This window comes from Peptoniphilus indolicus (assembly GCF_900454665.1).
Lineage (GTDB): Bacteria > Bacillota > Clostridia > Tissierellales > Peptoniphilaceae > Peptoniphilus > Peptoniphilus indolicus.
On record NZ_UGTH01000001.1, the window covers coordinates 170,369 to 228,039 of the forward strand.

A 57,671-nucleotide genomic window follows, 5' to 3' on the forward strand; every position below is an offset into this window, starting at 1 on the left:
TCAGCTTTAAAATTTAGCATCTTTACTCCTTTAGTTTTTAAATTCCACTACTGTAGCACCATATCCTCCCTGATTATTCGGAGCATCCTCATAGTGCTTTACGTATTTGTTTTTTCTTAAATAATCTCTTATTTTTTCTCTAAGTACTCCCGTGCCTTTTCCGTGAATTATTCTAATTTCTTTAATTCCAGACAAATAGGCATCGTCTATGTACTTATCTACAATAACTCTTGCATCTTCAAAGTTATTACCTCTTATATCAATTTCAGACTTAATATATTTACTCTTCTTATCTATTATATTTCTCGTCTTTGTCTTTTGAACTTCTTTTTCAGCATTTGTTCTAATTAATGTATCAAGAGGTAATTTCATCTTCAACATACCCATTTGAAGTAGTACTTGATTTTTTGAATCCGGCAACTCCAGCACTACTCCTTCAGAATTTAAAGAAGTAGATCTTACAGTTTCTCCTACCTTTAATTCTCCTATAACTTCATCAGCTTTTTCAAGTACAAATTCATTCTTTTTCTGAGCAGATTTAAAACTTTCTCTGTATAAATCTTGAGCTTCTTGTAGTTTTCTCGCTTGAGCAGAATTCATTTGTTCTCTCAACTCAGAAAGTTCATTGATTACAAGCTCCATATTCTCTCTTGTAGTAAGCACCAATCTATTAGCTTCTTCTCTAGCCTTTTCTAAAACTTTCTCTCGCTCTTGATTTAACTTTTCAATTTCTTTTTTTAGTTTCTCATTTTTCTTTTTATATTCTAAACTTTCGATTTCAGCAGCTTGTTTGTACTCTTCGATTCTAGTCCTATCCTTCTCTATAGAAGATAAGACTTCTTCAAATTCAATATTATCCTCTGAAATCATCTTCTTAGCATCTCTGATTATTATATCCGGTAAACCAAGTTTGCGCGAAATTTCAAAAGCATTACTCTTGCCCGGAACACCTATCAAAAGTTTGTAAGTTGGAGAAAGTGTATCCACATTAAACTCCATTGAAGCATTCTGCACTCCATCAGTTGAAAGAGCATAGAGCTTCAGTTGATTATAGTGAGTTGTAGAGATACATCTTATCTTTCTTCTCAGCATAAAATCCATTATAGACCTTGCCAAAGCAGCCCCTTCAGTAGGGTCTGTTCCAGCTCCAAGCTCATCGAATATAACTAAACTCTTAGGCGTTATTTCCTTTAAAATTTCTACGATATTTACCATATGAGATGAAAATGTTGATAAAGATTGCTCGATACTTTGCTCATCACCAATATCAGCTAACACTTTGTCAAAAATAGCAATTTCTGAATTTTCCATCGTAGGAATATGTAATCCATATTGCGCCATCAATGTCAAAAGTCCCAAAGTCTTTATAGATACAGTCTTACCACCTGTATTAGGTCCTGTTATTATTAGCGATGTAAATTCTCCTCCCAAACTAATATCTATTGGAACTACTTTTTTCTTATCCAATAAAGGATGTCTAGCAGATTTTAAATTTACATATCCCTTGTCATTTATAATCGGTTTTCTACCATCATACTCAAGCGATAGTTTTCCTTTTGCAAATATAAAATCAATCTCTCTAAGTAAATCTTGATTCAACAAAATTTCGTGTCTAACATCATCTACTCTACTTGAAATTTCTTGTAGTATTCTCTCAATTTCTTCTCGTTCTTCTACTTCAAGAGACCTCAATTCATTGTTTATATTTACAACTGCAAGTGGTTCTATATAAACTGTTTGTTTACTCGAACTCACATCATGAACAATTCCCTTTACCTTGGATTTATGCTCATTTTTAACAGGTATTACATATCTTCCCTCACGAATAGTCACTATTGCATCCTGTAAATATTCACTTCCAGAAGAAATCATAGAACTAAGTCTTTCTCTTATGCTGTCTTTCTTCTTAGATATCTGTCTTCTTATACTAGATAACTTTTGCGATGCTGAGTCAGCAATTTCATTTTCAGATATTATCGCATCAGAAATTGTATCCTCTATCTTTTTAAAAGCCATCAATCCATCAGCATAATTTACCAATATTTCAGATTGTAAATCAGAATCATCAGGTGCTAGATAAGTCTTTAAGTATCTTGAAACTCTTAAGAAATCTCCAACTTTTATCAACTGTCCAGCTGTAAGATATCCGCCTATCTCAAGCCTTTTCATATATCCAGACATTTCATATATTCCAAAAAGAGGCGGTTCACCTCTTTTTATTATATAATCTACAGCTTCTGTAGTTTCTTTAAGCCTTTGCATCACTTCTATCTTATCCATGGATATTTTAACTTCATCAGCATATTTAACAGCTAATTCAGATGACATCATAGCTTTTAATTTTTCTATTATTTTGTCAAATTCTAAAACTCTATAAGATTTTAAAATAGGTTCATCCATTTAGAACCCCCCTGTTATAATGTCCATAAGTTATATTCCCGTATTTATTAATCAAATTGTTTTTTACTCTCTTATCTTCAAAATCTTTTCTATTTAAAATATTTTTGTATAACTCAATAGTTTTATAAATATCTTCTCTTAAGTTTAATTTAAAACTTCTTATACCATAATCCATGTAAGTTTTTATTTTATCAGACAACATAATAGGATGAGAGTTAAATATTTCGGAAATATTAGAATTTCTTTCAACTAAAAATTTCTCTCCCCTAGCATCTTCTAAATAAAATCCTTTTGAATATTTACAAGCCTTACAGTTAGAATCTATTGAACATCCAAGATTAACAGACATAGGACAATGAACCATTGTCATAACTGGTAACAACCCATGAGAGACTACTTCTGTATACTCTCCATAATCCTTTGCTATTCCCCTTATCTGTTCCTTGTTGAGTTCTGGAGAAAGACAAATTCTTGTAAAACCCATTTCTAATAAATTACTTATCGTAACCTTGTTAAATACATTTAGCCCTATATCAGCTACTTTATCTATAGATAAATCTTTTAAAAGAGATATTTGAGATAAATTATTTAAATACACTTCGCCAAAAACTTCTGTAGACTTTAAAATTTTCAAGGACTCTTCAAGTTCCCTTGTAGATTGAAACTTTTGAAATACTCCGCTCAATTTTACGTTTTCTTTGATGGCTACTTCTTCAATCTCTCTATTAAATCTATCAATTGGAATACATACTTTAAGACCATCAAAATCTTTTATCTTTTTTAAATCCTCTACAGAATAAATCTCTACAGATAAATTCTTTTCAAATTTCTTTTTAGGTTTATATAAACTATAACTTATCTTTTCTACATTTCTGTCATGTAAATATTTTTCGTCTAAAATTTCTAAAGCAGCTCTTCTCAAGTTATTTATTTCTGATATTGGAATAAAAATATTTTCATCCATCTCTAAATTTAAATCTATTAAATTATATACTGTTCCGCCGAGCTTAGAGATATTTTCCGCTATCTTATCTCTTGAAACACCTTTCTTTTGAGCTTGCTCCACAATATACTCAGATTCATATTCAACTGTAAAATCATCTGTTCTTAACTTGATATTAGGTTTTTGACCAATTTTAAACTTTACTTCTATTGAAATATCTCTGTACTTGATATCTCTGTTTAAATTTTCTTTTATAGCTCTATCTAAATCCTCAGAATAATTCCTATATATTTTTGCCGTAGCATTTAAATTTTTTAATAGGCTCCATCTATTAACGCCTTTTGGATAATCTTTTTCTGCTCTAAATCCAAAACTTTTGTTTTTATCAAATATTTCAATCCCATCTCCACAAGAAATTGAATCAAATAATTCTATTTCAGCAAAATCTCTACCTACATTTAAAACTTTCCCTATCTCTCTACCTCTGTTACTTGGTTTTTCAATAGTTATAAAGTCTTTACCAAATTCTCCAAATGCAAGCCCTGAAGTAAACCCTCTGCTAAAAATTTGTTCAACATTATCTTTATCAATTTTTGTGAGTGTGTTATCTATTGCCTTTCTATACGAACTGACAACTTGATATACATATTCAGGATTTTTCATTCTTCCTTCAATTTTCAAAGAAAAAATTCCATTTTCGACAAGCGTGTCCAATGTATTTAGAGAATTTAGGTCCTTAGGAGAAATATAGTACTTACTTTCAAACTCTCTTCCGTCCAAGCCTATTATCTTATAACTCTTTCTACAGGCCTGCGCACAATCTCCACGATTACCTGACCTTCCACCTATCATGGAACTCATCAAACATTCTCCAGAAAAAGATACACACAAAGCCCCATGAACAAATCCTTCGACATCTAAGTTTGTATTCTTACTAACCAAACTCATATCTTCAAGACAAGTTTCTCTTGCCAATACCACTCTTTCAAAGCCAAAATTTTCTATAGTCTTAGCCCCATAAAGATTATTTATTGCCATTTGAGTACTTGCATGGACTTCTATAGGCAAATTACTTTTTGCAACTGTAATTCCAAAGCCCATATCTTGTACTATTATTCCATCGACTCCAATTTCATTTAAATATTCAACCAATTTAAATGCTTCATCTATTTCGCTGTCGAGCAATAAAATATTAGCTGTTACATAGATTTTAACGCCTCTTAAGTGAGCATATTCTACAGCAGCCTTGATTTCTACTCTATTAAAATTAAAAGCTTTCGCTCTCGCACTAAATTTATCAGTTCCTAAATAAATGGCATCAGCCCCGGCTTTGACTGCGGAAATTAAGCTTTCCATACCACCTGCCGGAGCTAATAACTCAACTCTATCTATCATTTAAACTTTCAATCTCTCTATTCAAATCTATAATTCTCTTTTGAGCCTCAAATATCTGCTCTTCCAAAGAATTCTTTTCAGATTTTATTTTTTCAACTTCATCTGTACATTCTTTAATTTTCAAATTAAACTGTTTTGCATCTTCTATAAGTTTTTGATTTTCATTTACTAAAGAATCATAATCCTTTTGTTTTTTATCATATCTATCTTTTAATTTTTCATTTTCAGCACTTAAAGAAACTAATTTAGTTTTCAACTCTTCAAGTTCATTTAAAGTATTCAAATTTTTTTCTTCAATAGATCCTTCTTGTATACTATTGATTTTATCTGCTTCTCTATCCTTTTCTTCAAGAATATTTAAAGCAGTTAAAATTAGTGCTTGGACTTGGTTTAGTCTATAATTAGAATTTTGTACCATCTTAATTCTCTTGTCTAAGTCATCGGCAAATTTTCTAACCTTTTGTTCTTCGCCGCCAACCACATAGAAGTTCATATCATCTATTTGAACTTTTACTTTTCCACTGCTCATATATTCCTCCTTAAGCTCTTAAAGTAGCATCAAATTTATCTTCGATGACCTTGATAATTTTATCAGTAACTTCACTTACTTCAGTTTCTACCAACGTCTTCTTTAAAGACCTAAAAATAAGCGAGAACGCAATTGATTTTTTATCAGCTCCTAAAGCTTCTGATCTATATATATCAAATACTTTGAATCCTTCAAGTAAATCAGAACCATTTTCTCTTGCTATTTTTTCTATTTCATAAGCTGGAACTTCATTGTCCATAATAAATGCCAAGTCTCTCTTTACAGATGGATACTTTGGAATTTCCTTAAATAAATAATTTTCTTCAGCAAAATCTAAAAGTTTATAAAAATCCAGTTCTGCTACATAGCATTTCTTTTTAAGATCATAATTTTCAAGAACTATAGGGTGAACTTCTCCAAAGAATCCTATACTTTCACCTTCAACAAAAAGTTCTGCAGAAACTCCAGGATGTAAAAATTCTGTCTTAGCTCTATTCAATTCAAATTTTTCAATTCCAATTTGCCATAGAGCTCTTCTTATAACTTCTTTTAAAAAATAGAAATCTCCTAAATCATAAAAACCTATTGACAATTTAGTTACTTCTGTAGGCAATTCTTGACCTTCTTTTGGAATAAAAGTATTTCCAAATTCAAATCCTGCTACATTTAAATTTCCTCTATGTGCATTGTATGAAAGAACTTCCATCATATTCGATGTAAGTGTAGTTCTCATAATGCTGTATTCTTCGCCAAGAGGATTTATTATTTTTACAACATTTCTAAGTTCATCTTCTTCATGTAAATTCAACTTATCGAAGTTTTTAGGACTTACAAATGAATAAGTCATAAACTCATTAAATCCAAGTGACAAGAGAACATTTTTGACTCTTCTCTCAAGCATTCTAAGTTCAGACCTTCCACCAACTGAAAGGCTACCTTCAAGCGGTTTAGCTTTTATGTTGTGGTAACCATATATTCTTGCTATTTCCTCAATTAAATCTTCTTCTATCTCAAGGTCTAATCTAAAAGTGGGAATTGTAGCTGTAAGTTCTTCTCCTTTAACTTCAGTTTCAATAAATAGTCTATTTAAAATTTTAGAAACTTCTTCAGTAGTAAACTCCATTCCTATAAGCTTATTAACTCTTGAAGTTCTAAGTTTTATTTTTTTCTCTTCAACTTTTTCAGGATATATATCAAATTCTCCTGCTATAATATCTGCAAATTTGATTTCCTCTGCAAGTTCACAAACTCTTTGAACTGCAAGTTTAGCAGATGTGATGTCAACACCTTTTTCAAATCTTGAAGACGCTTCACTTCTCAAACCAAGTCTTTTTGAAGTCTTTCTGATTGAAGCCTTATCAAAATTAGCCCCTTCAAGTAAAACTCTCTTAGTAGTAGGTTTTATTTCAGAATCAAAACCTCCCATAATTCCAGCAAGACCTATGGCTTTTTCTCCGTCAGTTATTACAATATCTTCTGACTTTAAAGTTCTATCTTCTCCATCTAAAGTTTTTAAAACTTCATCATCTTTAGCTTGTCTAACTACTATCTTTCTAGACTTCAAATCATCCAAATCATAAGCATGAAGAGGTTGACCGTATTCAAGCATTACAAAATTAGTCAAATCAACTATGTTGTTTATAGGTCTAACTCCTGCAGCTACAAGATGATTTTGTAACCAAAGAGGAGACGGTTTTATCTCAACATCTTTTAAAACCTTAGCATAAAATCTCTTACAATTTTCAGTTTCAATTGTTATGTCGTCAAAATATTCATTAATATCTTCAACTTCATTCTTTATTTGAGGTTTTTCAAGCTTAAGAGGTATGTCAAAAGTTGCGCTAGTTTCTCTTGCCATTCCTATGATAGAAAGACAATCCGGTCTATTTGGAGTTATTTCAAATTCTATAATTTCTCCATCTAATCCCAAAGCTTCTATTGCTGAAATACCTATTTCTGTTTGCTCATCAAAAATATATATACCGTCTTTAGCTTCTTTTGAAATAACAGATTGGTCGTATCCAAGTTCTTCTAAAGAACATAACATACCATTTGACTCAACACCTCTCAATTCGCCTTTTTCTATTTTAACTCCACCCGCTAGACTAGCCCCCGGTAAAGCCACTGGAACCACAGCTCCTTCAAATACATTTTGAGCTCCTGTAACTATTTGGATGACTTCGTCTTTCACATCTAATTGACAAACAACAAGTTTATCTGCGTTTGGGTGTTTTTCAATTTTTAAAATCTTTCCAACTACCACTTTTGATAAGTTTCCAGCTCTATTAATTATAGATTCTACATGAGAACCAGTTAAACTCAACTCGTCTGCAACTTTCTTAATATCTAAATCTAAATCTATATAATCACTTAACCATTTAACCGGTAAAAACATTTAAAGCCTCCACTAAAATTGATTCAAGAATCTATTGTCATTTTCAAATAACAATCTTATATCGTTCAACTTGTACTTTATCATTGCAATTCTGTCTATTCCCATTCCAAATGCAAATCCAGAATATTTTTCAGGATCAATACCGCAATTTCTAAGCACATTTGGATGTACCATACCACAACCTAAAAGTTCCATAGACCAACCGGTATTGTGACAACTTGGGCAACCTTTACCACCGCACACAGTACATGTTACATCAACTTCGGCTGAAGGTTCAGTAAATGGGAAATAGTGTGGTCTAAATCTTGTCTTTATTTCGTCTCCAAATAGTGTCTTAACGAATATATTTAGTGTTTCAAATAAATTAGCCATAGAAATTTTCTCGTCGATAATGAGTCCTTCTAATTGGTGGAACATAGGAGAGTGTGTAGCATCTACTTCATCAGACCTAAAAACTCTTCCTGAACAAACCATTCTAAGTGGCGCTCCATATTCTTTCATAGCTCTTATTTGAACCGGTGATGTTTGAGTTCTTAAAACCGTCTTATCATCGATATAAAAAGTATCTGATAAATCTCTTGAAGGGTGGTCCATTGGAGCATTTAAAAGGTCAAAGTTATTTGCAACAGACTCTACTTCAGGACCATCTATAACCATAAATCCCATAGTTATAAATAAATCTTCAAGCTCTTCAATAGTCTTTATAAGAGGATGCTCATGACCCACTAAAAGAGGTTCTTTGTTTAGAGTTATGTCTATTCTTTCACTTTCTAATTTTTCCAATAATTCCTTATTTTTTAATGTACTAATTTTATCTTGTAAGCTACTTTCTATTTCAGTTCTCACTTCATTTGCAAGTGCTCCTATAATTGGTCTTTCCTCTGCAGAAAGATTACCCATTTCTTTCATCACTGCAGTGATTTCGCCTTTTTTACCAAGATATTTAACTCTTAATTGGTCCAATTCTTTTAAATCTTGAATTTCATTTAATTCACTTTGGACTCTTGCTTTTATGTCTAATAATTTTTCTTTCATTACATCCTCCGATCCATTGTACCTATCATTGTATTATAGCATTTTCAAGCATACATATCAATTTAAGCTAAGTAAGTATCCATAATACAAACTCAAAAATAAAATATGACATAAAAATAAGCAGCGGATTTTACCACTGCTCACTTAATCTTTTTAATTGTCGCCTTCTTTGATCATTTGTTCAGCCATTTCTTTATCCTCTTTTGTTGGAGGGAATATTATGTTTGCAAGAATAGAAATAATACAAACACAAGCAACAGTATCTTTAAATATAAATTGGAACATTGGAGGAAGTCCTACAAGTGCTTCTGGGTGAGAACCAAGTCCAAGACCTAATCCAAATGTAATTCCTAAAACGATTATATTTCTATCGCTAAATCCAGCTTTAGTAATCATCTTAATACCATTAATCATGATCATAGAAAATACAGTTATAACCGCTCCCCCTAAAACACTGTTAGGCATAATGTTAAATAACATACCTACTTTAGGAAGGAAAGCTGAAGCCATAAGAACAAAAGCTCCCATAGCAACGCACCATTTATTTACTACTTTAGTCATAGCAACTATACCAGCATTTTGACCAAAAGCTGTATTAGGAAGTGCATTGAAAAGAACTGCAACTGTTGAACCAAGTGCATCCGCTAAGATAGCTCCTGAAGTTTCTTCAGCTGTTGCTTCTCTATTAAATCCTGCAATTGTTATACCATTTGAGTTACCTATTGTTTCAAGACCTGAAACAATGTAAATTGTAGCAAAACTTACTACAGCTCCTAGAGGGAATTTCAATTCCCATGGTTTGATTATAGGAAGTGGAGCTCCAACTACATTGGCATTCATTACAGGTGTGAAATCAACTTTACCAATAAACGCAGCTACTATGTATCCGATTATTAATCCAACAAGTATAGAAGATATTTTCCACATTCCCTTCCCAAATCTTTGTAAGAAAGTGATTACAAAAAATACTAAAAATCCTAAAGCTAAGTTTTTAGCTGATCCAAAATCTTCAGCACCTACTCCACCTGCGAAATAATTTACACCAACTCCTAAAAGTTTTACACCCATTGTGATAAGTACACTACCTACAACCAAAGGTGGGAATAAACCTTTTACTTGTTTATAGAATAAACCTATTATTACTTCTACCATACTTCCCAAACAAGCAGCTCCTAATACTACTGAAAGTGCATATTCAGGTCCAAAACTAGAATACTCTCCTCCAATTGAAGCCGCTGTAGACACAAATGCAAAAGATGTTCCCATAACTATAGGCAGACCCGCCCCTATTTGAAATTTACCTATCTTAATTGGGTAAAGTTGAATAAATGTTGTAAGTCCCGAAACAAACATAGCACATTGAATCATTCTCAAACTCAGTTCAGTGCCATTTAATCCCAAAACACCTATTAATATTAAAACTGGCGCTAAATTCCCTGCAAACATTGCAAGTACGTGTTGAAAACCAATAGGAAATGCAACTTTTAAACTTGGTTTTCCCTCTAACTGGTAGATAAGCTCTTTATCGCTTAATCTGTTTACGTTTTTTTCCATAACTCTCTCCTAATCTTAATTTAATTTTATCTCAAGAAAAGCCTTTGCCGTATATCAAATTAAATACATTTATAATAGCGTGGTAAAATATTACCTACTTAATATTTAGCAAATCCGCACAACCTATCAAATCTAACGCATAACACATAGGATGTCTTGAATATGTAAAAGCTTTTCCTTCAACCTAAATAAATTTCTTTATTTTACCATTGGTAAAATGTCCTAAAGTTAAAAAACATATGTCTATAACTCAAATTTGGATCATGTACTTAGTTACTATCCATACCCTCAGCTATTCGGAACATTGAAAACGTATGTCGCCTTTAGAAAATATTTTCATTTACTTCGTTATTATACAATTTTTTTTCATATTTTACAACATCAATTTTGATAAAGTGTTTTCTAAGTGAAGTAAATTAATAAAATGAAATTTTCTTCTTGAAAAACATTTCAAACTATGTTAACATTATTAAAGTATTCGGCGACATAGCCAAGTGGTAAGGCACGGGTCTGCAACACCCTTATCGCCAGTTCGAATCTGGCTGTCGCCTCCATGAAAATACCCACGATATTAATATCGTGGGTATTTTACTTATATATTCTTTTAATATTAAATATTAAAAGCGACCAATGGTCACTTTTAATTTATTTTCTATTTGATTTTCTCCAAATTCCAGCTTTTTCAGCTTGCTTTATCAAGTCTTCTCTAAATTCAGGAGAAGCTAAGTTGATAATTCCTTCAGCTCTTTCCCAGGTTGATTTCCCCTTACAGTTAAAAATTCCGTGCTCAGTTACAATATAGTGTGTGTTAGGTCTTGCTGCAGTTATAATTGTTCCCGGCTCAAAATTCAATACAATTCTTGATTCTTCTTTATCTTCTTTCTTGTTATAGAATTTAGATGAAAGACAGATGAAACTCTTTCCACCTTTGGATAAATAAGCTCCAAGCACAAAGTCAAGTTGTCCTCCAGCTCCTGAGATATGTCTAAATCCAGATGATTCAGAAGAAACCTGTCCAAATAAATCCACGTTTACTGCATTGTTTATGGAAACAAAGTTATCCAATTGAGCTATAACTCTCGCATCATTTGTGTATCCAACTGTTGAAGCCATACAAGATGGGTTATTGTCTACAAAGTCATATAACTTTTTAGTACCTGCAGCAAATGCATAAGTTTGTCTATATCTATCTATATTCTTTCTAGCTCCTGTAATTTTACCCGCGTTTGCAAGATCTACAAAAGCATCTACTAACATCTCTGTATGAACTCCTAAATCTTTTAAGTCACTTTGTGCTAATAGAGAACCTACTGCATTAGGCATACCACCTATACCAAGTTGTATACAACTTCCATCTACCATTTCTCCAACTATAAGTTCTGCTACTTTTTTATCTACATCACCGAAAGATCCAGCTGGAAGTTCTTTAATATCAGGATTTTCTCCTTCTACTATATAATCCACTTCAGAAATATGAACTACATTTTCAACTCCGCCCAAAGCTACCGGTAAATTTTCATTTACTTCCACAACTACTAAATCAGCAACTTCAATAGCTGCTTTTAAATGAGAAGCATTTAACCCAAAGTTGAAATATCCGTGTTTATCCATAGGTGTAGTTGCAAGATATGCAATATTTAAATCAATGTTTTCTCTGTACCATCTTGGCAATTCTGAATATCTAAGTGGTGCGTAAAATCCCGCATCAGTTTTATTGATTCTATTTCTATCAGCTCCACCTGCATGCCAAGTTTTCCAAATAAAAGCATTTCCTTCAGGGTCTGCATTAAAAATTTCGGGAACCCCCATCAAAACACCGCCCATTACAACTACGTTTTCAAGTTCTCCTGCACGTTTAGCAAGTGCCTTGTCTATTGCAACTGGAGTTTGAGCTGCCCAAGCAAAATCAATAGTGTCTCCACTTTTAACAAATGAAGCTGCTTTTTCAGCAGAAATCAGTTTATCTTGATATTCTTTTTTAAAATCCATAAAATCCTCCGTTAAATTAAAATTAAATGTTTTCCTTAAACTATTTCCTTTATACCCTTATATACAACATAAATTTCATATTTTATTCGAATTTTGTACTTCTTCCACGAATCTTTTAAAATCTAAAATTCTTTCTTCCAATATTTCTTCACTTATATCTATAATATATTCTCTTTTGTCAGCTAAAGAAAATAACTTTGCAGAGTTTACTTTATTACCAGTTATCTTTGAATATGCATAAGAGTATATTTGAAGTTGAGAAGAATAGTGTTCAATTTTTTTCTTATTCATTCTACCAGTCTTTATATCTATAATTTCTATTCCATTTTCTGTGCTCCTTACTTCATCTATAAATCCATGTATTATAGCATTCTCAATACTTAAATAAAATTCCCACTCTTTATGAATTGCCTCATTAGAATTTTTATTATAGTATTCTATCAACTCTTTAAGTTCTAAAATATTTTCAATTTCATATTCTATTCCATATCGTTGAAGCTCACCTTCTATAAATAAATCTATATTTTCTTTAGGTTTTTCAGCATATTTATGAATTATATTCCCTTTTATTATAGGATCTATCTGCCCTATACTTCCTCCTAAATTGAGTTGCGCATCATTGTCTAGCACATATCTTTTAAAGTATAAATCTTTATCTTCTCTATATAGCATATATTGAGAAACTGAATAGTATTCAGATATTCCTGTTTTTGAATAATAATTATCTCTTATCAATGTTTTTTTATACAAACTTAGTTTATCATCTGATTTTTGCTTAGATATAAAACTTTCAACTCTTCTCTTTTTATTCTTAACTTCAAGGTCTAAATAATCAAATTCATTCAATTCTGATTCAAATAAAAGTTTTTTATATGTTTTATCCGGTATTTTCGCCAAATTACTATTGTATGCAAAAACCAAAACTTTCTTTGCTCTTGTACACGCAACATAAAATATCCTAAGTTCTTCTTCTAATTGTCTTAACTCATTTTCTCTCTTATTAATTTTAAATATAGAATTTCTTCCTTCTATATTTACTCCTATTCCCATTTCTCCAATTTGGAATAATGAATTACCATTTCTCATCTTATATGGCTGGTCACCATCCATAAGTATTACATAGTCATATTCTAACCCCTTTGATTTGTGTGTAGTTATGAGATTAACAGCCGTGCTTGATGGTTCTTGTTCAATTTCTAAATCCTCTATATGAGCTAAAAAGTCTAATATATTTGATGAGTACGCACATTCATAATTTATAGCATACATAATTAATTGCTTTAAATTCTTTATTCCTGTTTCTCCTTTGAAATAATATGCAATCTCATAAAAATCCAATTCCAATATAATTTTTTCCACTAAACTAGATATACTTAGAACTTTTGAATACTCTCTTAACTTTTCTAACTTATCCACTGCCACACTAAATTTTTCTCGATCTGAATCAGATAAAAGATTCAAGAAATCTTCTCCCCATTCTCTATATTCTACATATTCATTAGCCAATAAAAATATTGCATTTTCACTTAATCCAACTTCAGGGGTTTTTAAATAACTCAAATAACTAATTATATCCTCTGAATTATAGATAGCTTTTAAAGTTATAATTAAGTCCTGTATTTCTCTATTTTTATAAAACCTAGTGGCTGTGTTAGAAACCTCTATATTTCTCTTTACAAGTTCTCTCTCCATAGATTCCATATTCTTCTTTTTTCTGTATATTAAAGCTATCTCTCCTTGAGGAACACCTGAGTCAATTAAACTTTCGACATAGTCTGCAACAGATTTTACTTCATCTTCTGATTCAAGTATTTTAAACTTTTCTTCACCCTCAACATTGTGATTTAAATTAGAGTACTCATCTCCCATTAAACTTTTAAACAGAATATTGTACGACTCGATTAATTTTTTTGAGCTTCTGTAGTTTTCTGATAGTTCGAATGCCTTAGCTCCACAACTTTGCATCTTCCTTATATAATCTCTATAAGTTTGAATTGAACCTCCTCTAAAAGAATATATCGATTGTTTCGGGTCTCCAACTACGAATAAATTTAAATCTTTATTTTTTTCTTTTAATATGTCTAAAATCTTAGTTTGAATATGATTTGTATCCTGAAACTCATCAACCATAACATATTTATAATTTAGCTTTACAGTTTCTAAAACTTTTATAGCATATTCTTGTAAATCATCATAATCTAAAGCATTCATATTGTCTTTTGCTTGTCTATATTCTTCATCAATTTCCGAGATTAATTTTAAAACTAAATTAATATAATTAACATTTTCTAACTCAAGGTGCATCTGCAGCTTTAGAATCTCTTCTTTTATTTCTTCTATCAATTCAGCTTGCTTAGTGCTTGTACCTAAATTATTTTTAATCTCTTCTAAGAAATCTATAGTAGGCTCATTTAAAAATTTGATATATTCTTCTTGCTCTGTAAAATCTTTAAACTTATTTCGCCTTACCATTCCATCTAAATATTCATTTAATAACTCAATCAGCTTCGAAAAATCTAATTCTTGTAATGATTCTAAGGTCTTCTCAGTATTTTCTCTTACTTTTTCAAATGTATAGCCCAAATTCTTTATATCACAATACATTCCCATCAATTCAGACTCTAAAAATTCAACCGTTACATTCTTTGTTTCAAACATCAAATCATGTAAATCATCTATATTTTTATTCAATACGTGTTTTATTGAATTTTCAAGTAGTTTTGTCGAGTCCTGACTTTCAATAACCTTATACTCCGGGTCAATACCAACATTTATCGGATATTTTGAAATCAATTCTGAACAAAACCCGTGTATCGTATATATAGAAGCTTTTGAAATGTATTTTTGCCTTTCTCGCAACATTGGGTCATTAGAATTTAAAAGAGCTCTTTTTATTTTCAACTTCATTTCAGCCGCTGCTTTTTTAGTGAAAGTTATAGCCAAAATATTTTCTATATCTTCGCCACTTTTTAAAATATTTAAAAATCTATTAGTTAAGACTTGAGTTTTCCCAGTTCCAGCTCCCGCCATTAAAACTATATCATCATCAATATTTTCAGCCGCTGCTTTTTGTATTGCATTAAGTTCCATTTTAACTCCTTGCCAAATCAGAAATCCTGCTATCTACATCGTCCCACTTATCAAAAATTCCATTGTACATTAAATATATGACTTTTAAAGCATTGTCCAATGACTCTTGTAATTTATCTTTAAATTCTTCTGTGCTGAGTTGATTCCTAGCCCCTTTTATTTTTCCAATTTCATCAATATTTCTTATAACATGAGACACTTTTGCCCCCTTTATAAATCCATACTTACCTTCCACACAAGCCCCTTCAAAAAAGCTCATATATATTGGAATTTGAAAAACTTCTGTACCTTGTTTTTCAAAACCGGGAGCTGAAGAAAGTTTATAATCTGTTACAATTATTTTTCCATCAACACTTTGGTCCACTCTATCAATTCTTCCACTCAAGTCTATATTTCCAATTTTTATGATAAATGGCATTTCAAATTCTTTAGGTCTAAATCCATCTCTATTTTCTAAATCAACCTTTATATATTCACTTAAAATGGCACAATAAATTTTCTTTCTGAGTTGTGGAAAATCACTATTATTTGTTATTGGTTCAACAATTTCTTCCAGTTTTTTTTGGTCTAATGTATCATATTTTCTAAAATATCTTTCAAGAATCTTGTGAAAATCAGTTCCCATTTGCATATTAATTTTTTCAGGTTCTTTCAAAATATCTTTTAATCCTACCAATTCTAAATATAAAAAACTATATGGAGACCTAACCCAACTATCTAAATCACTTACTTTAAGACCACGTTTTTCAATTTTTGATTTTAAAATATCTTTGGCATTTCCAGATAATGTCACCTTGTTATCTTGTAAATTCCTCAACCTTTCTTCAAAAATTCTCATTATAATATCTTCAATATCTCTTTTAGATTGATACATGTCTAAATAATTTTCAGAAATTTCTTTTTTAGATTCTAAAATAACATTTGAGAATAGCTCTGACATCGTTGATATCCTATCTTCTACAACTTTATCTAAATTCAACATAAAAGAATAAGCTGAAAGATTTTCTTCATCTTTAAAAATCACTGTATTTTCAGATGAAGAAATAGCTATTAAAAATTTCAAAAGTTCCCTTTGATAAATTTCATCTTCATTTTCTACTTCAAACCCTATTTGTTTTAAAAATTCAAATTGAGTTTCAATCATGAAATTCCCACTTCTATAGTTTGGAAAATTCTCATTAAATGACGTTATATACAAATTTTCAAAGTTATATTTTAAACTTCCGTCTAAACTAAATACTTTTGATTTAAAAGGGTCTCTATTTTCAAAAGATATTCTATCTAAATATTCAATTAATAACTCAGTGTATTCTTTGACAGAAACCATTCCAAAATGTTCACCATATTCTTTTAAATTATTTAATACCAAAACAATTGAATTTAATGTGTTTAAATCATTTTTATAAACTTCAATATCATTTAACATACCATAGAAATTTTCAATTGACTCTTTAGTGTTTTCTAAAAATGATAAAAATATATCTGAATAATTTTCAAAAGTATCTCTTGATTTTATATCAATTTTAAGTTCCTCAAGAGTTGCCAAAAATTGTGTCAAGTCTATTTCCGCAGATATCTCAGTCTGTGTATTATTAATTAAGCTATTTAAATCTTTAAATTCTATCTTTGAAATTTCAGAAATCAACTTTTCATCTGAAGAATTTATTTTAAAATAGTTCAAATTTAATCTTCTAATTAAATTTCCCCTGTTCTGCTCTAAAATATAATCTATTAGAATTTTAAATTCCTCGACAATTTTTATTTCATTTACTTTTGTAGAAATATAATTTAGTTTTAGGTTTTCAATATTTTCTAATTGTCTTATATTTTTTACATCGGATAGAGTTATTACATCAGCTCTTTTCCCAGCTAGCAAATCTCTCTTTAAAAATTTAAATAGAACCTCATTTTCTCTATCACTTTTTACATTTGCAAATTTCAATCTTTCCTCAGATTTCAATTCTTCTATAACATCTAAAACTCTTTTTTTCGGCTCATCTCTTCTTATTTCAAAACCTATTTTTTTAAGTCTATCAACTAATTTTTCAGTATAATTGATATCTATTAATAAGTATGGAATGTTAAATATAACTTCATGAGAATTGGCTATCTTTTCAATGAATTTTATATCAGCTTTTTTCATAGAATAAAATCCATCAAATACAACAAGTCCAGTTTCAGATTTAAAACTTTCTATATCAGTTAAATCCGTGTATTTAGAATTAGATATAAAATCTTCATATTTTTTATAAACTTCGCCAACTTCTTTTAGAAAATTTTCAGAAGCATTTTCAAAAAGAGTAGAATCAACTAAACTTTCTCGCCCAAGTGCTATAAGTGTGGAAATTGCGCTTACCATTCCTCCGCTAAAATATAAACTTTCAAATTTTCCATTCTTCAAAATATTCTTTACAAAATATTTTTTCAAACTTCTATCCAATACTTTTTTACTTGTGGATATTTTTCTAAGAGAGTCCAGTCCTACAAAATCTAAATCCGATATACCACCCAATTTATTCACGTAATAATTTCTATATTGTATTGCAGCATTTTTAGTTGGCAAAATATAAGTTACTTTCCTACCTGAATTTATTTCTTCTAAAACTCTTTTTTCTACAGTATCATTAAATTCTCCAAAATTAGAATATATAGCATAGTTCATATTACTCACCAAAAATATCTTTTAAAATTCTTTCCTCTTTCTCCGGAAGCTTAACTTCAAACTCCTTATCACTTAAATAATTTAATTCCGCAGGCATATCTTTAAAAACAATTTTATTGTTGTGTAAAAATTGAGATTTATATCCATATTTTTCCATAAATCTTCTATTCACTCTCTCCTCTCCGTATTTCATATCCCCAACAATTGGAAATCCTTTAGACTTTAATACAGTCCTTATTTGATGTGTCCTTCCAGTTATAAGTTTTACAGATAATAGAGAATACTCTCCGGATTTAATCACTTTAAATTCCGTTATGGATTCTTTTCCCTCTGTCTTTGAAACCCTAACTTTGTTTGTCTTTTCATCTTTTAATAATTTACTTACATCTTCAAAATCATTTTTTACTTCACCAAGCACAAGAGTTGTGTAGAATTTATCTACTCTATGATTCCTTATTGAGTCATTTAAAATTCTCAAACTATTTGCATTTTTTGCCCCAATAATTATCCCTGAAGTATTTCTATCAAGTCTATTACAAATTGCTGGTCTAAAAGAGTTTTCTATTCTCGGAATATAATCTCCTTTTACAATTAAATAATCTATCATCATATCTACCATATTTTTTTCAAACTCTTTAGAATCGTTATGAGATAGAATCCCCGAAGGTTTATTCATCAATATTATATTTTCATCTTCATAAATTACCATCGGATAATTTTTGCCTCTCTTTAAATTTTTCTCCCCAGCTTGAAATTTCTTTATGGTTTCATCACTCAAGTACATTTCTATCTTGTCACCCTCATTTAATACAAATTCAGGTATTACTTTTTTCCCGTTTACAACTATATTTTTCTTTCTCAAATTTTTATATATAAAAGATAAATTAGATTTTTCAAAATATTTTTTTAAAAATCTATCTATTCTCTGCCCTGCATCATTCTTGTTTATTAAAATAGTTTGCATATTTCCACCCTCTGTATATTTCTGTTATAATGATAACATAAATATTTTAGAAAAGAGGATTAATTCAAATTGAACATATTTAGAAATATAGCAGATTTTTTTCATAGGATTTTAAAATTGATAATTTTAATTCTGGTTCTTTCTATATTAATATTGATTATAAAATGGAGATATGATGCTCTATATGTAGAGAGTACAACACGAACTGATGCAGAATTTTCTATAGTTGATGAAATAAGAAAAATCAAAAGTGATATAATTGCCACTAAGAATGGTGACCCTTTAGAATCTCCTATTCCTGTTGTAGTAGAAGATAAAAAAGATAATGTCACTATAAACATATCCGAAAATGAACCTGTAGATTCAATTGCAAACTCTTTATTAGAAAAAGGATTGATACAAGATACAGAAGTTTTTAAAGTTATGGTTAATGATATGGGACTTTACAATTCCTTTGTCAGCGGAACATATTCGTTTAAAAAAGATTCTAAAATTTTAGATACACTAATGACCCTTACAAATTCATCTTATAGAGAATATGATTTTGAAATAGTTGAAGGAGAAAATGCTCAAGCTGTAGGTAAAAAACTTTTGAGCATTGGTGCTATAAAATCAGAAGAAGCATTTGACCAACAATGCAAAGAACTTGGTGTTGAAAATAGTTTTAAAGCCGGCAAATACACTATATCAACTCCATCAAAAGTAATTAAAATAATAGAAAAATTAACCAGCCAAACATTAGATCAAAAATAGTAAAACCCAGCTTATAACTAGCTGGGCTTTTTTATTCATCAACATCTTCATCTAATGCTTCTATCAAAAAACTAACCGGACGAAACCCGTCATTACAAGAAATCATAGCCGACTTTTCATTTTTCATCCATCCGTTATAAATATTTTTTCCACCATGAGCCAGTGTCATAACAAAAGCAGACATACTTTGCCATGCACTTTCACACATACCCTCTGGTTTTTCCCAACCATTGGATATAAATACCTGTCCTTCTTTCATATCACAAGCATTTTCTATTGGATTTTCATATTTTTCTATCAAATCTTCGTGTCTCACAATTTTCATAACTGTAATTCTACATTTGTTCATATCAATTTCCTCTTTATAAATTACTTAATCATATTAGTATTCCATCAAGATGGTCTATTTCATGCTGTATAATTTGTGCTATAAATCCACTGTATATTAGTTTTCTTCTTGAAATTTATGTCTTCATACATCACTTCTATATTTTCATATAGCATAGTTTTTCTATCCCCCAAGTGATAGACACCCCTCTTCTGTTTCATAAGGTTTTGATTTAGCTTTTATAGTTGGATTTATCATAACTACATCCACCCTTTCCATAGGCACAATTATAATATTCTCTTTATAACCTATCATATTAGACGCCATACCAACGCACCTATCGCTATTAGCTTTTAATGTATCTCTTAAATCCTCTATTATTTGAACATCTTCCTTAGTTGCCCTTTCAGATTTTTATCTCAAAAATAAAGTATCTTTAACTATTTTTCTAATCATGAAACCTCATATTCCCTTCCTTAGTACTTTTAATATTAATACAAAGTCGTTAAAAATCAAATCTCGTTTTCTTCAATATAGCTTACATCCACTTGCATATTATTTTGTGATTTATATAATATTTACAAAGAGGTGTTTATTATGAAATCTATTCCCTTTGATTATTGGAAATATAGTACCAACGAAGTTTACAAATCTATAATAAAACATTACTTGCTTTGCAGTCGTAAATTTGAAATACGTTGTTTTAAAGATGAAGAATATGCTATATCTCAAGCACTATCTTTTGGAAAAATAAAAAATGAAGAGTCTGAATTTGAAACTGTAATTGTCGGTGATGTCAGCAAAGAATTTATAGAGTTCATTTTAAATCTACCTAAACCTATACAAGCTGATGATAACTATAATAAAATGGTACCTTTCTTTTCAATTTTTTTAGATTCTAACTTTTCATCTGAACACTATGGAACAGAGTTGTATCGCAATTAAATTTGAGGTATTTTAATGAAAAAATTTATTAATTTTATAATTTGGCAAGATATAGAAAAGCCAACCGGAGTTTTTCAGCAAATAAATAGATTATTATACATATTATTAGAAAATTTCTTTATTTTTTTAGTTTATATTTTTGTACAATATAATTTTCATAATCCTTTTTTAAAGTTTATTATGTTCATTTATTTTGCTTTAAATATATTGTTATACGGAGCCTGTATGGGACTTTTCTTAAAAAATAAAATAAATACTATGTCCTTACCTGCTATAGCTTTTTTAGGAATTTTCTTTGTAATAAAAGATATTATATCTTCTAAATAATGATTTTAGAATATTGTTCTATAACTATTAAATAAATTCTACCATTGTTCAACTAGGGAGTTGTTAAAATATGAATAAAAAAATAGCCATAATATATACTTCATTTCATCATATGAATACAGAACGTTTAATATTCTCTTTAGATGATGTAGACATCTTCAACACAACTAAATTAAATAATTTAAACTTTTCAAAATATGACTACATAGGATTTGCTTCTGGCATATACTATGGTGAGATGTCAAAAAATATTCTCGATGCCGCTCGAAAAATAATTTTAAAAGATTCAGCTAAAGTTTTTATTGTCTATACTTGTGGTATTTGTCTTAAAAATTATTCTAAAAGTATGGAGCATATTTTAAATTCAAGAAATTTAGATTATATTGGTGAATTTTCATGCCGTGGTTATGATAATTACGGTCCTTTTAAAATCTTTGGTGGAATATCCAAAAAGCACCCTACCCAAAATGATATTACTAATTTTAAAAAATTTATCTATGAAATTCAAAATTTATAGATCTCAAACATTAAAAACACGACTTCTCTAAAAGCCGTGTTTTATTTTTTAATATGCCCAACCCCAATTTCTATTCCATCCATTCCAGTCAATATTTGGAGTCTCTTCTGTCCAAAATCTTTCAGATTCATTTGGTTCTCTTTCATTTCTCCTATCATTAATAGGATTTATATCTTGTCTATTATATGATATCTGAGAAGTGTTTGGATGTTTTGAAATATCCCAAGCTCTATATCCGGCTTCTCTAGTTCTGAGCTTATCATCATTTACTAAATAAAACTCATAATTAGGACTGCTATTTGTTGGGTCATTCCATGTCAAGTCTATTTGATACCAAGTCCCATCTACCTGAACTCTATTCCACATATGATTTGTTTGTCCATTTCTAAATTGTCTTTCAACTTCTTCTCTTGGTATATAATAAGAACTGTTAGGTGATGTTGTAGTTACCATTCCTGATACGATTTCTACATTTAAATTTGCTTTTTTAGCAAAAGCATAAAAATATGTTGCATATCCTTGACATACTCCGTGATTATCATAATGTAGTGCCAATGGTGAAAATTGAGAGTATCTACCTTGTCCTCCTTCAGATCTATAATGAACCTTGTTTACAATGTGGTCATGTATAGCTCTAACCTTTTGCTCATCATTCATATTAGAATTTATATTTCTATCCACCCAACTTTGAATATCTGAGTGATATTTATCAATTACATTCTTATCCTCTGTAAAGTATCTAGGTTGTACTTGAACTAAATATATTTCTTCATTTCCTCTATACCAAGCTGTCAAACCGTAACTTAATTGATTCGTAACAGTTAGAGTTTCTGCATCTAATAAATCCAAACTATTTAAATCAATTTGAAAACCTTTCGCCTTAACTAATATAGGGTTTTTCAAATCCAAGATTTGTCTTTTTATTTCTCTTTCTAATTCAACTTTGCTATTTACTGTATCATTAACTTCTCTATAAGACCATTTCCCTACAAATTTTATATCTTCGCTTACTGATTCAAATCTATCCGGTGTCCACCCTTTAAATTCCCAACACCCAATAGTCCCATCATTCTTGATAAAATGTAATTGAACAACTTCTGCACCATTAGAATTTACAACTTTAGAAGCTGTTACACTCTCCCCTCGTGAAACTTCATTATTGCTAGGAAGTAATCCCATTATTTCATCCGGTATTTCAATTTCACTATCACTTACAAAAGAATAAGTTACATTATATTTTTTAGAATCTACAGGCAATATTTCAAAAACCGCTTTTAGTTTAACATCCTTTACTATTGAAGTATTGAAATCAAACTCGTTTATCCCATCTTCTGACCAAAACTTAAATTTATATCCTTCTTTTTGAGGAATTTGTTCTGGCTTTATAGCACTTTCTTTATATCCGACAGTAATTTGTGGAATATCAAATTCATTCCCTTCCACATCAAACATAACCGTTTTATAATCTTCATTCAGTTCATTTGTAAAAACTGCCTTTAAAATGATACTCTCATTTATTCTAGTATCAAAATTATATTCATTTATTCCATCTAATGACCAAAACTTAAATTTATATCCTTCTTTAATTGGATTAATTGGTTTTTCTACTCTTTCTCCTGATTTTACAATTGCAGTTGGTATTGTATTTGAGTCTCCATCAATATCAAAAACAACTGAGTACTCTTGTTGAGGTATAGGTTTAAAAACAGCTGTCAAGACCACATCTGATGACGGCATTATAATGATATTATTATTTAAATTTATTTCATCACCATTTATTGATTCACATTTTATATAATCTAATTCAAACCCTACATCAGGTTTAACAGATATCGTAACTTTTTCTCCTTTTGCAGACTTTAATTTATCTACAAATATTGAACCATTTGATGTTTCATAAGCATATACATTATACTTTAAAAGTTTCTCATTAGATTTTCCCTTAAGATTATTTTTAGATAACTCAATTAACTCAACTATACTATTTACTGTTTCTTGGTCAATATTGTGAGTATTAAATACATTTTTACCTATAATAACTGCATAATCATATTGATACTTATTAAAATCTGTATCAAATCTATATCTATCCTCCGCTTTAACCTTTGATTCTTCATCAATTAATTTTTTTAAATTACTTAAATCAGCAGAATAAATTCTTATATCATTTTTATTGCCTATCTTGTTACCTTTTAAATTTAATTTTGCCTTTTCTATTAAATTTAAAACTTCTTCTATGTCAATATCTTCATCTAAAGATGATAATGTATACTTCCCTATTTCTATTGCATAATCATATTCATCTTTATTAACTTGTGTATCTAATTTATATATATCAGATTTCTTAATATTATATGACTCATCAACTAATTCTCTTATTTTATTTAGTTTACTTCTACTAGTATATTTCTCTTCAAATTTAGCAATTAAATTTTTACTTTCAGTTGCAGGAACTGTAAAGTCAAACCTAACCCCATCTTCATCATACCAACCTATAAATTTTTTGCCATCTATATTCGGTTGTTTAGGAGCAACAATATAACGTCCCTTTATAAAATTTACTTTCCAATACTCTTGATTCCCTATATAGAATCTTATAGTTTTGTTGTTATTTGAAGTCTCAAAATCTCTTTCATCTCTCCAACTTCTATACCCCCAACTATTTTCTTCTCGCTTAGCTTTCAAAAAAGTTTGTTCCGTTTTTTTAAAACCTTCAGCAAAAGTAGTCCCTACATTTGATGCCAAAATCATCAAAGTAAACACTATAATAAGTATTCTTCTTTTCATGTTACCCTCCTTAAATTAATTTAGTCAAATATTTATTTAACTAAGTCATATTGTAACATGATAAATAGATGAATGAAAGTATTGTGTTATTTAAATTTTCTATATATAATTATTGTTTGATATAATTTTTTATATATTTCAATTATTGATTTAAACTAAAATAAAGGTGCTGTTGCAGAATAGATGATTCTACTCTGCAACAGCATTTTTTTATCAAGTATTTAAATTTAGCCATTGTGTTTTTGGTCTTGAAATATTTTTTAGATAAATTTATCTCGTTTTTCTTAAAAATGGGTTCACTTAATAAAGCTATACTTTTGAAAAAATTTTTTCTTAAGTAGCTTAGTATTTTATGATTTCTAAGTTCTTTTTTTGTTTTTGATGCTAATTTATTTAGGTTTTAGGCTATTGATAAGAGATTTATTTCACTTATTGCATTTGACTTTCATTTGTGATGAAATCTATTGGTTGTACATGTCCCTTGGATGATGGGATATGTTTTCTCCTATGGTAAATCCTGATGCACTTGTTAGTTATACGTTATATACTGGTTTTAGTTGTCCGTTTTTAATATGGTCTTCTTTCACTCACTTGAAGGTTACGTCATGATCTGTTTTTGAGTACGAGTTTCTATGCTCTCATATTGTTTTTAGATGTTCTTTGTATTTTTCGAGTTTTTCTTTCCGGTATTTTAGCTTTTGGTCCTTTCGTTGGAAATTATCTTTTCTTTTTCATTGTCTGTATGCAAATTCTATGTTTTTTTCTTTACATTCTTTTGAATACCGGTCAAATACTATTATTACTGCTTCTAAGTCTTCTTCTGAGCTCAAATTTTCATTAAGTCCTAAGTATTTTATGATTTTTATTTTTAGTTTTTCTTGATATTTTTCTATGATCCTTCTTTATTCAAAGCTATATCTGTTGGCATAGGCTTCTATCTTTGTTCCGTCTATATATACTTGATAGGTCTATTTGATTTTCTTCTATTGGTATCTCTACCATTTGATTGAGTATACTTGGTGTTAACTCCATGATTTTTTGCCTAAATCTATTTATTGTGCTATGGTTAGGTACTTTTTCTGTATCTAGCAGATACTTAATTCTTAAATCATATTTACAAGATTTTTCTATTTCTCTTGATAAAAATATTCCTTCTGAATAGCAAAATATTAGTATTTCAAATATTGTTGCCGGGTTACTTAAATACTTTGCATTGAGAAAAGACGAGGATTTTTTAGTTTCCTCGTCTTTTTAGTACCATAAATAGTGTAAGAAAGAAAGTGATTTCTATCTTGCACTATTTTTGTATAATGAAGAAGTAGTATGACGATCGTCTTTTAGGGTTAAAACATCCGCAATAAAAACTGTCATCTACCTCTTCATTATTCATATTCGGTTAAGCAGGTTGGGCAAAACGTCCGTGTCACGAGCTAAAATGAGTGTAATGGTGCAGGTAGGAACTACAAATTTAAAAGAAAGAAGGTAAGAAAATGATATCTATAGGAATAGATATAGCAAAAGAAAAATTTACAGCCTGTGCCTTAGAACAAGGTAGCAAAATTATTTGGAAGCCCTTTGATGTAAATCTTAACAAACCAGAAGTAGAAGGATTCTTAAATAAACTAAAAGATTTAAATCAAGAAATCAAAATAGTCATGGAAGCAACAGGAAAATATCATTTGCCAATTCTTTATGAATTAAAAAAACAAGGATACTTTGTAGCAGTAATTAATCCATTAAAAATGAAACAGTTCTGCCGAGTGTTAAACTTCAGAAAAGCAAAAAATGATAATATAGATGCCACACAAATAGCAGAATATGGGTTGATGTATTGGAAAGAATTACAAGAACACAAAGTAGATACAGAAAATTTTAGAACTCTAAAAGAATTAAACAGATCTTATCAGCATTACATGGACCTAAGAATCAATCAAATGAACTTCATAGACCAAACAATCAGTCAAACATTTCCAGGAATAAAAAAATTAATATCTCATGGATCTAAAGACTTCTCAAAAGACAAACTATTAGATTTCTTAGAAACATGGTGGCACAAAGACCTAGTTTTAGAAAAAACAGAAGAAAAATTCATAGAAGACTTTAAGAACTGGGCAAAAGAAAAGAGATACCATCCTAATGCTGATAAAGCTAAATCCATTTACAAGCTTGCAGAGGAAAGTATCTCAACTCAACCTTCCAATAGCTCATACATAAAGATGAACCTACAAGAAGGGATAGAATTGATCAAACATATAAATCAAATTCTATATAATATTTTATCACAAATGATAGAAATTGCCGAGCCTCTAGAAGAATATCAAGAAGCCAAAAAATTCTCAGGAATATCAGACAAATTAGCAGTACAAATAACAGCAGAATTTGGAGACTTATCAAAATTTAAAAATAAAAAATGCCTAATATCCTTTGTAGGAATAGACTCACCTCCATATGAATCGGGGAATTTCAAAGCAGATCAGAGAAAAATAACCAAAAGAGGTAATGCAATACTTAGAAAAATAGGATACCAATCTATGAAATGTATGATGAGTGTTAAAAATCCAGAAAATGAAATATATCTATATATGCTAAAAAAAGAAAAAGATGGAAAAGCAAAAAAAGTATGTAAATTTGCAGGCTTAAATAAGTTCTTAAGAATCTACTATGCAAAAGTTATGGCATCAAAACAAGAAAAGGAGGCGTTAAAAGTAGCTTAGAGCTAGGAATAGAATAGTTAAAACAAGCCGATATCAACCGGCTTATTTGCTATGCTTAAATTCAATACTAAATATTACAAGCCTACTCTGAAATTAATTTCGGAGTAGGCTTGACTTTTGTTAGCAGGTTTTCATTTTGAGACTTTTGCAACAGCCTCTTTAGCTTATATAAATTTTAGAAAGTTATTATTTCTGCAGTTTCTATTACTACATCTTCCACTGGTTTATCTCTAAAATCAACTTTTAAAGATGCAATTTCATCTACTACTTCCATTCCTTCAAAAACTTGACCAAATACAGTATGTTTACCATCAAGCCAGAAAGTTCCACCTAAATTTTCATATACATCTACAATTTCATCTGGATATCCTTTTTCAGGCCCCGCTGATCTCATTTGTGATATAACATCTTCTGAAACAGGTCCTGCTTGAACTATGAAAAACTGAGAACCATTTGTGTTAGGTCCTGCATTTGCCATTGAAAGAGCTCCTCTAAAATTTCTAAAATTTAAATTTATTTCATCTTCAAATTTTTTACCAAATATACTCTCTCCGCCCATTCCAGTTCCTGTTGGGTCTCCACCTTGAATCATAAAGTTATCTATAACTCTGTGGAAAATAATTCCATTGTAATATCCTTTATTTATTAAACCTTTAAAATTTTCTACAGTTTTTGGAGCTGCTTCTTCAAAAAGTCTAAGCTTTATAGCTCCATGATTTGTATTTAAAACTGCTATTTCTTCACCCTTATTTGGTTCTCTTATTTGTTCTAACATTATTACACCTCTTTATTTAAACTAATGCGTAAGCTTCTAAAATGCCTACAAAATGTGCTACACTTGCTAAAAGTACAAAAACATGCCAAATAGCATGATTATATGGAATTTTTTTGTTAGCATAAAAAATTGCTCCTATAGAATATAGTAGTCCTCCTAATACTAACCAAAATATAAATTCAAGAGAAGTTGTATTATAAATAGATTTCATCATAAATATAGAAATCCATCCCAACCCTAAATAAATCCCTAAAGATAACTTATCAAACTTAGAGAATTTGCCTAAAGTTATAATTTTAAAAACTATACCTACTATGCATACAAGCCATATAAATGAAAGCATTATAATCCTCATAATTCCATCTAAAGACAATAGTATTATTGGTGTATATGTACCACCAATAAAAATAAATATTGAACAGTGGTCAAAAACTCTAAGTACTCTCTTAAATTTTTCATTCGGAATACTATGGTATATAGCTGAACTCAAATATAAAAAAATTAGACATCCACCATAAATTGAAAATCCAACAATCTGAACAACAGATTTATTTCTAACTCCAAAAATTATTAAAAACACCAACCCAACAATTCCAAGTAAAAATCCTAGCCAATGTGTTATAGCATTTAACAATTGCTCCTTAAAAGAATAAATCACTACTTCTCTTTTAATAAAATCACCTTCTTTTAACAATCCCCTTGATCTGTAATTATAATAGGTCCATCTTCAGTTATTGCTATCTGATGTTCATATTGTGCAGATAAAGAATGGTCAAGTGTCCTTGCAGTCCAACCATTGTCATCGATAGTGAGTTCATGTCTTCCCATGTTAATCATAGGTTCTACTGTAAATACCATTCCCTCTTGAATTCTAATTCCTCTTCCAGGTTTTCCATAGTGAAGAACTTGAGGGTCTTCGTGCATATCTCTTCCAATCCCATGTCCTACAAATTCCCTTACTACAGAATATCCGTTTTCTTCCGCATAAGTTTGTATTGCATTTCCTATATCTCCAAGTCTGTTTCCTATAACAGCCTTTTCAATTCCCTTATACATACATTCACGAGTCACATCTAATAGTTTTTGAGCTTCATCACTAATATTGCCCACAGCATAACTCCAAGCTGAATCAGCCAACCAACCATCTACATTTACAACCATGTCAACAGTTATTATATCTCCATCTTTTAAAACATATTCTCCAGGAAATCCATGACAAATTTCATCATTTACAGAAGCACATATTGAATAAGGGTAACCTTGATATCCTTTTTGCTCAGGATAAGCTCCCCTATCTTTCAAAAACTTCTCTACAAATCTGTCCAACTCTATAGTTTTGACACCAGGTTTAATTTGCTCTCTTAAGTTGTGATGTACTTCAGAAAGCAATTTGCCCGCTATCTGCATTTTCTTTATTTCATCTTTAGTTTTTATTACTATCATTTTTGTCACCTTCTTATGAAAATAATTATATCATAATTTTATTTTAACATTGAATATCATTTAAATTTTCTTTTCTTGAGTTCAGAGTATATTTCCGAAATCACAGTAAGTTTATCTCTACACCACATAGGTGCAATGTGTAGCTTTTTATCGGGATCGCCTGTTATCCTATGCACCACTATCTCTTTTGGTAATTTTTCTAATGAATCACAAACTATCTTAACATACTCATCTCTTGTTATAAGTCGTATATCATTTTCTAAATAAAATTTAAATAATTTAGAGTCTCTTTGAATATACAGAGAATGGAATTTTACTCCAAATGGTTTTATTTTATACACATAATTTAAAGTGTTTAAATAGTCTTCATAAGTTTCATAGGGTAGCCCATAAATTACATGAGTTAGAAACTTTATATTTGCTCTTTTTAATTTATTAACCCCGTCCTCAAACTCTCTGTGTGTGTATCCTCTATTTATTAACTCTATGGTTTTTTCATTCACTGTTTGAAGCCCAAGTTCTAACCAAAGAAATGTTTTTTTATTCAAATCAATTAGCATTTCCATCACTTCGTCATTTAAACAATCAGCTCTTGTCGCTATTGCAAGTCCAACTATTCCATTGATTTTTATTACATCATTATACATTTTCTTCAAATAACCTATATCACCATAAGTGTTCGTAAAATTTTGAAAGTATGCAATAAATTTATCTGACTTCCACTTCTTTGACATAAAAGTTTTTTGAAACTCCACTTGTCTATTTATGTTAAAGTCTGAAAATGTAAATTCCCCAGCTCCTCTTGAAGAACAAAATATACAACCTCCTTGATTATTAATTCTGTTTGGACAAGAGTTGTGCCCATCTAAGGATAATTTTATAACTTTTGAGCCAAATTTATTTTTTAAATAGTCGTTTAATGTTGTATAGTACATTCTTCCCCCTATTTGTATCTAATCCAAAAATTTTCTATATTTATTTTAGCAAAAAAATAGAGAGCTCCCTCTCTATTTTAAATTTCCTGTTATTAGATAAAATTTCATATATTGAATACTTTCGCCTTCTTTTATTCCGCTTTCATTTAATTGTGTAAAGACAACTTTGTATACAATGCCTTTTGAATTTCCTTTTATGCTAAGGTCTTCTAACACTATAGTTTCATTGGAGACCTTTAAAACCCTCAACTTATTTAAGACATCTTTCATATCAAAACTGAAAAGTTTATTGTATTTTTCCCCAATTTTATATTCTATAGTTGCTATTCCGTTATTGCTACTTACTTTATAATTTCCTATTGTCTTACTATCTTCTACATCAGAATATAATTCAAATTCCATCAATCTGGAATAACCTGTTAAATCTATAGAAGAATTTCCTTCATAGAAATAACTTAAATCCTCTTTAGTACTTGATGAATATTTATGTGAGAATCCAAATAGTTTTTCAAAATTTTCTTCTGTATTTTTATAGTCATTAGGAAGATATTTAGACTCCCAAGGTCTGTGCTTTTCTGTCATATATTCAACTATTTGCACTATTTCTGCTTTGTCTTCATCAGATATATCTGATGATGGAACGACTTCTCTTCGCAATAACATATTATTCTTCTCTAATATTTTTGCCAATCTATTATTTTGACTCTCTGCTGAAACTCTATAAGCACTTATCGGACCTAAAGTTGATATTAAAATTGTAGCTGCCAAAATTATAGGAATAGTTATATTTGAATTTTTTCTATAGAACACATAATATAAATTTGAAAGAGTTGCAAAAATACCCGCGGCTAAAACAAAAAATCTATTTTCTGTAATTCCATACTCTCTTATTCTAAATATAATGGCATAGAACATCATTCCCATTATAGGGAGAATTATTATAGGAAAATATTTTTTAAAACCTTCAACTACTTTTGAATCTTCTATTTTACCAAGCACAAACATCAGCATCACTTCAAAAATAGAAAACCAAATTACAAGCTCTACTATCATTCCTTGAGGTATTTCTGCCGTTATTATAATCTTTGCAAAATAAAGATAAAGTATAGTTATATATACTACAAATATAGGAACTAATATATAAATTATAAGTGCCTTTATTGGTTTGCTTAATTTATAATTGTCAAATGAAGCACTTGCTCTCGGATAATTTGACAAAAAAATTCCAACATTAAATGGCATCATTAAAATCACAAAAGTTGAAGAATATATCTTATCGCTAATTTCTATTCCCAACAACTTATTTATTGCAAAATATATGCTAAATAATCCCACTAACATTATCACAGAATAGCTTACAGATATAAAAGCTGATGTAAATATCTTTATCAAATATGCTATGAAATCTGAATGATAAAATAATTTTGCTGCAAAAAAACACCCACTTGTCAAGCCAAGCAACAATCCAAAATATATATATTTATTTTCAAACTCAAACAATGTCGGGTCGGAAAACAATACTGTCTTTCCTATACCAAGCAAAAATATAGTTGATAAAATTGTCACCGATATCTTTATTAACTTATTTCTATTAATGTTCTCTTGAGTTTTGGCTGACTGAGATAAGCCTTCAAAAAATAAACTAACAAACATAGCCATAACTGCTGCTAACATAAAAAAGTAAGCAAATCTTATTGCACTTGAAAATTCACCTTTTATGCCACCCATAAATGATTGATCTTTTGCTATAACAACTATAAAACAAAGCGCTGAGAGAATTATCAATGCCATAACAAGAGGATATCTTTTAAAAGCATTTTTTGCCTTATTTAATGTTTCTGTAATTCTATAAATTATTTTCATAATTCCTCCTATATATATTATAACCTAAAAAAAATAAGTGTACATCAGTACACTCAAATTTTCGACATTGTCATCAATTTTTAAACTTTTTATTTATTATTTAAAATTATACTCAATAAAAAATCTCCATTAAGTACAATCCACACCCCGGAGCAGTCGGGCCCGCTTTTATTCTCTCTTTTGACTTCATTGCATTGTATAGACAATCTTCCGGCAATCTTCCTCTTCCTATTTCAAGAGCTGTTCCAACTATTATCCTAACCATATTTTTCAAAAAGCTCTTTCCGTAAAAATCAAATTCTATAGTTTCTCCAACTCTTTTTACTTCAATCTTATCTATTCGTCTTATTGTATCTTTTACCACTGCATATCTGCCCATAAAAGCTTTATAATCATTCTCCCCAATTATCTTATCCAAAGCTCTTTGCATTCTGTCTACATCAACATTGTAATTGTAGTGCATAGCTCTATTCAAATATAGTGGGTTTCTATGAAAAGAATTATACACTATATATTTATAGTGCTTGCCTTTTGCTGAAAATCTTGCATGAAAATCTTCTTCAACTCTTCTTGCATCAAGCACTGATATATCTTCTGGAAGATGATAATTAATAATCCTTGCCATATTTTTCACTTCAACTTTTGTATCCGTATAAAAATTTACCATCTGACCTTGAGCATGAACACCTGCGTCAGTCCTACCAGAATAATATAGTTTAACTTTATGCATTACTGATTTTTCAACTGCTTTTTTAAGTTCTTCTTCAATAGACACACAACTTGGTTGCATTTGAAAACCGTGATAGTTTGTGCCCATATAGGCAACTTTTAATAATATATTCATATCATATCAATGGGAGCATATTTAAAAGCTATCATCAATGCTAAAAGTCCCAATGTCAATCCCAAACCAACATAGTCCGAACCCTTAATTTCCAATTGCCTAAATTTAGTACGTCCCTTTCCTCCACGATAGCATCTCGCTTCCATAGCTGTTGCAAGTTCATCTGCTCTACGAAAAGAATTTATAAAAAGAGGAACTAATAACGGAACTAAATTTTTAGCCCTTTTAATCATATTTCCACTTTCAAAATCCGCACCTCTTGCCATTTGTGCTTTCATTATCTTGTCTGTCTCTTCAATTAAAGTAGGTATGAATCTTAAAGCTATTGTCATCATCATCGCTATTTCATGGGCTGGAACACCAATTTTTCTAAGTGGATTTAAAAGATTTTCTATACCATCAGTCATTTCTATAGGGGATGTCGTAAGTGTCAACATACTTGTCCCCATTACTAGTAGCAACAATCTTATTGCCATCATTATTGCCATCTTCAATCCTTCTTCTGTAATATTTATCACTCCCAAAGTAAAGATTATCTTCCCGGGTATAAATATAAGATTTATTATAAATGTAATCAGCAAAATCCATCTCAGAGGTTTAACCCCTTTTATTATCATTTTAAAAGGTACATGTGATAGTTTTACAACTGTAAACAGAAATATTGCAACTGGTATATATGGTGTAAATTTATCTACAAAGAATAAACTTATTATAAATACGATCATACTTATTATTTTTATTCTAGGGTCTAATCTATGCACTGGCGATTCAACCGGGTAGTATTGCCCTATCGTTATATCCTTAAGCATTTTTCCCCCTTAAATATTTTATAAGTTCCACTTTCGCCTCTTCTATGGTTAGAACATCATCATTAACTGAATTATTACATTTCTTAAAGGCTCTCATAAAAGACGTTACCTGTGGCACTCCAAGTCCTATTTCAACGAGCTCATCTTCTCTTTTAAAAACTTCTCTTGGAGTTCCGTCCATTATAAGTTTCCCTCTGTTCATAACTATTATTCTATCGGCAATTTCTGCTATATCTTCCATTGAGTGAGATACTAAAATTATAGTTATATCTCTCTTTGAAAAAATTTCTTTTATCTCTACTAAAATTTCATCCCTGCCCGCTGGATCAAGTCCTGCCGTTGGCTCATCAAGAATTAGTAGCTTAGGTTGCATAGCGAGAACTCCGGCTATTGCAACACGTCTTTTTTGACCTCCTGAGAGTTCAAAAGGACTACGTCCTTTCAAACTTTCATAATCTAATCCTACTGATTCCATAGCTTCCTTTACTCTATTATTAGCTTCTTCTTCGCTAAGTCCTTGATTCTTAGGTCCAAAAGCTATATCTTTTTCTATGGTTTCTTCAAATAGTTGATATTCCGGGTACTGAAATACTAATCCTACTGATTTTCTTATCTCTTGTAGCTTTACATCCTTTAAAGAAATATTTTTGCCGTCTATATATACTTCTCCCTCTGTAGGTTTTATAAGACCGTTTAAATGTTGTATTAACGTACTTTTTCCTGAACCAGTGTGCCCTATCAGACCTACAAATTCACCCTTTTCAATATTCAAAGAAACCGAGTCCAATGCCTTCTTTTCAAAACTAGAACCATGGTTATAAATATGTGTAAGATTTCTTATTTCTACTAACGACATATCTCACCCACTAATTCTTCAATACTCAAAATTTCTGTATTTATATTAAATCCCTCTTTTTTAAGTTCCCAAGCAAGTTCTGTCACTTGTGGAACATCAAGTCCCATTGCCTTTACTTTATCTACATTTGAAAAAACTTTTCTTGGAGTATTATCTAGTATTACTTCTCCTTTTTCAATTACAACAAGTCTGTCTGCTTCAGCAGCTTCGTCCATATAATGTGTAATTAAAATTATTGTTTTTCCTTGCTCCCTATTCAACTTTTTGATAGTTTCCATAACTTCTGCTCTTCCAACAGGATCCAACATAGCAGTGGGCTCATCTAAAATTATATAATCCGGTGCCATAGCTAAAATCCCAGCAATTGCAATTCTCTGTTTTTGTCCTCCACTTAGCAGGTGAGGAGCATTTTTTCTAAACTCTGTCATTCCAACTGATTCCAAAGATAATGTAACTCTATCTCTTATTTCTTCAGTAGGCATCCCCAAATTTTCAGGACCAAATGCAACATCTTCTTCAACTATTGTCGCAACTATTTGGTTGTCTGGATTTTGAAAAACCATTCCCGCACGAGCTCTTATATCCCAAATATCTTCATCTGATTTAGTATTCAATTTATCTACAAATACATCCCCATCTGTAGGTACTAAAAGCCCATTTATCAACTTTGCAAGAGTACTCTTGCCACTTCCGTTGTGTCCAAGTATGGCTACAAACTCTCCCTTTTCTATGTTCAAGTTTATATTTTTTATAGTATAATCTTCATCTTCTTCACTATATTTGAATTTTAAATTTTTTATTTCTATCATTATTTTACCTCGTATTCTAATATAGTTTAGTACAAGAATTATCTCTTTTCAACAAATATGTTATATTTTAACAATCCATTTTATCTAAATCTCAAATTTCTCCAAAATAAAAAACATTGAACCAAAGTCCAATGTTCCCTAAATTAATTTATTTTTTCACTCTTTAAAAAATCTAAAGCATACTGAGCATACACTCCAGCACCATTTGCAAGAACTTCTTCATCTATATTAAATTTTTCATTATGATGTGGATAACAAGCTCCTATCGCTTCATTTCTAGCTCCTATAAATCCAAAACAACCCGGTTTATCTTTTAGATAGTAAGAAAAATCTTCCCCACCTGTTGTTTTTACCATTTTTTGAAGAGCTTCACTTCCTGCAACTTTTTCAACTGCTTTTTCAGCTATCTTGGAAGATTCTTCATCATTTGTAGTTGCACCTAAAATATAAGTGTAATCCAATTCATAATCAGCGCCATAAGCGTCGCAAACTCCCTTTATAACTCTTCTCATATCATTTTCTATTCTATTTGCAATTTCTTGTGAAAAATATCTGTTAGTCCCTTCCATTTCAGCTTCTCCGGCTATTATGTTGAATCTATTCCCACTGTGGAAACTACCTATTGTAACAGTAACTGAATCAAGTGGGCTATAGTTTCGTGAAACCAATTGTTGAATAGCTTGTACAACTGCAGAACCTACTACAACGGCATCTACTGTTTCATGAGGCATAGAACCATGACCTGACTTACCTTTTATCTTTATATTAAACATATCAGCAGCAGCCATTCTCTCTCCGGCTTCTACAGAAATCTTTCCAGATTCAAGCACTGACCAAATATGAGCTCCATAGATATTTTCTATTTCTTCATACCAAGTTCCCTGCCTCATCATATATTTAGCACCAGTTCCAAGTTCTTCAGCCGGTTGAAAAATTAAGTATATCTTTCCTTCTATATCATCTTTTACAAAACTCAATATTTTAGCAGCTCCAAGTAGCATTGCAGTATGTGCATCATGACCACAAGCGTGCATCTTCCCTTCATTTTGAGATTTATATTCTACATCCGTTTGTTCTGTGACATTTAGAGCATCTATATCAGCTCTAAGACCAACTACTCTTCCCGGTTTCTTCCCCTCAATCCAAGCTATTACACCTGTCTTAGGTTCTTCTTCAGGTATTTCATAAGGTATGCCCATGCTTTCTAATTCTTCTGTAATTTTCTTGGTTGTCTCATGTTCTTGATAAGATAGCTCAGGATGCATATGAAAATATCTTCTAATTTCTGTTATATATTCCTTATTATCTTGTACTAACTGTCTTATATCCATAATCTTCCCCTTCTTAACTACATACCCGGTATCAATATTGGTCCCATTATACCTGCAAGTACAATAGAACCGATAGATACTGTTACAAATCCTGCAACTAGCATCTTTGGTAAAATTTGAGATAGTATTAATTCTTTTTCTTCTTCGTTTCTTGCTACCGCACTTGCAACTTCATTTGAAACTACAAATGTTCCCGGAAAACCAAAAAGAGCTGATGAGCCTATCGCAAATGACATCCATGGACCAACTTTTAAAAACTTTCCAACTACTATAGACAAGATTCCTATACCTATAGTACCCAATACTAAACATATCAATAACGGTAATAATATATTAGCTATATCTTGTGGACTAGCTCCTGCAAGACCGCCATATATTACAGTCATAAGAGCTCCCATTATAACCCCAAAAGAATTTCCTTTATCTAGTGGTTGTCTCTCTAAAAATCCAATTTCAGAAAATACAATGCCAAGTATAAGTGCTAAAACATTTTTATCAATTCTGACAAAAACATTTAATATTGTTACCCCTGTATCAAAGTTTTTAAAAAATCCTGATACTACTGTAGCGACAAGTGCTATAAAAACTGTCTTAGCCAAAAAGTAATTAGCTGATGTATATTTTGGTGGCAACTTAAAAATTGTCTTTCTTTCCACTTGCTTTACTTCTTCATCAGATTGAAAGCTCTCCCCGCTATCTTTTAATTTTAAAATACTATTTGCTTCTTTTCTCAAACAAAATGATGCAAGGGGATAACCTACGAACCCTTGAAGTACTACTAAAAGAGTGGCTATCAATTTTAAATCATGCCTACCTATAGCTGTTGCAACTTCTGCCATTTGTAACCCAGCTATAATTCCACCAGAAATAGGAGGTGCTGCAACTATTGCAGTTTCATTTCCAACCATAACTCTACCAACTGTCATAAGTAATACAACAATACCAACTATCCCTCCCGCTGCTATTGTCAAAGTTTTCCATTGAGCTATAAGTTGTCTTATATTTAGCATAGATCCCATGTGTACAAGTAAAGTAGTTATAAATAGAGCTCCAAAACCATATAACAATGAGTCCTTAAAAAGTGTTTCTGGAACTCCCATCCAAAAACCCGCTAAAAAAATTGCCGAGCAAACAAAAAGAGATGGCACTATACTCTTCGTTGCAGCAGCCACTATGTCTCCAATAGTAAGAACGATAAAAATAAATAATAATGCTTGTAAAGAATCCATATTTCTCCTCCTCTATTTAGTGCTTTTAACCATTAAAGCAAATGGTTTGTCGATTATTATACTCTTGTAAATTTTATTTGTCAATTAATTTAAATATAAAAATATTAATAAATCATATCTACGCTAAAAAATTCAATACACAAAAAATACTCTTAACCATTGCGATTAAGAGCACTTTAATAACACTATAAAATTATTTTTTATAAATCTAACATTCCACCTTTTGTATACAAATCATAATAATATCCCTTTTTATCCATAAGGTCTTCGTGAGTTCCTCTTTCTACAATTTTTCTATCTCTCATCACGAGTATCTCATCTGCATTTTGAACTGTTGTAAGTCTATGCGCAATAGTTATGGTCGTTCTTCCCTTTGATAACTCTACCAAAGACTCTTGAACTATTTGCTCACTCTTATTATCAAGAGCAGATGTCGCTTCATCTAAAATTAATATCGGTGGATTTTTCAAAAATACTCTCGCTATAGAAATTCTTTGTTTTTGACCACCTGAAAGTTTTACTCCTCTCTCTCCAACATAAGTTTCAAGACCATTTGGCAACTTCTCAATAAATTCAAGAGCTCCTGCCATTTTAGCAGCTTCTAAAACTTCCTCATCTGTTGCCTTTGGATTGCCATATCTTATATTTTCAAGAACAGTACCCGAGAAAAGATATACGTCTTGTTGCATTATTCCTATATTATTTCTCAAAGATTCAAGTTTTATTTCTCTTACATCTCTTCCATCCACTTTTATCGAACCACTTGTGACATCGTAAAATCTTGGAATTAAATTACATATGGTAGTCTTACCCGCTCCGCTCGGTCCAACTATAGCTAGATTTGCTCCTGGATTTATCTTCAAATTAAATTTTTCTAAAACATTTTTAGTATCCGACTCATATTTAAAATCTACATTTTCAAACTCTATCAGACCTTTTACCTTACCCATTAAAACTGCATTCTCAGAATCTACAATCTCTGATTTTGCATCCATAATTTCTGTAAATCTTTCAATGCCTGTCATACCTCTTTGGAATTGTTCTGTAAATTCCACTATTCTTCTAACAGTTGTAAGCAATGAAGTCACATACATAACATAAGCCATCATATCTCCGGCAGAAATCTTATTTGATATCATAAATAGTCCACCGCATGAGATTATTATAAGATACATAATTCCGTCGAAACTTTTTGTAACGACAGTAAAGCCTGCCATTGCCTTGTAAAATATTTCTTTAATTCTTAAAAACTTTTTATTTTCTCTTTCAAATTTTTCAGTTTCAACTTTTTCATTTGCAAAACTCTTTACAACTTTTATACCTAATAGAGAATCTTCTATAGATGAGTTCAAATCACCTACTTGCACTCTTTGCTTAGCTTGTGCTGATTTCATTATCATTCTAAATTTTGTTGAAGTGTATATCATCAAAGGCAATGTTGCGAATAATACTAAAGTTAAATTCATATTTATATTTATAAGAATCACAAATGAGAAGAATATTTTTATAAAACCTATAAAATATTCTTCGGGACAATGGTGTGCAAATTCTGTAATATCAAATAAATCGTTGGTTATTCTACTCATCAGAACTCCAACTTTTGTTTCATTATAGAATGAATCACTCATACTTTGAAGATGTGAGTAGACATCTGAACGCATATCCGTTTCTATCTTTGCGCCCATTATATGACCTATACTAGCCATATAATATGAAGCCACTAATTCGATAATTTTTAAACCTAAAAATAATAGAGATAATCTAACTACAAGTTCAACGGTTAGAGAATTCATATCTCTTAGTCCCGTATTTGTTAAAGTTCTAAGAATTAATGGCAATGCCATTTCAGAAGCTGTTGTAAATCCCGCACAAAGTAAATCAATTAACAGTATGAATCTATATTTATAAAAATAGGGATATACTCTCTTTATTAAATTTATATTTTTCAATTAATCACCTTCCTCAGCTTAAGATTTTATAATATAAAAATTTACTTTTCAATTGTATATCAGTTATAATTGACATTAATTTGTATAAAGCTTAAACTCTTATCTGGAGGTAATTATGGAGAACACCAAAAAACTTGCAAAATCTACTCTTGCCATAATTGTGTTTTCACTTGTTGGTAAGTTAATGGGATTTGTCAGAGAATCTCTTCAAGCAGGAGTGTTTGGAGCTACTAACGAGATGGATGCTTTTATAGCTGCTCAATCAGCAACAGCTATTGTATCTGCTCTAGTCACTACAGCTATCGCAACCACTTTTATTCCTGCTTTAACTAAGGCTGAAAATGAACTTGGAGAAAATCAGAGGAATTACTTTACTAATAATTTACTTACTTTAGCTACTATCTTTTCTATAGTCGTAGCTATATTGGGTTATTTATTTGCCCCGCAACTTGCAGTTTTATTTACAACAAAGACAAAACCTGAGGTATATTTGTTGGTTATAAAACTTATAAGACTTGGAATTCCAGTTGTAGTCTTCTCAGCAGTTGTAGGAGTTTTTACAGGTTTCCTACAATACAATAATAGATTTGCTGCCGCCGGAGCGATAAATATACCACTTAACCTTTGCTATATCTTCTTCTTATTGTTTATGACAAATATGGGAGGAATTTATGGACTTACAATAGTATCTGTAATTGGTGTGTTGGCTCAGATTATATTTCTTCTTCCAGATTCTATTAGACAAGGTTATAGACCTAAACCTGTACTCAATTTAAAAGATAAATATGTAATGGAAGCTTTGGCATTAGCTGTGCCGGTTCTTATGAGTTCAGCTGTAAACGACATAAATGTCATAGTAAATAGAAAACTTGCTGCAAATATGGTTGAAGGTTCAGTTTCAATTTTAAATTATGCAAACAAGATGAATCTTATGATTCTTGGAATTTTTATTGCTGCTATAACTTCAATAATTTTCCCTACAATGTCTCGTGCATTTAGTAGCGATAATAAAATCCAAGGAAAAAGAGTTATGAATGCATCAGTTAAGCTAGTGCTTTTCTTGACAATTCCTGCAACAGTTGGAATGATTGTACTGGCAAGACCTATCGTCGATGTCGCTTTCTTACACGGTGTCTTCACTAAACAAAATGCAATTGATACAACTGCAACTTTAAGATTCTACACCCTTGCTTTGATATCAATGTCTGTATCTATGGTACTGAATAGAGTTTATTATTCTATAGCTGATACTAAGACACCTTTTGTAGTTGGTCTTATAAATGTAGTAATAAACGTCGTCTTAAACTTGCTCGTAGCCCATAGATTTGGAACTCGTGGTCTTGCAGCTTCTGTTTCCATAGCAACAACTGTTGCAGTTTTAATTTCTTTTATACTTTTAAGACGAAAAATAGGAAATCTTGGCACTAAATCATATATAAGAGCGCTTATAAAGACTACACTTTCAGCTACTCTTATGGGATTATTTGCGCTAATCTATTTCCCAATTGAATCAATTTTAATAAATCCAAATATGTCAAATGCAACTTCTACTATAGTTAAACTGGTTATACTTTTGATTGTAGTTGCAATAGCTGCATTAATATACGGTATATCAATGTATGCACTTGGCGTTCGAGAAATACGAGATGTAGTAAATATAATAAAGAAAAAACTAAAGAAGAGTGAAATTTAATCACTCTTCTTCTCTATTTCCAAATTAAATTTTCATACCCTGCTATTCGCTTCTTCGAATTAATGAGGTATCTATTTTTGACTAACTCAAACATTGGCCTGTCCGCACTGTAAGAATCAGAAAAACACATTGAGCTATCATAATCTATTTCAAATCCCTTTTCTTTCAAATGTGCATCTATACGTCTAACTTTTTCATACGACTTGTTATTTTGAGTTATGATATTACAAAACTTGTCTAAATCAGTCCCCATTACAACATCAAAATCTAAATACTTGTTGAAATACTTCAAATAATTATACGGAGAAGCTGAAACCAACATCTTGTATTCTACATTAAGTTCTTTTAAAATTTTAAGTCCATCTTTTAGCATATGGTTTTCATACACATAATCAGCAAATTCCTCAAGTTCTTCCTCTGTAAAAAGATGAATTACCTGGCAAATTTGATTTTTAAAAAATTTTAAATCTCTCTCTATTGCATAACCAAAAGAACCCTTTACAATTCTATTTATATATTCAAAGCCATTTGCCTTTTTTAGAATTCTTGCATACTTCCACAACAAAACTATAGTATCTTCCGTTGTAAGTGTCTTGTCAAAATCAAACAATGCTATTTTTTTCAATACACACCTCTCCTCAATTTGATTATACTATAAACATTGACTAAATTTCATTTTTAGTCGAAAATATTATTGGTGATTATTATGAACGAAAATAAGATAATTCATATTGATATAGATGCTTTTTATGCCTCAGTTGAAGAAATTGACAACCCAAGTTTAATAGGAAAACCCGTAGTAGTAGGCGGTCGCTCAAATCGTGGCATCATAACTACTGCAAACTACGAGGCGAGAAAGTATGGTCTTCACTCGGCTATGCCACTTTTTATTGCTAAAAATTCATGCCCCAACTTAATTATAGTTCCGGGAAGAATGCAGAGATATTTAGAAAAATCAAAAGAAGTTTTTGATATACTCCACAGCTACACCGAAATTTTAGAAAAAGTTTCCATAGATGAAGCGTACTTAGACCTATCAAATTCTCTTAACTCAGTAGACGTTGCAAAACAAATAAAAAATGAAGTTAAAGACAGAACAGGTTTGACAGTTAGTTGTGGAATTTCATACAACAAATTTTTAGCCAAACTCGCTAGCGACTGGAATAAACCTGACGGATTAAAAGTTATTTCCAAAAATGATGTTCCTGATATTTTACTCCCACTCGATATAAAAAAAGTGCACGGTTTAGGAAGAAAATCCCAAGAAAAGCTTAGAAACATAGGAATAAATACAGTTGAAGATATGTTTCAACTCGATTTAGAATTTTTAGAAAAAATATTTGGAAAAATGGGTTATGAAATCTATCAAAGAATTCGTGGAATAGACAATAGAGCTGTAAATTCACAACGCAGTAGAAAAAGCTTAGGTGTCGAAAGAACTTTCCCCGACACACGTGATAAGTACATTCTACTAAACAGATTAATACAGTATTCAGTAGAGCTCTCAAAAGATTTAAGTTCTAAAAATTTAGGATTTAAAACTTTAACTCTAAAACTTAAAACCTTTGATTTTAAAATAAATACTCATTCCAAAACTTACTCACATGTCATAAATGATAAACAAGAAATTGAAAATCTTGCCTTAGAACTTTTCAACACTCATTACAAAGGCGAAAAACTTAGGCTTATGGGAATATCTGCTTCAAACCTTCAACCACTAAACTCACTACAATTTAACTTTCTTCATAATTGGTAATTTTTACCTAACATTAAAATTTAATGGATCTTAATCAAATTAAAAAAGTAATAGGTAGCATTACTATTGTAAAAATAAAATCTATGTTTCATATAGCTTTGACAATAAAATATAAAATTAAAAATTCTATAAACGAAAACTCAAGTACACTATTTAAATACTATTTAAGAAATCTACACTATCTAAAATTTTAGCGGAATTTAGATAGTAAATCTATAATATATTTAAGCTATTAGAATATGAAATAACTTGTATTTAAAAACTTTTCTTGATTAAACTATCATAAACAATATTAAATAGAATAATAAAAAATATGTACCTTATACAATAGCTAACAACAGATTTAAAATCAGTATATAAGTACCAAAAGAAAAACCCGTTTTAACACATTAAGAAAATTTTGAGGATAAATGTGGCAAAAAAATATCCGATGTATGTAAACTCTTGAAAAAATAATTGAACTGAACTATCAGCATATTCTAAATATTCACAAGGAATAAGACATCTAATATCCACATTCCTCCAAAAAATTTAATAGATAGTTAATAAAAGTAACAAAAACAAAACTATATTTCTAAATGACTATATTAGCCCAAAAACTTGTACATATCAATTGCAGGCTCAACTAGAAAATTGACAAATAGAACAAAATTATGAATCAGATACTATCGCAACTAACAATATTTTTTGAAATCAGAATCTAAATTTTGATTTCATCGTAATAAAAAATTTAAAGAGTTTTCATCAAATAAAGGCTCCCCTTTGTCTGAAAACCAATCCTTGACAAAAACTCCCAAATTTTAAAAAAATAATTAAACAAAAAGATAGATTCCAACAGTCTGATTGTCTACCTTTAATTTTATAACTAATCTTAATTTCTAATGAAATGCATACCCTAAATAATAAATAGATAATGGTTAATATGCTACAATTCAAAGTTCGTGTAAATACTATTAACTTTTCATGCATCTTAATATTTTCTCCAATGCATTTTTATCACTGTCTATATATATGATTTTTTCTTCACACTCATCATATACTTGAGCACACTTTATATGACAACCACAAATTATTATTACATAATCCCAATCTTTTTCATCAATGTAGTATCCAAAATAATACATAGGTAATTTCTCTTTTATTTGTTTATAGAGTTCTCTTCGGTCATACTTTGACTGACAACCTCCACAAAATTTTATTCCTATTCTCATTTTTGTTAGTTATTTTCTAATTTTTTGGCTAATTCTCTTTCTTCTTTATCTGCAAGAATTAGATTTAATAGTACACCTATACACAAGCCCCAAGCTGCACCTTTAGCGGCTATAACTGCTCCCATTACACCTGCAATACCTTTATCTAGTTCTGAGTTTGTCATATTTATCGCCAATCTTACACAGACAAACCCTTGTACTAACAATGTCATACTGAGTGCCGCTGGAAGAATTGGTTGTACAAAAGTAACTATTGGAGTTACCATAACTGCTATAAAGGTAAACCATCTAAATGTTCCCACACCTGAAAATATACTCTCCATCTTTTCCGGACCATCTTTATATCTCTCTGCAACGGATGCTGTAACTGCGGCCCACAAAGGTCCTGCTAAAGTTGGATATGCACACACTAAAGATTCTATTAAGTTTCTTATACCGCTTATTATATTTGACCTGTTTGCATCAAATACTATCTTTTCATCTTGTCTTTTTTCGTCTGCTTCTGCTAACAATGCACCTGAAGTTACAAAATCACCAAAAGCTATTATATAAACTACTATTGCCATAGGCAATGCTGCTAAAAATACTTCCTTAGTTGGCCAACCTATTGCAAAAGGACTCACTGTTTGTATTATCCCTGCAAAGTCAGGTATTTTTATAATTGGGAACCATTTTACCGGTGGTATCGGATATTCTCCTGCCAACGGACCTACTATAACTGCCAATAAAATGGCTGGTAACATCCCTAAGCCTCCTATGAAGCCAAATATTCCCTTGTTATTTTTTAACTTTTTAAATCTCTTTGAGAATAATAAATAGTATGCAAGTATTGAACATAAAGCTATTGTTATTGGAGTTGAATCAAATCTCTTCCCAGGGCTAAATTCTCCTATTACAGATGCAAACCCAGCACCCATTAATATACCTGCTTTTAATGAACTTGGAACTATACCCAATAGTTTCCCTGCAACGCCTGTAAGTCCCATAACTATAAATATTATCGCTATTATTAATTGCAATGCAATCAGCGCCTGTATTCTTTCAGGTCCCATCGGGAATGTACTCAAAAATGCTATCGTCAAAGGTATGGATGGTGTTATCCACCCAGGCACTACCGGATCTCCCCATGTTGCATGTAATGTATATAAGAATCCATTTATTATTACCATTCCCCAAGCTAGCTCAAATGGTATGCCTAATACGTCAGTTATTACTGGAACTGCTCCTAGACAAGTAGCACTCATGAGCAATGCTTGGAATAGTTCTGACAGTTCTATCCTATAATGCAATATTGGCAGTCTATATGTGAACATCCCAAGTCTAATCCCGGGTTGCTCCATTCCGTATTCTCTCTTCATAATATCTACCCCTACTAAATTTTTAGTTCATCATTAAATTTCATATTATGAGCTTTTATAAGTTCATCTCTAAAATCTGGATGTGCTATTCTTATAAGAGCCTCTGATCTCTGTCTCAATGTCTTACCTTTCAATTCTGCTATTCCATATTCTGTAACTATATAATCTACATCATTTCTTGATGTTGTAACTGCTGCTCCTTCATCTAAGCACGCTACTATTTTTGATGTTTTACCTTTTACTGTACTAGGCATAGCTATAATAGACCTACCATTTTTAGCCATTGAAGCTCCTCTTATAAAATCAACCTGACCTCCAACTCCGCTTATTTGATTTTTCCCAATTGATTCTGATGCTACTTGTCCCATCAAATCAACTTGTACGCATGAATTTATAGAAACTAAATTATCTTCTTGCATTATTATACAAGGATTGTTTACATAATCTACCGGCATCATCTGTACCATTGGATTGTCGTTTACAAAATCATATAATTCTCTCGTCCCCATTAAGAATGTTGCAACCATTTTCCCTTTGTATAAATTTTTACATTTGTTTGTTATGACTCCTTTTTTTACTAAATCTATAACACCATCTGCAAACATCTCTGAATGGATCCCTAAATCTTTTTTATCATCTAAAAAGCTTAGAACTGCATCCGGTATTGCCCCTATTCCTAATTGAAGAGTATCTCCATCTTCTATTAGAGTTGAACAATATTTACCAATTTTCATTTCTACATCTCCTATATTTGGTCTAGGCAATGTATATATAGGTTCATCATATTCAACTATATAATCTATATCAGAAATGTGAATGAAACTTTCTCCCATAGTTCTTGGCATATATTTATTTACTTGAGCTATAACAATCTTTGCATTTTCACATGCTGATTTTGTATAATCAACTGATATACCTAAACTCACATACCCAAAATCATCCGGTTTAGATACCTGCACCAATACTACATCTATAGGCATTTTAGTTCTAAATAATTTAGGTATTTCAAAAAAGAACGATGGTGTAAAATCCGCTCTACCTTCATGAACTGCTTTTTTAGTATTTGAACCTAGGAAAAAACCATTATGCTTAAAGTGTTTTTCCATACCTTCATCACAATATTTTGCAGATCCCATAGGTACCATGTGTACTATCTCAACATTTTCTAGATTTTTATAATTTTCAACCAAGTTATCTATTAAATATTTAGGTTCTCCACATGCATGTTCAAAAACTACTCTATTTCCTGATTTAATATTTTCTATCGCAGTATGTACATCTACTAACTTTGAGTTATATTCCTCTAACCAGTTCAAAATATCTCTCCTCACTCATGTCTAAGAAATGTTTTTGCATATTCCCACATTTTATCACTTATATCTGTATACAATCTTACGTCAATAATTTCCCCTTTAAATTCTTCTACCACTTTACTTTTTACAATTTCTTCAGTAGTTATTTGTGCTGATGGACAATAGCTACAATTGCCGGCTAAGGCAATTGTAACTACTCCATCTTCTATAGATTTAATATTTATTTTCCCACCATGAGAAGAAATTATAGGTTCAACTTTACTCTTTATAAAGTCTTCTACTCTTATATTCAAATCTTTATCTGACATTTTTCTCCTAATTATTTATCTTTTGAAACATCGACGTGTGCAATTCTTCTTGCCATTTCTTTTTTAGCTTCAAGATTTCCTTGTCTTGCTATCATTATTCTTTGAGCTTGTGGAGAACCTGCCCCATGCATTGATTCTGTTCTATATCCAACTGCGGCTGTTCCTAAAGTTATATTTTCAATAAGTCTTAACACTCTCATTCTATTTTCTGTTGATGTCCCAACCTTACCATTTAAAAATTTTTCAACCCAAGGTCCTGTAAACTCACCCTTTAAATCTTTTTCAGAAGGCATTGTTACCATCAATCCTCCCGCTATATCTTCAGCTAGTCTTGCTATTTCATAAGGGAATCTTGTTACATTTTGCTTACATACGTTTGCAAGTAATAAATCAATTAAATATGCCCCTGAATCAGTTTTACTTCCTTCCGCTGAGCAAGCCAGTGAACAAGCCCACATAGTTTCGTTCAAATGTTGCATTTCTATAATTTTGTCTTTAATGTGGCTGGCCTTAGGAACGCCATTGTAGTCTGCTGCTAATGCTGCTGCTCCAATAAGTACATCTCCAACGCCTGTTTTACATGCATAAGATTGTCTATGATATCCTGCAAATCTCTCAACTAACATTCCTGCATATTTCCATTCTCCACACATAAACACTCTTTCATTTGGAACAAAGACATCATCAAATATTACTAGAGCTTCTTGTCCCCCGTAAGTATTATTTCCAAGATCAATATCAGCTGCTTCTTCTAATTTTCTTGTGTCACATGATTGACGACCATAAATCATAAATACGCCTTTTGCATCAGTTGGAATTGCAAAACTTACAGCATAGTCTTTGTCATCTTCGCCCATTGCTATTGTAGGCATGATTAAATGTTCATGAGAATTTATAGAGCCGGTTTGATGAGCTTTTGCTCCTCTTACTATAATTCCATCTTCTCTAACCTCTTTAATGTGGACATACATATCGGGATCTTTTTGTTTCGAAGGCGCTAATCCTCTATCTCCCTTAGGGTCTGTCATTGCTCCATCAACCGTCCAGTCATTTTTTTGACATTCAAGTAAGTACTTTTTAAATCTTTCGTGATAATTAGTCCCGTTTTCTCTATCAATTTCATATGTTGTTGAATAAATTGAATTAAAAGCATCCATTCCTACACATCTTTGGAAACAACTTGCTGTTTTTTGCCCAAGAAGTCTTTGCATTTTAATCTTCTTGACTAAATCTTCTCTACTTTGATGTATATGACAAAATCTATTTATTTTTTCTCCTGTTAGATGGCTGGTTGCAGTCATTAAATCCTCGTACTCAGGATCATGTGCCAAATCATAAGTCATTGCAACAGAATTTATAGACGGCCTTATAATAGGATTATCTACCGGGTTTTCCACCCTTTCTCCAAACATATACACCTTAATATCCAACTTTCTTAAACTTTCGATATACTCTTTCCCTGTCATTAACATAATAATTCTCCTCTCATTATTATCTTATTGCTTACTATATCTTACACTAATATATACAGCAAAATTCATGCCAACTTTATATTTTAAGAAAACTCTATAATTAGGTCTTTTTTGAAGTGGTTATAATTTAATTATTTTTAAATTATTTCAATTATGAAACTATAAATGTACTTTTATTTAACACTACTGTAATTAACTACTATCTTTGTTGAAAAATATAAATTGCAAATTTGATATTAATTCCAAATTTGCAATTTATATTTTTTATATTCTCAATTTTTTAATTCTTCTACAAAGTTTTGATTCAGTTATACCTAAAATCTTTGATGCTTCTTTTTGTGAATTAGTGTAATCTATAACTTCTTTGATTATCTTTTTCTCATATTGATCTAACATTTCATCAAGGTTACTTCCACTTTCAAAAATATTTTTCTTTTGTACATTTTTATTACAATTTACCATATCTTCCGGTAAATCCCATTCTTCTATACAGTTATCTCTACTTAAAATTACAACCCTCTCTACTATATTCTTTAACTCTCTAACGTTTCCATACCAATTATTTTTATAAAATATTCTAAGTACTTTATCTGAAAAATACTTTTTAGTTTTATTTATTTTATTATTTTCTCTTAAAAAATGTAGCGCTAAAGGAATTATATCTTCTCTTCTCTCTCTTAAAGGTGGTATATGTATCGGAATTACGTTTATCCTATAATACAAATCTTGTCTAAAAGACTTCTCACTTACCATCTTTTCTAAATCTCTGTTTGTCGCACTTATTATTCTCACATCTATTGGAATATCCTTATCTGCTCCTATTTTTCTTATTTTTTTATTTTGTATTACTTTTAGTAATTTTGCTTGAAGTTCTAATGGTAATTCACCTATTTCATCTAGAAACACTGTGCCATTATTCGCAATTTCAAATATTCCTTTTTTACCTTTTTTCAATGCCCCTGTAAAAGCTCCTGACTCATATCCAAATAACTCTGATTCTATTAAATTTGCTGGAATTGCAGAACAATTTATTTCAACAAAAGGCCCATCTTTTCTGCTCCCAATTTCATATATATATTTTGCTATAACATCTTTTCCAACTCCAGTTTCACCTGTAATTAATACAGATACATCATAATTCGCTACTTTTTTAGCTTTATTTAGAATCATTTTCATTATATGTGAATTATATATAACCTTACTTTCCTGATCTATTAAATATTTAAGCATTAATATATTTTGTTCACTTTCATCCAACTTATCTTTTAATTCATTTATTTCAGTAACATCTCTTACTGTAGTCACAACTATAGATATTTCAGAATTTTTAGAAAAAATTGGCGTACTTGTAATTACGACTTGATTTTTATTATTTAGAATCTGATTAATAGTTACTTCTTCTAAATTCTCAATAACTTTTAAAGTCCCAGATGTATTTATAAGCCCTTCTTTTATCACTTGTTCCATTTTCTTGCCTATAAATAAACTCCTACTTGTTCCACTTATTCTTTCATATGCCTTGTTTACGAAAATTGTAAGTCCTTCCCCATCTGTTATATAAACTCCATCACTAAGTTTATCCAATATCTCTCCTAGCAGCATTAAATTATTGAGATCTTTATTTTTATCAAAAATTTCTTCAAAGATCTTACCTGTAATATTGTCTGATGATTCTATAAATTTTTTTCTCAATTAGATTCTCCTTTACAATTAGTTATAAATTTATAATCACAGTCCTCATTTATCTAAACTTTAAATTTCAGATCTATAATTAAGCTTCATTAAATTCTAATTATTTCATCTAAACACATTTTAGATAAATCTTTTTCTTACATGTACACTATTTTTAGAACTCATTAAAATTTTTATTAAGCCATATTTGCCAATACTAATAATTATAAAGAATGTAAATTTCAACATATATGTCTCATTTTTATAACAATTTAAGCCTTTAAAATAATTGCTTGAAAAGATTAGAATATGTTGATCTAACCAAATATTCTAAATTTAATTTTTAAATAACTTTTTATTCTTTATAAAACAGTTATTCATTGTTTAATGCATCTATATTATTTATATCATTTAATTTAAAATATTTCTATCTCAATATTAACTTTGATTTTGCCCTTGTTAATATGAAACAACTAATTAAAGCAATAGCACCTATCTATACTTGAACAAAATATATTAAATTTAGTTTTTAATTGTCACAATAATTTATATACTTTTTTTGTAATCATACTTAATTACCCTCTTTAACTGTTTTCAAGCAAAGAGGGTAATTACTATCAATCTATATTATCTAAATTTGAACAAAAAAATAACTCACTAAATAGTGAGTTAAAATGGTGCGGGAAAGAGGACTTGAACCCCCACTCCATTGGAACTAGATCCTAAGTCTAGCGCGTCTGCCAATTCCGCCATTCCCGCATGAGTTATGTCTTAACAACAAAAATAATTATACCTAAAATTTATACTTAGGTCAAGTGTTTTTAAACAAATATTTTCAAATTCGAGTAAAAAAACTCACTAAATAGTGAGTTAAAATGGTGCGGGAAAGAGGACTTGAACCCCCACTCCATTGGAACTAGATCCTAAGTCTAGCGCGTCTGCCAATTCCGCCATTCCCGCATAAGTTACATCTTAATAACGAAAACAATTATACCTAAAATTTATATTTAGGTCAAGTGTTTTTAAACAAATATTTTCAAATTTAAGCTTTTAGAGTAAATATTTTTAATTAGTTATTGTTAATGTTATAATATCTCAAAAGAGGTGAAAAATTGAAACAAAAATTTATTGAATTTATGAGAGGAAGATATGCTGCTATTTATGGCACAGATGCTTTAAGTAAATTTCTATTAATTGTTTTTATAATAGAGAGAATAATTTATAGATTTGCATATAAATTTCAAGGAGCAGATATAATTTCATTGACATTGGTAGTAATAGTTTACTATAGAGGACTTTCAAGAAATATCAACGCGAGATATGAAGAAAATAGAAAGTTTTTGTCTATTATATCTTCCATTAGAAAACCATTTAATAGAGCAAAAAATAATTTGTCTGATAGAGATTTTAAGTACATAGAATGTCCTAATTGTAAACAAGAATTGAGAGTTCCAAAGAAGAAAGGAAAAATTTTAGTTACTTGTAAAAAGTGTAAAACAAAATTTAACGCTAGAACATAGTTAACAATATTCATACAATAAAAACAATAGTAAACTTAAGCATATAAATAATTGACATTATATCCATAAAACTGTATTCTTTTATAGAGGTGTTTTATGGATATTTTTGAATTGAAGGATAAAGTCATAGCTGGTTATGATTTAACTAAAGAAGAGGCAATGTCTCTATACAAAGCGGATTATGAAGATTTAAAAAAATGTGCAAATGAAATTCGTGAACACTATTGTGGTACAAATTTTAATTTTTGCACTATTATAAATGCAAAGAGCGGAAAGTGTTCAGAAGATTGTAAATTCTGTGCTCAGTCAGGTCATTATGGACACAATTCAAATGAATATGGTCTTTTAAAGGAAGATGTAGTAGTTGCTGATGCTCAAAAACAAAAAGATGTTGGAATAGAAAGATATTCTTTGGTTACAAGTGGTAAGAGATTGTCAGATGAAGAAGTTGACAGAGTGTGTGAGACAATTAAAAAAGTTAAGTCAGATGTAGGTGTTGAAGTTTGTGCTTCTTTTGGTCTTTTGTCTAAAGAGAATTATCAAAAACTTTATGATGTAGGCGTTAGAAGAGTACATAACAATTTAGAATCATCAAGGGAATTTTTTGCAACTGTTTGTTCAACACACAGTTTTGATGAAAAGATAGATGCTATAAAAGCTGCTCAAGAAGTTGGAATGGAAGTTTGTAGCGGAGGTATTATAGGTCTTGGAGAGTCAAGAGAGGACCGTATAAACATGGCATTTGATTTAAAAGAGTTAAAGGTTGATTCTGTTCCTGTTAATATTTTAAATCCAATAAAGGGTACTCCTATGGGCGACAATGAGCGTTTAACTCAAGAAGAAATCAATAGAACTATTGCCATTTATAGATTTATTTTAAAAGATGTATATATAAGACTTGCAGGCGGAAGAGCACTGCTTAGTGATACTGGAAAAGAAAGCTTTATGAGTGGAGCGAACGCAAGTATTTCAGGCACACTATTGACAACTCAAGGAATGGATCCAAAGACAGATATAGAAATGATAAATGAACTTGGATATAAAGTTGTAGTATGAAACTATCATGTGCTATAATTCTTTTGAATGGAGGAGATTATGGACCTTAGAGACAAAATAAGAGCACTTAAAGATTATCCAAGTGAAGGCATAATTTTTAGAGATATCACAACATTGCTTAAAGAATCTGATGGATTTAAAGAGGCAATTGACCAAATAAGCGATTTGAGAAATGATGAAATTGATGTTGTAGTTGGTATAGAAGCAAGAGGATTTATAGTTGGAGCACCTATAGCATATAAAAAAGGTTGTGGATTTGTTCCTGTTAGAAAACCTGGAAAGCTTCCTTCTGAAACTGTTTCAAAAGAATATTCACTTGAATATGGAACTGATAAGATTGAAATGCACCAAGATGCAATCAAAGAAGGGACAAAAGTACTTATAGTTGATGACCTTTTAGCAACTGGTGGAACATCAAAAGCTGCTATTGAACTTATTGAAAGCCTTGGTGGAGTGGTAATTGGACTAGACTTTTTAATTGAATTAGAGGATCTTCCTGGAAGAGACGTTTTAAAAGGTTATGATGTAAGAAGTGTAATAAAATATTAAATAAAAAATATAAAGTTCTAAATGTCCGTTGTAAATAAAACAAACGAACATTTAGAACTTTTTTAATTAAAAGTTTCTATTTTTTCTATGGATAAACTTTCCATATTCTCGAGTTCCTTTAAATTCTCCGTCTTGTGCAACAAGAGTTCCTCTTGAGAATACTAAATGAATTCCGCAATTCACTTCCAAACCTTCATAAGTGTTATAATCACACACTGAATGTTGCGTGTCAACGCTTATCTTTTCATTTTTACTTGGATCTATTACCATTATATCGGCATCTGTTCCAATTTCTAAGCTTCCCTTTTCTGGATACATACCAAATATTTTTGCTGAGTTTGTACTTACAACATTTACAAAAGTATTTAAGTCTATTTTGTCTTTTTGCACACCTTCTGAAAATAATATCTTTATTCTCTCTTCAACTCCTGGTGCTCCTCCAGGTGAATTGGTAAAGTTTTCAATTCCCTTTGATTTTTCAGTAGCATAGATAAATGGACAATGGTCAGTTCCAACCGTAGCTACATCCCCATCTTTTAATGCCTTCCACAATACATCTTGGTCTTTCTTTTTTCTAAGAGGAGGTTGCATTAAGTACTTAACCCCTTCTTTTGCTCCATCTTTAGAATATACATCATCAGTTAACATTAAATATTGAGTACAAGTTTCAGAATAAACTTCCTGCCCCATCTCTTTTGATAATTTTATTCTCTCCACAGATTCTCCAGCTGAAGTATGCACAATATATACAGGCACATCCACAAGTTTAGATAAATTTAGAAGAGTGTCAACAGATTCTGCCTCTGCTTCATTTGGTCTTGTCGCCGGAAAATATTTTACATCTGTATGACCAGCTTCCATTGCTTTTTCAATCAAATGTTTTGTTATTAAATCATTCTCACAATGTATCGTCAACAGACCTCCGGAACTCTTCATCTGTTTTAAAATTCTGTAAAAATCTATATCCGTCATTGCATATCCATAAGTAGAATAGGCTTTAAAAGAAGTTATCCCTTCATTTCTTACAATCTCGTCCAATTCTTTTAAAATATCATCGTCAACGTATTGAATAACTCCGTGAAAACCATAATCTACAACTGACTTTTTGGCAAGTTGTCTATATATGTCAATTGAATAGTGTAAATTTGCTCCTTCAGGTCCAAAAGCTATGTGGTCTAATATTGTAGTAGTTCCACCAACAGCCGCCGCAACAGTTCCTGTGTAAAAATCATCAGCAGACCTATATAGTGGCGATTGTTGAAGTTCCATGTGCGTATGAGGGTCTATCCCCCCTGGCATTACATACATTCCCTTGACGTCATATATTTCATCCGCCTCATCATAGTTTCCAATTCCAACTATTTTTTCATCTTCAATAAGTAAATCAGCTTGTACTACTTTATCCCCAGTAACAATAGTTCCATTTTTTAAAAGCTTTTTCATATATCTTTCCTTTCTATTTTAATCTTCAAATAAATTTATTCATAATAACTTACAACCATAAGTTTTTCAAGCTTATCAACTAAGTTTTCATCTATATCATAATAGGAAATATTTTCAACTCTACAACTAACTATTTCCTCTTTTGATATTTTTTCATAATTTTTATTGTTGTTTAAAGTGACACTCACACTGCTAAATTTCAAATTTTTTTCAGCAAATTTTTTCTTCAATTCCAATATTGTATCAGCTAATTCTTTGCTATTTAAGACACCAACTTTTTTTGTTATACGTTAATATTCCATATTTTTCAAATAAATCTCGGATGTCATAGTCTTTATTCGCTACAATTTCTAAAGTTTCTCCGTTCAATGCGATAAAATTCTTGCCCTGAGTTCTAAATCCAACGTCTCCAAAATTCTCACCTATTATAGTATGGTTAATATCAAATTCGAAATCTTTTCCCAATATTTTAGATACTTCATTCTCTAGTCTATAGATAGTAGACTTGCCACTTTCTACATCCTTTTTATATGTATCATCCTTAACTTTTTTATCGTTTAAAATCACTATAAAATTATTGTCCTTATTTTCTTTGGATTCTATAAAATACATCCCATCTTTTATATACAATGTCTTATCTGCATACTTTTCATTAAGATATTCTTCAACAATTTTTCTATTTTCCATGTCTAATAGCTGATTAAACTTTACAAATACAACACCTATAATAAGTACTACAATTGTCCTAAATTTACAAGAATTCCACTCTATCATAACTATCTCTTAATTAAATTTAAGGGCGCTCATTTCTAAACACCCCTTAAAATTTAATTATATTTCTTCCCACTCATCTACTTTAAATCCAACTAATACTTTTGAACCTTTTATTAAAATAGGTCTTTTTACTAACATACCGTCAGATGATAGCAATTTGTATTGTTCTTCATCTGTCATATCTTTTAATTTGTCTTTTAATTCCATTGAGCGATATAGCTGTCCTGATGTATTAAAAAATTTTTTAAGCGGAAGTCCACTCATTTTGTGCCATTTCTTTAACTCTTCTAATGTTGGATTTTCTTCCTTTATATCTCTATAAGAGTATTCTATATCTTTTTCTTTTAAAAATTTTTCAGCTTTCTTACATGTGCTACATTTTGGATAACATACCATTAAAATTTTTTCCATAATTTATTCCCCCTATATTATCTTTCCAATAAATATACAAAATAATTTTATTCTCATTACGATTTTATTTTCTGATAGATTAATTATTTACCCGAAATTTTTTCATCATAATTATCAGCTGTTATTTTTCCATCTCTTGTATCTACTAAAAAATAAAAATCTTCTCTATTTTTTGATTGCACTGCCATAGTATATTTTCCAGATCCATTATAATAAGTCTTTGCTATATACATATCAGAGCTGTATTTGTTAGAAATATAATTATTTACAACATTTTTACTTCTATAAAAGTTAATTGGATTACCCAATTTTAAATAAAATATTATTAATGCTGATAGTAGTAGCAAAATATATCCATCACTATTTTTTCTCAATAAAGTCCCCTTAAAATTTTAACTATATTTTAAACTCATTTTACTTTTATGTATTAACTAAATATTATCATAATATAGCTTTATTTTACAGCCTTATCACTTGCTATTATAATTCAACTTGCTTAGCTAATTTTATTTATGAGTAGAAATTAAAAAGAAATATTTAGGGAGGTTTATTTATGAAATTATATTATGCACCCGGAACTTGCTCTTTAGCTTGTTGGATAGCACTTGAATGGGCCGGCGCTGATTATGAAGTTGAAAAAGTAGATTATGCATCCGAAGAATATAAAAAGATAAATCCATTGGCAACTGTGCCTGCTGTTGATATAGGTGAATCTCGTATGATGACTCAAGCTGGAGCTATTCTCCAATATATCGCTGAAAGATATCCTGAAAGTAATTTAGGTAGCAATGAAGGAATTGTAAATCATTTTAAATTTAATGAAACCATTTCTTTCTTAACAGGAGATTTTCACCCTGCTTATTGGCCGTTGTTTAGCCCTCAAAGATATACTACACTCACTGACGAAAAAAGTATTGAAGCAGCTCGTGAAGCTTCATTTGCAAGAATAGACCGTGTTATGACACA

Annotated in this window: 49 protein-coding genes, 3 tRNA genes and 1 pseudogene (2 of these 53 running past the window's edge); 11 read left to right on the plus strand and 42 right to left on the minus strand. The window is 30.4% G+C overall.

From position 1 onward, the window contains the following. From argS to DYE58_RS01040, 7 genes are all read right to left on the minus strand, one after another. A protein-coding gene (argS, locus tag DYE58_RS01010) for an arginine--tRNA ligase (RefSeq protein ID WP_004822974.1) crosses the window boundary here: on the minus strand, window positions 1–20 show its 5' end (the start). The gene continues 1,687 nt to the left of window position 1, outside the view; only the first 20 of its 1,707 coding nucleotides appear in the window; it begins with the start codon at window positions 18–20; its stop codon lies off the left edge, out of view. Window positions 21–30: 10 nt separating this feature from the next. Continuing rightward, window positions 31–2,400: an endonuclease MutS2 gene (locus tag DYE58_RS01015; RefSeq protein WP_115311926.1), complete on the minus strand. Its 2,370-nt coding sequence runs from the start codon at window positions 2,398–2,400 to the stop codon at window positions 31–33. Next, on the minus strand, window positions 2,393–4,738 hold the full coding sequence (locus DYE58_RS01020) for a U32 family peptidase (protein WP_115311927.1): 2,346 nt from the start codon (window positions 4,736–4,738) through the stop codon (window positions 2,393–2,395). Before DYE58_RS01020 ends, DYE58_RS01015 begins: the two co-directional genes overlap by 8 nt. Continuing rightward, window positions 4,728–5,267, minus strand: a complete 540-nt coding sequence (locus DYE58_RS01025) for a cell division protein ZapA (protein ID WP_004822981.1) — start codon at window positions 5,265–5,267, stop codon at window positions 4,728–4,730. Before DYE58_RS01025 ends, DYE58_RS01020 begins: the two co-directional genes overlap by 11 nt. 10 nt (window positions 5,268–5,277) lie before the next feature. Continuing rightward, window positions 5,278–7,662 carry a phenylalanine--tRNA ligase subunit beta gene (gene pheT / locus DYE58_RS01030; protein ID WP_004822984.1) on the minus strand — a complete coding sequence of 795 codons (2,385 nt, stop codon included), beginning with the start codon at window positions 7,660–7,662 and terminating at the stop codon, window positions 5,278–5,280. 12 nt (window positions 7,663–7,674) lie between these two features. After that, complete coding sequence (pheS, locus tag DYE58_RS01035) at window positions 7,675–8,697, minus strand: phenylalanine--tRNA ligase subunit alpha (RefSeq protein WP_004822985.1); 1,023 nt, start codon at window positions 8,695–8,697, stop codon at window positions 7,675–7,677. Between the two features lie 153 nt (window positions 8,698–8,850). Then, complete coding sequence (locus tag DYE58_RS01040; protein ID WP_004822988.1) at window positions 8,851–10,251, minus strand: uracil-xanthine permease family protein; 1,401 nt, start codon at window positions 10,249–10,251, stop codon at window positions 8,851–8,853. A gap of 480 nt (window positions 10,252–10,731) precedes the next feature. On the opposite strand from DYE58_RS01040, the gene DYE58_RS01045 reads away from it, so the two are divergent. Continuing rightward, a tRNA-Cys gene (locus DYE58_RS01045) sits at window positions 10,732–10,805 on the plus strand. 91 nt (window positions 10,806–10,896) lie between these two features. Here the strand turns inward: DYE58_RS01045 and DYE58_RS01050 are convergent. The 4 genes from DYE58_RS01050 to DYE58_RS01065 all read right to left on the minus strand — a co-directional run bounded on the left by DYE58_RS01050 (window position 10,897) and on the right by DYE58_RS01065 (window position 18,956). Further along, entirely contained in the window at window positions 10,897–12,240 is a 1,344-nt protein-coding gene (locus DYE58_RS01050; RefSeq protein ID WP_004822990.1) for a butyryl-CoA:acetate CoA-transferase, read from the minus strand. Between the two features lie 75 nt (window positions 12,241–12,315). After that, a complete protein-coding gene (locus DYE58_RS01055) occupies window positions 12,316–15,330 on the minus strand; it encodes a UvrD-helicase domain-containing protein (RefSeq protein WP_004822992.1) in 3,015 nt (1,004 codons plus the stop codon). 1 nt (window position 15,331) lies between these two features. After that, on the minus strand, window positions 15,332–17,992 hold the full coding sequence (locus DYE58_RS01060; RefSeq protein WP_115311928.1) for a PD-(D/E)XK nuclease family protein: 2,661 nt from the start codon (window positions 17,990–17,992) through the stop codon (window positions 15,332–15,334). Window position 17,993: 1 nt separating this feature from the next. After that, the gene (locus DYE58_RS01065) at window positions 17,994–18,956 is read right to left on the minus strand and encodes an RluA family pseudouridine synthase (protein WP_115311929.1); all 963 of its coding nucleotides are present in this window, start codon (window positions 18,954–18,956) and stop codon (window positions 17,994–17,996) included. 117 nt (window positions 18,957–19,073) lie between these two features. Here DYE58_RS01065 and DYE58_RS01070 point away from each other — a divergent pair, with 117 nt between their 5' ends. After that, entirely contained in the window at window positions 19,074–19,709 is a 636-nt protein-coding gene (locus DYE58_RS01070; protein ID WP_172463308.1) for an endolytic transglycosylase MltG, read from the plus strand. Between the two features lie 31 nt (window positions 19,710–19,740). Here the strand turns inward: DYE58_RS01070 and DYE58_RS01075 are convergent, their stop codons facing one another. The 3 genes and pseudogenes from DYE58_RS01075 to DYE58_RS11500 all read right to left on the minus strand — a co-directional run. Continuing rightward, on the minus strand, window positions 19,741–20,058 hold the full coding sequence (locus DYE58_RS01075) for a TIGR04076 family protein (protein ID WP_040553132.1): 318 nt from the start codon (window positions 20,056–20,058) through the stop codon (window positions 19,741–19,743). A gap of 28 nt (window positions 20,059–20,086) precedes the next feature. Further along, window positions 20,087–20,173 carry a peptide deformylase gene (locus DYE58_RS11615; protein WP_218563707.1) on the minus strand — a complete coding sequence of 29 codons (87 nt, stop codon included), beginning with the start codon at window positions 20,171–20,173 and terminating at the stop codon, window positions 20,087–20,089. 47 nt (window positions 20,174–20,220) lie between these two features. Further along, a pseudogene (locus DYE58_RS11500) lies at window positions 20,221–20,424 on the minus strand (peptide deformylase); the annotation flags it as partial. A 210-nt stretch (window positions 20,425–20,634) separates the two neighbouring features. Here DYE58_RS11500 and DYE58_RS01085 point away from each other — a divergent pair. Continuing rightward, window positions 20,635–20,982 (plus strand): hypothetical protein, encoded by a 348-nt coding sequence (locus DYE58_RS01085; protein WP_040553129.1) that lies wholly within the window; start codon window positions 20,635–20,637, stop codon window positions 20,980–20,982. A 397-nt stretch (window positions 20,983–21,379) separates the two neighbouring features. Continuing rightward, on the plus strand, window positions 21,380–21,826 hold the full coding sequence (locus tag DYE58_RS01095; RefSeq protein WP_115311931.1) for an NADPH-dependent FMN reductase family protein: 447 nt from the start codon (window positions 21,380–21,382) through the stop codon (window positions 21,824–21,826). 48 nt (window positions 21,827–21,874) lie between these two features. Here DYE58_RS01095 and DYE58_RS01100 read toward each other — a convergent pair whose 3' ends face one another. Both DYE58_RS01100 and DYE58_RS11650 read right to left on the minus strand, forming a co-directional pair. After that, the gene (locus tag DYE58_RS01100) at window positions 21,875–24,613 is read right to left on the minus strand and encodes an InlB B-repeat-containing protein (RefSeq protein WP_004822726.1); all 2,739 of its coding nucleotides are present in this window, start codon (window positions 24,611–24,613) and stop codon (window positions 21,875–21,877) included. 912 nt (window positions 24,614–25,525) lie between these two features. After that, window positions 25,526–25,798, minus strand: coding sequence for a transposase (locus tag DYE58_RS11650; protein WP_115311932.1), 273 nt, complete (start codon window positions 25,796–25,798; stop codon window positions 25,526–25,528). Between the two features lie 305 nt (window positions 25,799–26,103). On the opposite strand from DYE58_RS11650, the gene DYE58_RS01110 reads away from it, so the two are divergent. Then, window positions 26,104–27,327, plus strand: coding sequence for an IS110 family RNA-guided transposase (locus DYE58_RS01110; RefSeq protein ID WP_004823452.1), 1,224 nt, complete (start codon window positions 26,104–26,106; stop codon window positions 27,325–27,327). 175 nt (window positions 27,328–27,502) lie between these two features. Here DYE58_RS01110 and DYE58_RS01115 read toward each other — a convergent pair whose 3' ends face one another. From DYE58_RS01115 to DYE58_RS01170, 12 genes are all read right to left on the minus strand, one after another. Next, window positions 27,503–28,102, minus strand: a complete 600-nt coding sequence (locus tag DYE58_RS01115; RefSeq protein ID WP_004822724.1) for a peptidylprolyl isomerase — start codon at window positions 28,100–28,102, stop codon at window positions 27,503–27,505. 16 nt (window positions 28,103–28,118) lie between these two features. Then, window positions 28,119–28,796 carry a PAQR family membrane homeostasis protein TrhA gene (gene trhA / locus DYE58_RS01120; RefSeq protein ID WP_004822722.1) on the minus strand — a complete coding sequence of 226 codons (678 nt, stop codon included), beginning with the start codon at window positions 28,794–28,796 and terminating at the stop codon, window positions 28,119–28,121. Beyond that, window positions 28,790–29,545, minus strand: a complete 756-nt coding sequence (map, locus tag DYE58_RS01125; protein WP_004822720.1) for a type I methionyl aminopeptidase — start codon at window positions 29,543–29,545, stop codon at window positions 28,790–28,792. The genes trhA and map overlap by 7 nt, the downstream gene beginning before the upstream one ends. A 56-nt stretch (window positions 29,546–29,601) precedes the next feature. Beyond that, a complete protein-coding gene (mnmL, locus tag DYE58_RS01130) occupies window positions 29,602–30,480 on the minus strand; it encodes a tRNA modification radical SAM protein MnmL/YtqA (RefSeq protein WP_004822718.1) in 879 nt (292 codons plus the stop codon). 72 nt (window positions 30,481–30,552) lie between these two features. Continuing rightward, window positions 30,553–32,343, minus strand: coding sequence for a DUF4153 domain-containing protein (locus tag DYE58_RS01135; protein WP_115311933.1), 1,791 nt, complete (start codon window positions 32,341–32,343; stop codon window positions 30,553–30,555). Between the two features lie 112 nt (window positions 32,344–32,455). Then, window positions 32,456–33,187: a tRNA pseudouridine(38-40) synthase TruA gene (gene truA, locus DYE58_RS01140; RefSeq protein WP_004822712.1), complete on the minus strand. Its 732-nt coding sequence runs from the start codon at window positions 33,185–33,187 to the stop codon at window positions 32,456–32,458. After that, window positions 33,184–33,996, minus strand: a complete 813-nt coding sequence (locus tag DYE58_RS01145) for an energy-coupling factor transporter transmembrane component T family protein (RefSeq protein WP_004822709.1) — start codon at window positions 33,994–33,996, stop codon at window positions 33,184–33,186. Before DYE58_RS01145 ends, truA begins: the two co-directional genes overlap by 4 nt. Continuing rightward, window positions 33,989–34,852, minus strand: coding sequence for an energy-coupling factor transporter ATPase (locus tag DYE58_RS01150; protein WP_004822708.1), 864 nt, complete (start codon window positions 34,850–34,852; stop codon window positions 33,989–33,991). Before DYE58_RS01150 ends, DYE58_RS01145 begins: the two co-directional genes overlap by 8 nt. After that, window positions 34,843–35,661 carry an energy-coupling factor transporter ATPase gene (locus DYE58_RS01155; RefSeq protein ID WP_004822706.1) on the minus strand — a complete coding sequence of 273 codons (819 nt, stop codon included), beginning with the start codon at window positions 35,659–35,661 and terminating at the stop codon, window positions 34,843–34,845. Before DYE58_RS01155 ends, DYE58_RS01150 begins: the two co-directional genes overlap by 10 nt. A 143-nt stretch (window positions 35,662–35,804) precedes the next feature. Further along, window positions 35,805–36,992, minus strand: a complete 1,188-nt coding sequence (locus tag DYE58_RS01160; RefSeq protein ID WP_004822704.1) for a M20 metallopeptidase family protein — start codon at window positions 36,990–36,992, stop codon at window positions 35,805–35,807. 17 nt (window positions 36,993–37,009) lie between these two features. Beyond that, window positions 37,010–38,221 (minus strand): hypothetical protein, encoded by a 1,212-nt coding sequence (locus DYE58_RS01165; RefSeq protein WP_004822703.1) that lies wholly within the window; start codon window positions 38,219–38,221, stop codon window positions 37,010–37,012. 200 nt (window positions 38,222–38,421) lie between these two features. Further along, complete coding sequence (locus DYE58_RS01170) at window positions 38,422–40,170, minus strand: ABC transporter ATP-binding protein (protein WP_115311934.1); 1,749 nt, start codon at window positions 40,168–40,170, stop codon at window positions 38,422–38,424. Window positions 40,171–40,285: 115 nt separating this feature from the next. Between DYE58_RS01170 and murJ the strand changes: the two genes are divergently transcribed. Then, on the plus strand, window positions 40,286–41,863 hold the full coding sequence (gene murJ, locus DYE58_RS01175) for a murein biosynthesis integral membrane protein MurJ (protein ID WP_004822701.1): 1,578 nt from the start codon (window positions 40,286–40,288) through the stop codon (window positions 41,861–41,863). Window positions 41,864–41,876: 13 nt separating this feature from the next. Here the strand turns inward: murJ and DYE58_RS01180 are convergent, their stop codons facing one another. Beyond that, window positions 41,877–42,488 carry an HAD family hydrolase gene (locus DYE58_RS01180; RefSeq protein WP_004822699.1) on the minus strand — a complete coding sequence of 204 codons (612 nt, stop codon included), beginning with the start codon at window positions 42,486–42,488 and terminating at the stop codon, window positions 41,877–41,879. Between the two features lie 81 nt (window positions 42,489–42,569). On the opposite strand from DYE58_RS01180, the gene DYE58_RS01185 reads away from it, so the two are divergent. After that, window positions 42,570–43,619, plus strand: coding sequence for a DNA polymerase IV (locus DYE58_RS01185; RefSeq protein ID WP_004822697.1), 1,050 nt, complete (start codon window positions 42,570–42,572; stop codon window positions 43,617–43,619). Window positions 43,620–44,572: 953 nt separating this feature from the next. Here the strand turns inward: DYE58_RS01185 and DYE58_RS01190 are convergent. From DYE58_RS01190 to DYE58_RS01225, 8 genes are all read right to left on the minus strand, one after another. After that, a complete protein-coding gene (locus DYE58_RS01190; protein ID WP_004822691.1) occupies window positions 44,573–44,830 on the minus strand; it encodes a hypothetical protein in 258 nt (85 codons plus the stop codon). A gap of 5 nt (window positions 44,831–44,835) precedes the next feature. Further along, window positions 44,836–46,188, minus strand: a complete 1,353-nt coding sequence (locus DYE58_RS01195) for a hypothetical protein (protein ID WP_004822690.1) — start codon at window positions 46,186–46,188, stop codon at window positions 44,836–44,838. A gap of 14 nt (window positions 46,189–46,202) precedes the next feature. Beyond that, window positions 46,203–47,504: an acetyl-CoA hydrolase/transferase family protein gene (locus tag DYE58_RS01200; protein WP_040552961.1), complete on the minus strand. Its 1,302-nt coding sequence runs from the start codon at window positions 47,502–47,504 to the stop codon at window positions 46,203–46,205. Between the two features lie 11 nt (window positions 47,505–47,515). Continuing rightward, window positions 47,516–47,809, minus strand: a complete 294-nt coding sequence (locus tag DYE58_RS01205) for a NifU family protein (RefSeq protein ID WP_004822684.1) — start codon at window positions 47,807–47,809, stop codon at window positions 47,516–47,518. An 11-nt stretch (window positions 47,810–47,820) separates the two neighbouring features. Then, window positions 47,821–49,281, minus strand: a complete 1,461-nt coding sequence (locus DYE58_RS01210; protein ID WP_004822683.1) for a 4-hydroxyphenylacetate 3-hydroxylase family protein — start codon at window positions 49,279–49,281, stop codon at window positions 47,821–47,823. Between the two features lie 264 nt (window positions 49,282–49,545). Then, window positions 49,546–50,973, minus strand: a complete 1,428-nt coding sequence (locus DYE58_RS01215; protein WP_004823423.1) for a sigma-54 interaction domain-containing protein — start codon at window positions 50,971–50,973, stop codon at window positions 49,546–49,548. A 654-nt stretch (window positions 50,974–51,627) separates the two neighbouring features. Next, window positions 51,628–51,711: transfer RNA gene (locus DYE58_RS01220), tRNA-Leu, on the minus strand. Window positions 51,712–51,828: 117 nt separating this feature from the next. Continuing rightward, window positions 51,829–51,912, minus strand: a tRNA-Leu gene (locus DYE58_RS01225). A gap of 152 nt (window positions 51,913–52,064) precedes the next feature. On the opposite strand from DYE58_RS01225, the gene DYE58_RS01230 reads away from it, so the two are divergent. From DYE58_RS01230 to DYE58_RS01240, 3 genes are all read left to right on the plus strand, one after another. Next, window positions 52,065–52,472 carry a zinc ribbon domain-containing protein gene (locus DYE58_RS01230; protein ID WP_004822681.1) on the plus strand — a complete coding sequence of 136 codons (408 nt, stop codon included), beginning with the start codon at window positions 52,065–52,067 and terminating at the stop codon, window positions 52,470–52,472. A 96-nt stretch (window positions 52,473–52,568) separates the two neighbouring features. Then, window positions 52,569–53,528 carry a biotin synthase BioB gene (gene bioB / locus DYE58_RS01235; protein WP_004822679.1) on the plus strand — a complete coding sequence of 320 codons (960 nt, stop codon included), beginning with the start codon at window positions 52,569–52,571 and terminating at the stop codon, window positions 53,526–53,528. 39 nt (window positions 53,529–53,567) lie between these two features. Next, complete coding sequence (locus tag DYE58_RS01240; protein WP_040552958.1) at window positions 53,568–54,077, plus strand: adenine phosphoribosyltransferase; 510 nt, start codon at window positions 53,568–53,570, stop codon at window positions 54,075–54,077. 66 nt (window positions 54,078–54,143) lie between these two features. On the opposite strand, the gene hydA is transcribed toward DYE58_RS01240, so the two are convergent. From hydA to DYE58_RS01265, 5 genes are all read right to left on the minus strand, one after another. Beyond that, complete coding sequence (gene hydA / locus DYE58_RS01245; protein WP_115311936.1) at window positions 54,144–55,520, minus strand: dihydropyrimidinase; 1,377 nt, start codon at window positions 55,518–55,520, stop codon at window positions 54,144–54,146. Window positions 55,521–55,555: 35 nt separating this feature from the next. Continuing rightward, on the minus strand, window positions 55,556–55,750 hold the full coding sequence (locus tag DYE58_RS11015; protein WP_156792643.1) for a hypothetical protein: 195 nt from the start codon (window positions 55,748–55,750) through the stop codon (window positions 55,556–55,558). 28 nt (window positions 55,751–55,778) lie between these two features. Next, window positions 55,779–56,294 carry a hypothetical protein gene (locus tag DYE58_RS01255; protein WP_004822671.1) on the minus strand — a complete coding sequence of 172 codons (516 nt, stop codon included), beginning with the start codon at window positions 56,292–56,294 and terminating at the stop codon, window positions 55,779–55,781. 57 nt (window positions 56,295–56,351) lie between these two features. Further along, window positions 56,352–56,705, minus strand: a complete 354-nt coding sequence (locus tag DYE58_RS01260; RefSeq protein WP_004822670.1) for an arsenate reductase family protein — start codon at window positions 56,703–56,705, stop codon at window positions 56,352–56,354. An 83-nt stretch (window positions 56,706–56,788) separates the two neighbouring features. Further along, complete coding sequence (locus DYE58_RS01265; protein ID WP_115311937.1) at window positions 56,789–57,079, minus strand: YfjL-like protein; 291 nt, start codon at window positions 57,077–57,079, stop codon at window positions 56,789–56,791. A 179-nt stretch (window positions 57,080–57,258) separates the two neighbouring features. Here DYE58_RS01265 and DYE58_RS01270 point away from each other — a divergent pair, with 179 nt between their 5' ends. Then, a protein-coding gene (locus DYE58_RS01270) for a glutathione S-transferase family protein (protein WP_115311938.1) crosses the window boundary here: on the plus strand, window positions 57,259–57,671 show its 5' portion. 199 nt of this gene lie beyond the right edge of the window; only the first 413 of its 612 coding nucleotides appear in the window; it begins with the start codon at window positions 57,259–57,261; its stop codon lies beyond the right edge, outside the window.

Excerpts from the sequence above, each read along its gene's own strand:
- hydA (WP_115311936.1), bottom strand. The coding sequence starts at position 55,520 with ATGAAAAAGCTTTTAAAAAATGGAACTATTGTTACTGGGGATAAAGTA.
- DYE58_RS01195 (WP_004822690.1), bottom strand. The coding sequence starts at position 46,188 with ATGAAGAGAGAATACGGAATGGAGCAACCCGGGATTAGACTTGGGATG.
- DYE58_RS01075 (WP_040553132.1), bottom strand. The coding sequence starts at position 20,058 with ATGAACAAATGTAGAATTACAGTTATGAAAATTGTGAGACACGAAGAT.
- DYE58_RS01015 (WP_115311926.1), bottom strand. The coding sequence starts at position 2,400 with ATGGATGAACCTATTTTAAAATCTTATAGAGTTTTAGAATTTGACAAA.
- truA (WP_004822712.1), bottom strand. The coding sequence starts at position 33,187 with ATGAATATATTATTAAAAGTTGCCTATATGGGCACAAACTATCACGGT.
- DYE58_RS01135 (WP_115311933.1), bottom strand. The coding sequence starts at position 32,343 with ATGAAAATAATTTATAGAATTACAGAAACATTAAATAAGGCAAAAAAT.
- DYE58_RS01260 (WP_004822670.1), bottom strand. The coding sequence starts at position 56,705 with ATGGAAAAAATTTTAATGGTATGTTATCCAAAATGTAGCACATGTAAG.
- DYE58_RS01020 (WP_115311927.1), bottom strand. The coding sequence starts at position 4,738 with ATGATAGATAGAGTTGAGTTATTAGCTCCGGCAGGTGGTATGGAAAGC.
- DYE58_RS01210 (WP_004822683.1), bottom strand. The coding sequence starts at position 49,281 with ATGTTAATGACAGGGAAAGAGTATATCGAAAGTTTAAGAAAGTTGGAT.
- DYE58_RS01110 (WP_004823452.1), top strand. The coding sequence starts at position 26,104 with ATGATATCTATAGGAATAGATATAGCAAAAGAAAAATTTACAGCCTGT.
- DYE58_RS01145 (WP_004822709.1), bottom strand. The coding sequence starts at position 33,996 with ATGCTTAAGGATATAACGATAGGGCAATACTACCCGGTTGAATCGCCA.
- DYE58_RS01160 (WP_004822704.1), bottom strand. The coding sequence starts at position 36,992 with ATGGATATAAGACAGTTAGTACAAGATAATAAGGAATATATAACAGAA.
- murJ (WP_004822701.1), top strand. The coding sequence starts at position 40,286 with ATGGAGAACACCAAAAAACTTGCAAAATCTACTCTTGCCATAATTGTG.
- pheT (WP_004822984.1), bottom strand. The coding sequence starts at position 7,662 with ATGTTTTTACCGGTTAAATGGTTAAGTGATTATATAGATTTAGATTTA.
- DYE58_RS01095 (WP_115311931.1), top strand. The coding sequence starts at position 21,380 with ATGAATAAAAAAATAGCCATAATATATACTTCATTTCATCATATGAAT.
- mnmL (WP_004822718.1), bottom strand. The coding sequence starts at position 30,480 with ATGTACTATACAACATTAAACGACTATTTAAAAAATAAATTTGGCTCA.
- DYE58_RS01205 (WP_004822684.1), bottom strand. The coding sequence starts at position 47,809 with ATGTCAGATAAAGATTTGAATATAAGAGTAGAAGACTTTATAAAGAGT.
- bioB (WP_004822679.1), top strand. The coding sequence starts at position 52,569 with ATGGATATTTTTGAATTGAAGGATAAAGTCATAGCTGGTTATGATTTA.
- DYE58_RS01190 (WP_004822691.1), bottom strand. The coding sequence starts at position 44,830 with ATGAGAATAGGAATAAAATTTTGTGGAGGTTGTCAGTCAAAGTATGAC.
- DYE58_RS01115 (WP_004822724.1), bottom strand. The coding sequence starts at position 28,102 with ATGTTAGAACAAATAAGAGAACCAAATAAGGGTGAAGAAATAGCAGTT.
- DYE58_RS01240 (WP_040552958.1), top strand. The coding sequence starts at position 53,568 with ATGGACCTTAGAGACAAAATAAGAGCACTTAAAGATTATCCAAGTGAA.
- DYE58_RS01155 (WP_004822706.1), bottom strand. The coding sequence starts at position 35,661 with ATGATAGAAATAAAAAATTTAAAATTCAAATATAGTGAAGAAGATGAA.
- DYE58_RS01165 (WP_004822703.1), bottom strand. The coding sequence starts at position 38,221 with ATGGATTCTTTACAAGCATTATTATTTATTTTTATCGTTCTTACTATT.
- DYE58_RS01025 (WP_004822981.1), bottom strand. The coding sequence starts at position 5,267 with ATGAGCAGTGGAAAAGTAAAAGTTCAAATAGATGATATGAACTTCTAT.
- DYE58_RS01055 (WP_004822992.1), bottom strand. The coding sequence starts at position 15,330 with ATGGAACTTAATGCAATACAAAAAGCAGCGGCTGAAAATATTGATGAT.
- DYE58_RS01085 (WP_040553129.1), top strand. The coding sequence starts at position 20,635 with ATGAAATCTATTCCCTTTGATTATTGGAAATATAGTACCAACGAAGTT.
- DYE58_RS01150 (WP_004822708.1), bottom strand. The coding sequence starts at position 34,852 with ATGTCGTTAGTAGAAATAAGAAATCTTACACATATTTATAACCATGGT.
- DYE58_RS01040 (WP_004822988.1), bottom strand. The coding sequence starts at position 10,251 with ATGGAAAAAAACGTAAACAGATTAAGCGATAAAGAGCTTATCTACCAG.
- DYE58_RS01255 (WP_004822671.1), bottom strand. The coding sequence starts at position 56,294 with ATGATAGAGTGGAATTCTTGTAAATTTAGGACAATTGTAGTACTTATT.
- map (WP_004822720.1), bottom strand. The coding sequence starts at position 29,545 with ATGATAGTAATAAAAACTAAAGATGAAATAAAGAAAATGCAGATAGCG.
- DYE58_RS01100 (WP_004822726.1), bottom strand. The coding sequence starts at position 24,613 with ATGAAAAGAAGAATACTTATTATAGTGTTTACTTTGATGATTTTGGCA.
- DYE58_RS01060 (WP_115311928.1), bottom strand. The coding sequence starts at position 17,992 with ATGAACTATGCTATATATTCTAATTTTGGAGAATTTAATGATACTGTA.
- DYE58_RS01185 (WP_004822697.1), top strand. The coding sequence starts at position 42,570 with ATGAACGAAAATAAGATAATTCATATTGATATAGATGCTTTTTATGCC.
- DYE58_RS01050 (WP_004822990.1), bottom strand. The coding sequence starts at position 12,240 with ATGGATTTTAAAAAAGAATATCAAGATAAACTGATTTCTGCTGAAAAA.
- pheS (WP_004822985.1), bottom strand. The coding sequence starts at position 8,697 with ATGAAAGAAAAATTATTAGACATAAAAGCAAGAGTCCAAAGTGAATTA.
- DYE58_RS01065 (WP_115311929.1), bottom strand. The coding sequence starts at position 18,956 with ATGCAAACTATTTTAATAAACAAGAATGATGCAGGGCAGAGAATAGAT.